This is a genomic window from Daejeonella rubra (assembly GCF_900103545.1).
GTDB lineage: Bacteria > Bacteroidota > Bacteroidia > Sphingobacteriales > Sphingobacteriaceae > Daejeonella > Daejeonella rubra.
Genome location: NZ_FNHH01000013.1, coordinates 57672 through 104529 on the forward strand (window position 1 = coordinate 57672; position 46858 = coordinate 104529).

Annotated in this window: 43 protein-coding genes (1 of these 43 running past the window's edge); 37 read left to right on the forward strand and 6 right to left on the reverse strand. The window is 40.2% G+C overall.

The window, feature by feature from the left end:
* The 17 genes from BLR27_RS10550 to BLR27_RS10630 all read left to right on the forward strand — a co-directional run.
* On the forward strand, positions 1-972 hold the 3' portion of the coding sequence (locus BLR27_RS10550; protein WP_143007730.1) for a hypothetical protein. It extends 330 nt beyond the left edge of the window; 972 of the gene's 1302 nt are visible here — the last part of the coding sequence; its start codon lies beyond the left edge, outside the window; it ends in the stop codon at positions 970-972.
* Between the two features lie 111 nt (positions 973-1083).
* The gene (locus BLR27_RS10555; protein WP_090704641.1) at positions 1084-2337 is read left to right on the forward strand and encodes an amidohydrolase/deacetylase family metallohydrolase; all 1254 of its coding nucleotides are present in this window, start codon (positions 1084-1086) and stop codon (positions 2335-2337) included.
* A 44-nt stretch (positions 2338-2381) separates the two neighbouring features.
* The gene (locus BLR27_RS10560; RefSeq protein WP_090704644.1) at positions 2382-3584 is read left to right on the forward strand and encodes an aminotransferase class V-fold PLP-dependent enzyme; all 1203 of its coding nucleotides are present in this window, start codon (positions 2382-2384) and stop codon (positions 3582-3584) included.
* Between the two features lie 65 nt (positions 3585-3649).
* Complete coding sequence (locus tag BLR27_RS10565) at positions 3650-4879, forward strand: aminotransferase class V-fold PLP-dependent enzyme (RefSeq protein WP_090704646.1); 1230 nt, start codon at positions 3650-3652, stop codon at positions 4877-4879.
* Positions 4880-4896: 17 nt separating this feature from the next.
* The gene (locus BLR27_RS10570) at positions 4897-6150 is read left to right on the forward strand and encodes an amidohydrolase/deacetylase family metallohydrolase (protein ID WP_090704648.1); all 1254 of its coding nucleotides are present in this window, start codon (positions 4897-4899) and stop codon (positions 6148-6150) included.
* Between the two features lie 53 nt (positions 6151-6203).
* Positions 6204-6752, forward strand: a complete 549-nt coding sequence (locus BLR27_RS10575; protein WP_090704651.1) for a RidA family protein — start codon at positions 6204-6206, stop codon at positions 6750-6752.
* Between the two features lie 25 nt (positions 6753-6777).
* Positions 6778-8013 carry a selenocysteine synthase gene (locus tag BLR27_RS10580; protein WP_090704653.1) on the forward strand — a complete coding sequence of 412 codons (1236 nt, stop codon included), beginning with the start codon at positions 6778-6780 and terminating at the stop codon, positions 8011-8013.
* Positions 8014-8059: 46 nt separating this feature from the next.
* Complete coding sequence (locus BLR27_RS10585; protein WP_090704655.1) at positions 8060-9190, forward strand: bile acid:sodium symporter family protein; 1131 nt, start codon at positions 8060-8062, stop codon at positions 9188-9190.
* Positions 9191-9212: 22 nt separating this feature from the next.
* Positions 9213-10682: a M81 family metallopeptidase gene (locus tag BLR27_RS10590; protein ID WP_090704657.1), complete on the forward strand. Its 1470-nt coding sequence runs from the start codon at positions 9213-9215 to the stop codon at positions 10680-10682.
* A gap of 81 nt (positions 10683-10763) precedes the next feature.
* Complete coding sequence (gene ggt, locus BLR27_RS10595) at positions 10764-12560, forward strand: gamma-glutamyltransferase (RefSeq protein ID WP_221406323.1); 1797 nt, start codon at positions 10764-10766, stop codon at positions 12558-12560.
* A gap of 52 nt (positions 12561-12612) precedes the next feature.
* Entirely contained in the window at positions 12613-13986 is a 1374-nt protein-coding gene (locus BLR27_RS10600) for a hypothetical protein (protein ID WP_090704659.1), read from the forward strand.
* Between the two features lie 135 nt (positions 13987-14121).
* On the forward strand, positions 14122-15891 hold the full coding sequence (locus tag BLR27_RS10605; protein WP_090704661.1) for a c-type cytochrome: 1770 nt from the start codon (positions 14122-14124) through the stop codon (positions 15889-15891).
* A 14-nt stretch (positions 15892-15905) separates the two neighbouring features.
* Positions 15906-16688, forward strand: coding sequence for a carbohydrate-binding family 9-like protein (locus BLR27_RS10610; protein ID WP_090704663.1), 783 nt, complete (start codon positions 15906-15908; stop codon positions 16686-16688).
* A 31-nt stretch (positions 16689-16719) separates the two neighbouring features.
* A complete protein-coding gene (locus tag BLR27_RS10615) occupies positions 16720-17655 on the forward strand; it encodes a 3-hydroxyacyl-CoA dehydrogenase family protein (RefSeq protein ID WP_090704666.1) in 936 nt (311 codons plus the stop codon).
* A 74-nt stretch (positions 17656-17729) separates the two neighbouring features.
* Positions 17730-19034: an aspartate aminotransferase family protein gene (locus BLR27_RS10620; protein ID WP_090704669.1), complete on the forward strand. Its 1305-nt coding sequence runs from the start codon at positions 17730-17732 to the stop codon at positions 19032-19034.
* Positions 19035-19104: 70 nt separating this feature from the next.
* Complete coding sequence (locus BLR27_RS10625; protein WP_090704735.1) at positions 19105-21957, forward strand: FAD-binding and (Fe-S)-binding domain-containing protein; 2853 nt, start codon at positions 19105-19107, stop codon at positions 21955-21957.
* A 12-nt stretch (positions 21958-21969) separates the two neighbouring features.
* Positions 21970-22764: a 3-hydroxybutyrate dehydrogenase gene (locus tag BLR27_RS10630; protein WP_090704671.1), complete on the forward strand. Its 795-nt coding sequence runs from the start codon at positions 21970-21972 to the stop codon at positions 22762-22764.
* Positions 22765-22843: 79 nt separating this feature from the next.
* On the opposite strand, the gene BLR27_RS10635 is transcribed toward BLR27_RS10630, so the two are convergent.
* Positions 22844-23311 (reverse strand): DUF4293 domain-containing protein, encoded by a 468-nt coding sequence (locus BLR27_RS10635; protein WP_090704674.1) that lies wholly within the window; start codon positions 23309-23311, stop codon positions 22844-22846.
* Positions 23312-24201: 890 nt separating this feature from the next.
* On the opposite strand from BLR27_RS10635, the gene truA reads away from it, so the two are divergent.
* The 6 genes from truA (at position 24202) to BLR27_RS10670 (ending at position 30402) form a co-directional block, all read left to right on the forward strand.
* Positions 24202-24966 carry a tRNA pseudouridine(38-40) synthase TruA gene (gene truA / locus BLR27_RS10645; protein ID WP_090704678.1) on the forward strand — a complete coding sequence of 255 codons (765 nt, stop codon included), beginning with the start codon at positions 24202-24204 and terminating at the stop codon, positions 24964-24966.
* Positions 24967-25028: 62 nt separating this feature from the next.
* Positions 25029-26795 carry an ABC transporter ATP-binding protein gene (locus BLR27_RS10650; protein WP_090704681.1) on the forward strand — a complete coding sequence of 589 codons (1767 nt, stop codon included), beginning with the start codon at positions 25029-25031 and terminating at the stop codon, positions 26793-26795.
* A gap of 52 nt (positions 26796-26847) precedes the next feature.
* Positions 26848-28122, forward strand: coding sequence for a C4-dicarboxylate transporter DctA (gene dctA / locus BLR27_RS10655; RefSeq protein ID WP_090704683.1), 1275 nt, complete (start codon positions 26848-26850; stop codon positions 28120-28122).
* 88 nt (positions 28123-28210) lie between these two features.
* Positions 28211-29086 (forward strand): succinate--CoA ligase subunit alpha, encoded by an 876-nt coding sequence (sucD, locus tag BLR27_RS10660; RefSeq protein WP_090704685.1) that lies wholly within the window; start codon positions 28211-28213, stop codon positions 29084-29086.
* Positions 29087-29512: 426 nt separating this feature from the next.
* The gene (locus tag BLR27_RS10665) at positions 29513-29944 is read left to right on the forward strand and encodes a septal ring lytic transglycosylase RlpA family protein (protein WP_221406324.1); all 432 of its coding nucleotides are present in this window, start codon (positions 29513-29515) and stop codon (positions 29942-29944) included.
* 92 nt (positions 29945-30036) lie between these two features.
* The gene (locus tag BLR27_RS10670; protein ID WP_090704690.1) at positions 30037-30402 is read left to right on the forward strand and encodes a methionine-R-sulfoxide reductase; all 366 of its coding nucleotides are present in this window, start codon (positions 30037-30039) and stop codon (positions 30400-30402) included.
* Positions 30403-30414: 12 nt separating this feature from the next.
* Here BLR27_RS10670 and BLR27_RS10675 read toward each other — a convergent pair whose 3' ends face one another.
* Positions 30415-31095, reverse strand: coding sequence for a class I SAM-dependent methyltransferase (locus tag BLR27_RS10675; RefSeq protein WP_090704692.1), 681 nt, complete (start codon positions 31093-31095; stop codon positions 30415-30417).
* Between the two features lie 72 nt (positions 31096-31167).
* On the opposite strand from BLR27_RS10675, the gene fabG reads away from it, so the two are divergent.
* The 12 genes from fabG to BLR27_RS18815 all read left to right on the forward strand — a co-directional run bounded on the left by fabG (position 31168) and on the right by BLR27_RS18815 (position 40822).
* A complete protein-coding gene (fabG, locus tag BLR27_RS10680; protein ID WP_090704694.1) occupies positions 31168-31911 on the forward strand; it encodes a 3-oxoacyl-[acyl-carrier-protein] reductase in 744 nt (247 codons plus the stop codon).
* 211 nt (positions 31912-32122) lie between these two features.
* Positions 32123-32848 (forward strand): SIMPL domain-containing protein, encoded by a 726-nt coding sequence (locus tag BLR27_RS10685; protein WP_090704696.1) that lies wholly within the window; start codon positions 32123-32125, stop codon positions 32846-32848.
* A 53-nt stretch (positions 32849-32901) separates the two neighbouring features.
* Positions 32902-34989 carry a hypothetical protein gene (locus BLR27_RS10690; RefSeq protein ID WP_090704698.1) on the forward strand — a complete coding sequence of 696 codons (2088 nt, stop codon included), beginning with the start codon at positions 32902-32904 and terminating at the stop codon, positions 34987-34989.
* Between the two features lie 15 nt (positions 34990-35004).
* Positions 35005-35328, forward strand: coding sequence for a hypothetical protein (locus BLR27_RS10695; protein ID WP_143007731.1), 324 nt, complete (start codon positions 35005-35007; stop codon positions 35326-35328).
* A gap of 138 nt (positions 35329-35466) precedes the next feature.
* The gene (locus BLR27_RS18810; protein WP_262485654.1) at positions 35467-35589 is read left to right on the forward strand and encodes a hypothetical protein; all 123 of its coding nucleotides are present in this window, start codon (positions 35467-35469) and stop codon (positions 35587-35589) included.
* A gap of 10 nt (positions 35590-35599) precedes the next feature.
* Positions 35600-36787 (forward strand): HlyD family secretion protein, encoded by a 1188-nt coding sequence (locus BLR27_RS10700; RefSeq protein ID WP_090704703.1) that lies wholly within the window; start codon positions 35600-35602, stop codon positions 36785-36787.
* The gene (locus BLR27_RS10705; RefSeq protein WP_090704705.1) at positions 36784-38955 is read left to right on the forward strand and encodes a peptidase domain-containing ABC transporter; all 2172 of its coding nucleotides are present in this window, start codon (positions 36784-36786) and stop codon (positions 38953-38955) included. Before BLR27_RS10700 ends, BLR27_RS10705 begins: the two co-directional genes overlap by 4 nt.
* A gap of 14 nt (positions 38956-38969) precedes the next feature.
* The gene (locus BLR27_RS10710; protein ID WP_090704708.1) at positions 38970-39293 is read left to right on the forward strand and encodes an HTH domain-containing protein; all 324 of its coding nucleotides are present in this window, start codon (positions 38970-38972) and stop codon (positions 39291-39293) included.
* 328 nt (positions 39294-39621) lie between these two features.
* Entirely contained in the window at positions 39622-39804 is a 183-nt protein-coding gene (locus BLR27_RS10715; RefSeq protein WP_090704711.1) for a hypothetical protein, read from the forward strand.
* An 11-nt stretch (positions 39805-39815) separates the two neighbouring features.
* The gene (locus tag BLR27_RS18410) at positions 39816-39989 is read left to right on the forward strand and encodes a bacteriocin (protein WP_143007733.1); all 174 of its coding nucleotides are present in this window, start codon (positions 39816-39818) and stop codon (positions 39987-39989) included.
* 50 nt (positions 39990-40039) lie between these two features.
* Entirely contained in the window at positions 40040-40492 is a 453-nt protein-coding gene (locus BLR27_RS10720) for a CPBP family intramembrane glutamic endopeptidase (protein WP_090704713.1), read from the forward strand.
* 195 nt (positions 40493-40687) lie between these two features.
* Positions 40688-40822 (forward strand): hypothetical protein, encoded by a 135-nt coding sequence (locus tag BLR27_RS18815; RefSeq protein WP_262485655.1) that lies wholly within the window; start codon positions 40688-40690, stop codon positions 40820-40822.
* A 19-nt stretch (positions 40823-40841) separates the two neighbouring features.
* Here the strand turns inward: BLR27_RS18815 and BLR27_RS10725 are convergent, their stop codons facing one another.
* From BLR27_RS10725 to carA, 3 genes are all read right to left on the reverse strand, one after another.
* Positions 40842-41168, reverse strand: coding sequence for an FtsB family cell division protein (locus tag BLR27_RS10725; protein WP_090704715.1), 327 nt, complete (start codon positions 41166-41168; stop codon positions 40842-40844).
* 86 nt (positions 41169-41254) lie between these two features.
* Complete coding sequence (gene eno / locus BLR27_RS10730; RefSeq protein ID WP_090704717.1) at positions 41255-42547, reverse strand: phosphopyruvate hydratase; 1293 nt, start codon at positions 42545-42547, stop codon at positions 41255-41257.
* Positions 42548-42606: 59 nt separating this feature from the next.
* Complete coding sequence (gene carA / locus BLR27_RS10735; protein ID WP_090704720.1) at positions 42607-43704, reverse strand: glutamine-hydrolyzing carbamoyl-phosphate synthase small subunit; 1098 nt, start codon at positions 43702-43704, stop codon at positions 42607-42609.
* Between the two features lie 243 nt (positions 43705-43947).
* Between carA and panB the strand changes: the two genes are divergently transcribed.
* Both panB and BLR27_RS10745 read left to right on the forward strand, forming a co-directional pair.
* On the forward strand, positions 43948-44763 hold the full coding sequence (panB, locus tag BLR27_RS10740) for a 3-methyl-2-oxobutanoate hydroxymethyltransferase (RefSeq protein ID WP_090704722.1): 816 nt from the start codon (positions 43948-43950) through the stop codon (positions 44761-44763).
* 13 nt (positions 44764-44776) lie between these two features.
* On the forward strand, positions 44777-45511 hold the full coding sequence (locus BLR27_RS10745) for an RluA family pseudouridine synthase (protein ID WP_090704725.1): 735 nt from the start codon (positions 44777-44779) through the stop codon (positions 45509-45511).
* A gap of 2 nt (positions 45512-45513) precedes the next feature.
* Here the strand turns inward: BLR27_RS10745 and BLR27_RS10750 are convergent, their stop codons facing one another.
* Positions 45514-46356 carry an oxidoreductase gene (locus tag BLR27_RS10750; protein ID WP_090704728.1) on the reverse strand — a complete coding sequence of 281 codons (843 nt, stop codon included), beginning with the start codon at positions 46354-46356 and terminating at the stop codon, positions 45514-45516.
* Between the last annotated feature and the right edge of the window lie 502 nt (positions 46357-46858).

A 46858-nucleotide genomic window follows, 5' to 3' on the forward strand; every position in this document is an offset into this window, starting at 1 on the left:
ATATTTCGGACGGTGGCAGATGCATTGACATTAGGAGGGGATAGCCTTGCTGTAGATGCGGTTCTGCTGATCGGTGAGCATGGTGTATATCCCATGAATGATAAGGAACAAAAGCAATATCCTCGCTTCGAGATGTTTCTGAAAATAACAGATGTATTCAGACAGTATAAAAAATCAGTGCCGGTATTCAATGATAAACACCTTTCTTATAGCTGGAGACAGGCGAAACGAATGGTAGAAATTTCTAAGGAACTGAAATTTCCTATGCTGGCAGGATCTACCATACCTGTTTCATGGCGAATTCCTGCAGTAGATACCCCTTTTGGGAAAGCACAAAAATATGCTGTTGGAATTTCTTTCAGCGGATTGGATATTTATGGCTTCCATTTGCTGGATGGTCTGCAGGCAATTGTTGAGAGAAGAAAAGGCGGAGAAACAGGGGTGAAGTCTGTACAATGTTTTGAAGGCACGGAATGCTGGAATTATCTGGATCAGAATGATTGGGTAAAAAGACTCTTTGATCAGGCAATTTCTCACAGTGAAACACGTGTGGCTGGAGATATGAAGGAGCTTGTTAAAAAACCGGCTGTGTTTATCGTTGATTACAATGATGGTTTGAAGGCGGCTTCATTTCTTATGACCGGTTTGGTGCAGGACTTTACCTATGCTATTGATGTTGAAGGTCAGCAAAAGCCATTTTCAACCTTAATGAAGTTGCAAGCCGGAAAGCCACATTACCATTTTGGTTGTTTGGTTAAAAATATTGAGATCATGTTTAATACCGGAAAATCTCCTTATCCTGTTGAACGTACCATGCTTAGTAGCGGTATATTGGATTTTGCATTGGAATCACGTATATTGGGTTATCAAAAGCTGGAAACTCCGGAATTGTCACGGGTACGTTACCAATGCTCTCCGGAATCATATTTTTTTACAAAGGGCTGGGATAGTAATGGAAAGCGAATAGATTAATATTGTTCTGATCAAGAGTTAAATCCTGCGTTTAATTATGTAAAAAAATAGTATCCAAAACTTAATAGTATTCTCAATTTATAATGATTTAACAAAAAAACAATAGTTCAAATGAGGAAGTTTTATATTCTGTTAGTAACAATTTTGTTGCCTTTTGTGCTTTTTGCACAGTCTAAGCCTTATAATATCATAATAAAAGGCGGACATGTTATTGATCCGAAAAACAATATTAATTCAGTGATGGATGTAGCAATTGCAGATGGGAAGATCGCTCGTATTGCTGTCAATATTGATGCGGCACAGTCTACGCATATCGTTAATGCAAAAGGTATGTATGTAACTCCTGGGCTGATCGATATTCACGGTCATGTTTTTGCAGGAACAGAGCCAGATCATATGTATAGCAATGGTTTCAATAGTATCATGCCTGATGGATTTTATCAACGAGTTGGTGTAACTACTGTGGTAGATGCTGGTGGTTCTGGCTGGAGAGATTTTCCAACATTTAAAAAGAATGTGATCGATAATTCCCAGACCCGTGTACTTGCATTTTTAAATATCGTTGGAAACGGCATGCGTGGAGGTATTATTGAGCAAAATGTAACAGATATGGATCCTGAAATTGCTGCAAAGGCTGCTTTGAGATATAAGGATCATGTGGTTGGAATTAAAGTAGCTCATTTTACAAGTCCTGATTTTACGAATGTTGATCGAGGCGTTGCTGCTGGAAAATTAGCAAATATGCCTGTAATGATCGATTTTGGTGGAACGGTTCCTCGTTTGTCTTTAAATGATCTGCTCATGAAGCGTTTACGTCCCGGTGATATTTTTACACATACTTTTGGTGAATTACTTGATACTAAAGAGGCTATAGTAGATACCGCCAGGCAGGAATTAAAGCCCTTTGTGATGGCCGCTCAGAAAAGAGGGGTAATTTTTGATGTAGGTTATGGAGGATCAAGTTTTAGATACTCACAGGCAATTCCTGCTGCCAAGGCTGGATTTCATCCCAATACCATCAGTACGGATCTTCATATAAGCAGCATGAAAGGCTCTATGAAGGATATGCTTCTTGTTATGTCAAAGTTCCTGAAAATTGGGATGAACCTTCAGGAAGTGATCAACGCAAGTACATGGGCACCTGCAAAAGCAATAAAACGTCAGGAGTTAGGTCATCTTTCTGTTGGAGCTATTGCTGATGTGGCAATTCTGAACATGAGAAAGGGCAATTTCGGGTTTTATGATATGGCCGGCTATAAAATGGAAAGCGATGAAAAACTGGAATGTGAAATGACCATTTTCGGTGGTAAAATTGTTTATGATCTGAATGGAATTGTGAATCCATTGCCAAATAATAAAAATTAAATTTTAATGTTTTTCCTCTTAATATTCAATCTATCCTGATTTAAATGAAACGCAGGGAAATTCTGAAAACCTTAACCATGCTGCCACTGGCAGGTGCTTCCGGTTCCATAGTACTATCAGCTCAGGCTGCACCGCTACCAAAACGCGATGTGTTCAGGGAGTTTGGTCTGCGTACATTTATTAATGCCTCAGGATATTTTACGACTCTGAGCGGATCACTGATGCACGATGAGGCTGTGGAAGCCATTCGCGATGCTTCAAAACATTTTTGCAGACTGGAAGAAGTACAGGATAAGGTTGGTGCACGGATCGCTGGTCTCCTGCATGCTGAATCTGCTATGGTTACCGCAGGTGCTTTTTCTGCCTTGATGTTAGGGATGGCCGGTGTTCTTAGCGGGAATGACCCTAAAAAGGTTTCGCAGATCCCTTTTCTTGATGGTACCGGCATGAAGTCGGAAGTGATCCTGCAAAAAGCACATAATGATGGTTATGCACATGCACTGAAGAACTGTGGTGTAAAACTAATTACTGTAACTACCCCCGAAGAATTGGAAAATGCCATCAGCGAAAAAACTGCGATGATGTATTTCATAAACTATCAGGCCTCATTAGGTGAGATTCAACATGCCGAATGGTTAAAAATAGCTAAGAAACACCAAATACCTACCATGATCGATATGGCTGCAGATCTTCCGCCAAAGGAAAACCTATGGAAATTCCATGATATGGGTTTTGATCTGGTATGTGTTTCAGGCGGTAAATTCATGCGCGGACCTCAAAGTACCGGGATACTTAGCGGAAGAAAAGAACTGATAGCCGCTGCCAGACTGAGTGCTCCTCCAAGAGGGAATAATATCGGTCGCGGCATGAAGGTGAACAAGGAAGAAATTTTCGGTTTATATTTCGCTTTAGAACGATTTATAAATACCGATCAGGATCAGGAATGGAAAATGCTGGAAGACAGAATAAATGTCATTTCCAGGGCAGCTACATCCGTGAAAGGGGTAAAAGCCGGAATGCTTCCCTTGCCGCTGATAAATCGTATTCCAACCTTAAATATTTCATGGGATAAAACAATAATAAAGCTGGATAATCTGGCTGCCAATTTAAGGAATGGTAATCCATCCATTGAAGTTATGGGTGGGCCGGGTGGAAGCATTAATGTAACCACACATATGCTTAAAGCCGATGAAGTTAAAATTGTGGCAGGCAGAATAAAGGATGAACTTACTAAGGCCTTAATGTAGGTTTCATCCATAAAATCAATCCTGCTTCTGAAAATTGTAAATGAATTTATTAAATATATCAAGAAATGAAACGTAGAGAAATCCTCAAAAGCCTGACCATTCTGCCTCTGGCAGGTAGTATGACTGCAGCTGCAGCCCCTTTAGAAAATATTTTATCAGCGGCAGTTCCGGCGGCTAAACGGGATCTGTTTGCTGAGTTGGGCATTCGTACATTTATCAATGCTGCCGGGAACTACACGGTCATGTCAGGTTCCCTGATGCCGCCCGATGTGATGGATGCAATCAATGCAGCATCTAAAAAATTCGCTTTGGTTGATGATGTGCAGGAAAAGGTAGGAGCAAAAATCGCTGAAATGTGCCATGCAGAAGCTGCTATGGTAACTGCAGGCTGCTGGTCGGCACTTATGCTTGGAATGGCCGGAGTGCTTACCGGTATGGACACAAAAAGAGTTAGTCAGGTTCCTAACCTTGCAGGTACCGGAATGAAAACAGAAGTGATCCTTCAAAAGAGTCACTCCATGGGATATGATCATGCACTTACACAAGCAGGTGTAAAACTGATCAAGGTTGAAACAAGAGCTGAACTTGAAGCGGCTATCAATGAAAACACTGCTATGCTTTGGTTCCTGAACAGAGAAGTACATAAAGGCCAGATAAAGCATGCAGAGTGGCTCGAACTGGGTAAAAAATATAATCTGCCGACCATGATCGACATTGCTGCTGATGTTCCGCCTGTCGAAAATCTATGGAAATTCAACGATATGGGATTTGATCTTGTTGTGATTTCAGGTGGTAAGGCCATGCGCGGTCCTCAGAGTTCTGGAATTCTGATGGGTAAGAAAAAGTATGTTGCAGCAGCTTTATTAAGTAATAATCCAAGAGGTGGAATTGGCCGTGGTCAGAAAGTGAATAAAGAGGAAGTTCTGGGAATGTATGCAGCCTTGCATCGTTTTATCAATCTGGACCATCAGAAGGAATGGCAGATGTGGGAGACGAAGATCGCCCTTATTGCAAATGCTATCAAGTCAATCGATGGAGTTAAAACAGAAACATTTATTCCGCCAACTGATAATAACATGCCAACCTTAAAAGTGACTTGGGATCCAAATAAAATAAAGCTGTCTAATACCGAAATGGGTGATCGTTTACGTCAGGGTAATCCTTCTGTGGAAGTTATTTCCTGGGAAGCGCCAAACTCGCTTCGTTGTGGCATGCATGTTCTGGAAGCAGGAGAAGAGAAAATCGTCGCTGCCCGCTTAAAAGAAGAGTTAATAAAAGCCTCCGTTAAATCATAAAATCTAAAATTTATAAAATGCAAAATCGTTTTTTCCTGGCATTCGCCTTTTTTATTGCCGCTCAGTTTTCAGTTAATGCGCAGACCTATACAACCATCTTAAAAGGTGGACATTTAATTGATCCTAAAAATAATATTGATCGTGTTATGGATGTTGCTATCCAGGATGGCAAGATTGCTGCAATCGCCCAGAATATTGATCCGAAACTTGGCGCACAAGTTATTGATGTTAGCGGGAAATACGTGACCCCGGGTTTAATCGATATCCACGGCCACGTTTTTGCCGGAACTGACCATGATGGTCAGCTTGAAAATGGGTTTTCCTCACTTCCTGCAGATGGATTTACATTCCGTGTGGGTGTAACCACTATCGTAGATGCAGGTGATGCCGGTGCAGAAACCTTTGATCTGTTCAAGAAAAATGTAATTGATAAAGTTCAAACCCGTGTTCTGGCCTTTTTGAATATCTCAAAAAAGGGCATGTATGGCAGTGAGTTTTCAAGTGAGCAGCAAAACAATAGTTTCTTTGATGCGGAGCTTGCGGCAAATGTGGCCAAGCATTACAGCGATCATATAGTGGGTATCAAAGTGGCTCACTATCATAAATCAGACTGGGTAGCGGTAGACAGAGCCGTCGAAGCAGGCAAATTGGCCGGAAAGCCAATTATGGTTGATTTTGGAGGTACTACTCCCCGTTTATCACTTGAAGAATTGTTCCTGAGAAAAATGCGTCCGGGTGATATTTTTACTCATACTTACGGACAGTTAATTAAAACCAAAGAGACTATCGTAGATCTGGAAACTAATAAACTGTATCCATATGTTCTGGAGGCAAGAAAAAGAGGGATCATTTTTGATGTTGGTCACGGAGGTGGAAGTTTTACCTTCTCTCAGGCTTTGCCTGCAACAAAACAAGGATTCTATCCTGAAACGATCAGTACAGATCTTCACACAGGAAGTATGAATTCAGCTATGAAAGATCAGTTGAACGTAATGTCAAAATTTATGTCAATGGATATGTCTTTGGCAAATGTTGTTAAAGCAAGCACCTGGTCTGCTGCAAAAGCTATTAAACACGAAGAGCTAGGCCATCTTTCTGTTGGTGCGATAGCAGATGTTGCGGTACTTAATCTACGTGAAGGTAAATTTGGATTCTATGATGTGGCACGATACAAGAATGAGGGTAAAAACCTGCTTGAATGTGAAATGACCATTAAAGATGGAAAAGTTGTTTATGATCTTAATGCAAGATCTTTTCCAGTAGCAAAATAGTCTCATTAACAAAAGGTTTTAATTAATTATACATACTTATCGTTTACAACAACATGAAAAGGTCACTTAGTTTTTTTCTTTTTTTATTTACGCTGATCGTCATCAAAACAGGTACCGGCCACGCTCAAACTGTCACTGCAAAGGATCCTGAAACAAGGATTCGCGAGATGGGCTTGAAGCTGAGAACTCCCGGTCCGCCATCGGCCAATTTCCTTGGTGCAGTTAGAGTTGGTAATCTGGTTTATCTATCAGGTCAGGGACCGCTTAAAGAAGATGGTAAGTTTATGATTGGTAAGGTAGGCAAGGAATTTACATTTGAGGAAGCTAAGTATGCAGCACGGTTAACAGGCATCAGTTTACTGGAAGCACTGAAAGCGGAGGTTGGGAATTTGAATAATGTAAAACGTATCGTTAAGGTTTTGGGCATGGTGAATGCTGTTCCTGAATTCGATAACCACTCTCAGGTGATCAACGGATTTTCTGACCTGATGGTTGAGGTATTTGGCGAGAACGGTAAACATGCCCGTTCGGCTATTGGATTAGGCTCACTCCCGCGGAATATTCCGGTGGAGATCGAGATGATCGTTGAAATGAAAGATTGATTTTTTATTATTTAAAATTTTAAATATGAAACGTAGAGACGTCATTAAATTTTTATCTGCTGCACCTTTGGCAGGCGGAATGATAGGTACAGGTTTAACCGCTCAAACAGTATCAGCTGGTGAAACAGAAGCTGCAATAGCAGGTCGTGACCTTTTCAAAGAACTTGGACTCAAAACATTTATTAATGCATCATGCGTTTGTACATCCTTGACGGCTTCTTTAATGCCACCTGAAGTAACTCAGGCTATAGTAAAAGGAGCCGATGAATTTGTATTGCTGAATGATGTTTTGGACAAAGTCGGTGAAAAGATAGCTGAGCTTTGCCATGCAGAGGCTGCAACTGTAACAGCAGGTTGCTGGTCAGCTCTGGTACAGGGACTTGCAGGTGTTATGACCGGAATGGATCGCAAAAAGGTGATGCAGCTTCCAAATGTCGATGGTATGAAATCTGAGGTTATTCTTCAAAAGACCCATGCTAATGGTTACCATCAGGCACTGACCAATACAGGTGCTAAATTGGTTATCGTTGAAACTTTGGAGGAAGCTGAAGCAGCAATTAATGAAAAAACTGCGATGCTTTGGTTCCTGAACAGGGAGCTTTCGGCCGGCAAACTGAATTATGAACAATGGCTTTCATTGGGTAAAAAACATAAAGTTCCAACGATGATCGACATTGCTTCTGATGCTCATCCGGTAGAAAATCTATGGAAGTTCAATGACATGGGATTTGATCTGGTAGCAATTTCAGGTGGCAAAGCTATGCGTGGACCGCAGAGTGCCGGAATTCTTATGGGAAAAAAAGATCTGATCGCTGCAGCCCGTTTGAGTGCACCTCCTAACAGTGGAATTTGCCGCGGCCATAAAGTAAATAAAGAAGAGATTCTGGCTATGTATGTTGCTCTTGAAAGACATATAAAAATGGATCATGAGAAGGAATGGAAGACCTGGGAAGATGCAATGGGTGTAATTGTGAACACCGTCAACAATATTAAGGGAATAAGTCAGCAGGTTTTTATTCCTGAAATTGCAAATCATACACCAACATTGCACCTTTCATGGGATAATAACAAGATAAAAATGACCGGAAGGCAGCTTAAGGAGCGTTTGTGGAATGGAAATCCTGGTATTGAGGTGATGGGTGGGGGCACCATGGGTACAAAAAGGGATGGAATAGAATTGTCTGTCTGGCAGTTGAAACCCGGCCAGGAAAAAATTGTTGCCCGGAGATTAAAAGAGGAGTTATTGAAGGCATCCGTTTAATTCTTCATTTTTTTAACAGTTTGTTTATCCGATTTAATTTAATTCAATGAAGGGGACTGTCTTCTTTAAGCTCTTAACGGGCATATCTATACTTAGTTTGTTCATTGCCTTATACATGGCATATAATGGCAATATTGCCGCCGCCGGACCTTTTGTAATTGGTTTTCTGCTTTTACTCGCTATCAGTTTCAGAGGATTTCCATTGTTAAGGGGCTTAACATTCACTACAACGATACTTTCTGTTGTGGCAACTGCACTGTATTATCCGCAGTATTTCAAGGAATATAATGGATTCGAATTTGCAGCATTAATTACCCCACTGATACAAGTGATCATGTTTGGAATGGGCTGCTCGATGGGTGTCAAGGATTTTATTGCACTGGCAAAATCCCCTAAATCAGTAATTGTAGGTGTGTTCAGCCAATATACCATTATGCCATTGCTGGGTTTTGCCCTGGCCAGTTTTACTAATTTCCCATCGGAAATCTCTGCGGGGATCATTTTGCTGGGTTGTGCTCCGACATCCGTTACAGCAAGTGTTATGTGTTATCTGGCTAAAGCAAATGTGGTATTAGCCATTACAATAACTTCGATCACGACTCTCCTCGCTCCATTTTTAATTCCATTTCTTATGAAGCTTCTTGCAGGTGGATTCATAGAAATAAACGTCATGGAAATGATGTGGGGGATTATAAAAATGGTATTTATTCCGATAGGAGCAGGGCTCCTCTTTAATAAATTCTTAAGCGGTAAGGCCAAATGGCTCGATGATTCAATGCCTTTGGTATCTATGATCGGTGTTGCATTTATTGTGGCCATCATCATGGCTGCGGGTAGAGATAGTATTCTGAACATAGGTCTGGAACTAATAATCGTGGTGTTACTGATGATATTGTTTGGATTTTTCTTTGGTTACTGGACTGCACGTCTTTTCAAATTATCAGAAAGCGATTGCCGGACAATTGCCATTACAACAGGTACTCAGAATGCAGGTCTCGTTTCAGGAATAGCTAAAGTGATGGGTAAAATTGCTACTGTAGGACTTGCAACAGCTATTTGCGGACCAATTATGGGATTTACCTCATCCATACTTGCTTCTTATTGGAATAGTAACCTTCCCAAAAGTGAATTAAAGGAAGAATCAATTGAGGAGGAAGTCAGCGCCCTGGGTGTTTAATAATTAAATCAGAAACAAGATCATGTCTTTTAGAGTAGCCCTCCTGGGAATATATCACGAATCGAACACATTTGTCACTACACCAACCGTACTGGATGATTTCAGGAATGGTCAATACCTTAAGGGTGAAGCGATTAGAAAAGAATATCAGCAAGCCCATAATGAGATAGGCGGGATGTTGGAAGTGTTGGACAAGGAAGGCATAGAAGCAATTCCACTGCTTTTTGCATCAGCAACTCCGGGAGGAACGATAACTGCTGAAACTTATAATTTCATTTTAAATGAGATGCTTGCAGAACTTGATAAAGTATTGCCTGTAGATGCATGTTTAGTGATCCCTCATGGTGCTGGTGTTTCGGAAGAATATCCGGATATGGATGGTCATTGGTTAAGTAAGGTTAGGGAGAAAGTGGGGGATGGTATCCCGGTTATTGGAACCCTTGATCTTCACGCCAATGTAAGCGAACTGATGGTTGCATCAACCAATGCGCTTGTTGCCTATAAGCAAAATCCACATGTCGATATGAGGCAGCGGGGTGCGGAATCTGCAAACCTGCTGGTAGATCTTTTAAATGGAAAAACCAAACCAGTTCAGGCTCTGGTTCAGGTACCATTGGCAATCAGCATTGAGCAACAGTTTACGGCAAATGAACCATGTTTAAGTTTATATGCGTATGCTAACGAACTGGCTGCAGAACCCGGTATTTTAGCCCTGAGCATACAGCATGGTTTCCCTTATGCAGATGTCTATGAAATGGGAACATCCATCATTGTAGTGGCGGATGGTGACTATGACAAGGCTCTGGCTACAGCAAAAAAACTTGAAGCCTATATATTGGAGCACAAGAATAGCTTTGTAGGTAAGAAAAATGATATTCCATCTTCCCTTAAGTTAATTGATGAGAGTGAAAAACCAGTATTATTGCTAGATATGGGAGATAATGTTGGAGGTGGTGGCCCGGCTAATAACTCTTGTATCCTGGAGGCATTTGAAGAAAGTAAAAAGTATAAATTCTTTGTTTGTATCTATGACCCTCAGGCTGTAATTAATGCATCATCACACCATCCGGGTGATCAGTTTGAACTTTCAGTTATAGGAACCGGTAAGGATGGACTGAAAACCTTGAAATTAAATGTGAAACTACTGAGAATTACCGATGGTACTTTTCAGGAAAGTAATCCTCGTCATGGTGGGCAGATAAATTTCAGGATGGGTAAAACTGTGGTTGTTTCCACTGAAGAAGGTGGGGTTATAATGCTCACTTCGCTCAGAGTAATGCCATTCAGTTTACAGCAATTAATTTCACAGGGAGTGGTTCCTTCAGAGTTTGATGCCATTGTTGCTAAAGGGGTAAATGCACCAATTGCAGCTTATGCTCCTGTTTGCCCGACCATCATCCAGGTAAATACTCCGGGTGTGACTCAGGCTGATATGACACTGTTTACCTATCATCATAGACGTAAACCACTTTTTCCTTTTGAGAATGTTTAAGATTTAAAACTTTTATAAAAATGCCGGGATCAGGCCAGCATTATTTACCGGCAGAAAACAGCTGATATTAAATCAAAATTTATGTTCAATAAAATCAATTTTCAACCATTTCAAATCTTGATGGCAACTGCCGGTATAGTTTTGATTACACTATTTCTCAATCTGACTGTTTCAGCACAGGCTGCAAAGGATAATCTTCGTCCCGCGGCGCTTGGAAAAAATGGGATGATAGCCACAGCCAATCCGCTTGCAACCTTAGCAGGTCAGAAGATCCTGGTAAAGGGTGGAAATGCAATTGATGCGATTGTTGCTGCTGCAGCCTCACTGAATGCTGCAGAACCTTATATGTCGGGTACTGCGGGTGTTGGATATATGCTCTTCTATTCTGCCAAAGAGAACAGGGTTAGGTCGCTTGTTTTTGGGGGATGGGTGCCTGAAACTTTCCGGATTACTAAATTTAAATCAGATGTTAAAGTTGCAGACGGTGCAGGTCATGGTCAAATGGAAAGTATCGGCCCAAGGATAGCATCTGTGCCCGGAAATCTTGCCGGGTGGGCAAAGGCTCTGAAAGATTATGGAACAATGCCTCTTTCGGAGGTTTTTGAAAGTGCTATCGATTATCTGGAAAACGGAGTTCCTGTAACCGAATTTGATCAGGCAATGTGGGCTGGCACGGTGGCTCGTGTTTCACCTCATGCAGAATCCAGGAAGATCTTTCTAAAAAATGATAAGGATCCTTATGTGATCGGTGATTATTTCTCAAATAAACCACTGGCAAAAACCATGAGGCGAATTGCTTCTGAAGGTATCGACGTTTTCTACAAAGGTGAAATTGCAAAGGAAATGGCAGCTGCATTTGCCCGTGATGGTGGATTCATTACCGAAAAAGACCTTGCCTCAGTGCCGGATAAAGTGCAGTGGGTCGACCCAATCTCAATTAAATACCGCGATTACACAGTGTATAATAATCCTCCTCCGGGAATGGGAATTCAGCAATTGCAAACCCTGAAGATCATGGAGGGTTTTGACCTTAAAAAAATGGGCCATAACAGTGTTGATTATCTTGCTCATTTACTCGAAGCAGTTAACCTTAGCAGGATTGATACTGATAAATATATCGGAGATCCAAAATTCGTTAATGTACCTGTTGATATGCTTTTATCAGATGCTTACATCGCCAAACAACGAGAAAGAGTCATAGCAAAAGTGAAGGAAAGAAAAGCCGGTATTAAAGAAGAAACATCCATGAATATTCTTCCTGTAGCAATAGACGATCCGAATGCTTCAAAGTATAAATATGCAACCACCAGTCTTTCGGCTGTTGACCGATGGGGAAATGCCGTTGTTATTATTCAAACTCATGGTGGCGGTTTTGGTTCCGGATATGTGGCAGGAAATACAGGAGTGGTATTTAACAGTGCTCTTGATTGGATGACCCTTGAACCGGGGAAAGCCAATACGGTAGCACCCGGAAAGGCTGTTGGTTGGTGTATTGGTGGAATGCTACAGTTTCATAAGGATGGTAAACCTCAACTTATTGTGGGTTCTCCCGGAAGCTTTGGGATACTCCAGTCGGTTCCTCAAGTTGCCTTGAATGCAATTGATTTTGGGATGAACATTCAGGATGCGATCAGTGCACCCCGATTCAGGTGGAAGGACGAATTAGGCCTGGTACCTGCAAAGGAAATAATTATGGAAACCAGAGTTCAGCCTACTGTAATTAAAACATTAAGAGCCATGGGATATGTAATTGATACCAGTCTGGGGGATTGGTCCATGACAGTTGGAGGTGCACAAGGAATCACAATTGATCATAAAACAGGATGGATCATGGGTGGCGCCGACCTGAGAAGAAATGGTTATGCAGTCGGATGGTAATTCTATTATAACCCAAAGTTAATTAATTTAATAAATAATTAAAATATTTTCAATGAAGTCAAAAAATAATAATCCACGCAGAGATTTTATCAAAAAATCTGTATTTGCCGCAGCCGGAATGAGTATTATTCCAGGTTTTGTACTTGGAAAAGATGGAAATATCACTTCCATTACAGAACAGTTATCAAGAGCTCTGGCTGGTCAGGATGGGATTAAAAAAGTGGCATTCATTACTCATATATACAGAAACAGTGCCCACGCAGATGTAATCGGCACCAAATTGTTTCTCGGCATTCCAACAGACGATGGAATGGTTGCTCCTCAGATTAAAATAGTTTCGGTTTACATCGAACAGGTTGGCGCTAATGATACAGGTATTAAAATAGCGGCAATGAACGATACTCCTGTTTATCCCACGCTTGAAGAGGCTTTAACTCTTGGAGGTGATAAGCTGGCTGTGGATGCGGTGATCTATGTTGGTGAGCATGGTGAATATCCTTATAACAGACTTGGTATGAAATTATATCCACGAATGAATTATCTCGAAAGGATATTCAGAGTGTTTGATGCTTCGAACAAGTCAGTTCCGGTTTTTACAGACAAAGCCCTTTCTTACAGCTGGCTGGATAGTAAATGGATCTATGATCGCGCGAAAGAATTGAACGTTTCATTAATGGCCGGATCTTCTTTGCCTTATTGCTGGCGTGATAAACCTCTGGAACATCCTATCGGTGTGAAGATCAGGGAAGCAGTGGCCATTGGGTATGCATCTCTGGATGCTTATGGTTTCCATGTTACAGAGATCCTTCAATGTATGGTTGAAAGGAGAGCAGGTGGGGAAACGGGTGTTGAAAGTGTTGAAGGATTAAAGGGCAATGACGTTTGGGCAGCTATTGATTCAGGAAGAATATCTCAAAAACTGGTGGATGCAGCCTGCGATACCATCCAGGGTAAAGCAACTGGAAATATGAGAGAAATTGTAAAAATGCCCTATGCGGTGATCGTAAAATATAAAGATGGTACAAAGGGTTCTATTGTTATGCTTGATCAATACGTGAATCAGGGATGGGCCTATGCAGCAAACACTGGTAAAAACATTTTGGCCACCGAGTTTGTTCTTGATCATAGCATGAGTTATTCTCACTTCAGTTATTTGTCATTAAATATTCAGAAGTTTATAGTGAGCGGCAAGCCTACAGCACCCATTGAACGGAATTTGCTGACCAGTGGAATCATAGATATGGGAATTCGTTCTCTGGCTGAAGGAAAAGTCAGGGAGACTCCATTTTTAGATATTAAATATTCAGCAATCGGCTTTGAGCCGATCAGGCCAACTGCTCCGAGGCCAACCGGGCAAAGTATTGGTCCATGGCCTCCAAAGGGATATGAGTTTATTATTCCTGATGCTTTTAAGAACAAAAAATAGGAAAAATCATAGTGATCAGAAGTTTTTTTTAATTATCTTATAAATAATACGTGTTTAATTTGGAAAATCAGTAAAAAGTCAAGAATATGCACTATAATTTACTCGATACCCATTAATAAGCAAATACAATAAAAAATGAAAAACTATTCAAAAATTTTATCTGAGACTAAATTGCGTACGAAACTACTCGCAATTTTGGGATTAGCATTTCTGGTAACCATAAGTTTTATTAATTCAGGTGGTACAGGTGGCCTGCCTCAGGGTGATAATGATAATGGCGGTCTGGCTTTACCCGGTGATTTTGAGGCTGTAGTTGTTGCTGATTCTCTTGGCCGTGCCAGACATCTTGCTATTAACAAGAATGGTGATATTTATGTTAAATTAAGGGTGCCTGATGCTCAAAAAAGAGGTAGTGTTGCTTTGCGCGATAATAATAATGACGGTAAAGCAGATATTATTGAGTATTTCGGAAATTATCCGGATACAGGAAATTATGGTACTGCTATGCGTATCCACAAGGGATATCTTTATTTCAGTACAGCAGGAGAGGTTTTAAGAACTAAACTGACTCCTGGGAAATTGGTACCTGAAGGTAAAACAGAAACAATAGTTGTTGATAACTACAAAAGAGGAAAATATTCACATATCGCTAAACCGATCGCTTTTGATAATAAAGGAAACTTATATGTTCCTTTTGGTTCCCCTAGTGATGTGTGTCAGGTTGCCGACAGACAGCCGGGTTCTCCGGGTCAAACACCATGTCCTGAATTAAAGGAGCATGCAGGTGTTTGGAAGTTCAGCGAAAGCAAATTAAACCAGAAGCAAAGTGATGGTACAATGTATGCTACAGGTATCCGTAGTATTGTTGGAATGTCATGGAATAATTTAGACAACTCATTATATGCTATGCAGCATGGACGTGATGATTTTTCGAGAACATGGTCAAATCTTTACACTCCATGGCATAGTGCTTTATTGCCTTCTGAAGAATTCCTGAAAGTACCTGAAGGATCTGATGCAGGATGGCCGTACTACTATTATGACTTTATGCAGGGAAAGAAATTGCTTAATCCTGAGTATGGTGGTGATGGTAAAAAAGAAGGTGATGCAGCAAAATATAATATGCCACTTATTGGTTTCCCGGGCCATTTTGCTCCAAATGATTTATTATTCTACACAGGAAATCAGTTTCCTGAACGTTATAAAAATGGTGCATTCGTTGCATTTCATGGTTCAACAATTCGTGCCCCATATCCACAGGGTGGTTATTGTGTTGCCTTTGTTCCATTCAAAGATGGAAAATTTTCAAGCGAGTGGGAATTATTTGCCGATGGGTTTGGTGGTGTAGATACCATTGTGAATACTTCTGATGCTAAATATCGTCCAATGGGTCTTGCTCAGGGTCCGGATGGTTCTCTTTACATGAACGACAGTGAAAAAGGAAAGATCTGGAGAGTAATGTTCAAAGGTGACAAAAAAAGTTTCGGTACCAAGCAGTTGGCAGGAATGGCAGCACGCAAGCTAACTTCTCCAAACGTAAAGTCTCCTGATATTGAAAAGGATAACCTTATGAAAGGTCAATTAGCTGCAGGTTCTAAATTGTACAATACTTATTGTGCTTCTTGCCATCAGCAGAATGGAAAAGGTGACGGAACACGTTTCCCACCTGTTGCTGAATCTGAATGGGTGAATGGTGATAAGAGAAAATTAATTGAAGTAGTATTGAACGGTCTTTCTGGTCCGATTACAGTTAAAGGTATAGGTTATAATGAAGCAATGCCTCCTCATGGGTATCTTCAGGATTCCGAAATTGCTCAGATCCTGACTTATGTACGATCAAGCTTCGGAAATAATTCCAGCTTCATTAGTCCGAATGAAGTATCCAGATACCGTGCAAAAAGATAATACTTTAATAAAACATGAAATTTATCACCTATATCTTATTTATATCTCTGCCTTTCTTAATGAAAGGCGGAGATATTCTTTCTTCTAAGAAGAGTAATTTAGTTTCAGCTAGTAATTCCGTTGTTAAACCTGCGGATAAGGAGTATCTGGTTTCCAAATTAAAGAAGCCAATGAAAATTGACGGGAACTGGAATAAGGCAGAATGGAAGAAGATTGAAACGATAAAAATCGAAAATTATATGGGTACAGTTTCACCGTTTAAGCCAACGGTGGAAGCTAAAATGATCTACGATACGGATAATGTTTATGTGATCTTTCGTGTCAAAGATAAGTTTGTAAAAAGCACTGTGACAGAATACAATGGAAATGTATCAGGCGATTCCTGTGTTGAATTCTTCTTTGCTCCTGATACAGATTCGCCATTAAAATATTTTAACCTTGAAATAAATGCAGGTGGTACACCTCTTATTTTTTATGTTTCAAAACCATGGACTGAGTTTGTAAAACTCGAGGCTCCTGAAATAAAGCAGATCGAAATTGCTCACTCTCTGCCTTCTGTTGTTGATCCGGAAATTGCTGAGCCAGTAACCTGGACTATCGAGTACAGGATTCCACTATCGATGTTAAAAAAGTTTTCAAATGTTACCAATCCTGCACCAGGTGTTATCTGGAAGGCAAATTTCTATAAGACAGGCAGCAGAACATCTAATCCAAATTACCTTACCTGGAATTTTGTAGATAATCCAAAACCAAACTTTCATCTTCCCCAGTTTTTTGGAGTTTTAAAGTTTCAATAGTCAGAAAGAATTTTTAAAAATTCTATAGGTCATGGAGAAACTGGCAATCATCGGGTCGGGAACTATGGGGCATTCCATTGCTGTGAATGCTGCATGGGCTGGCTTGAATGTAAAGATGTACGGTTTGAATGAAGCTGATCTCCAAAAAGGCTTAGAGGGAATAAAGAATAAATTAATACTATTAAGTCAAAATGGATTGATTTCTCCCAGGGATATTGAAGAGATCCAGTCGAGAATTTCAATAACTCAATCAATAGAAGAGGCTGTAAACGATGTGTCTTTTGTGATTGAATGTATTCCTGAAGACCTTGGTTTGAAACAGCAGCTTTTCAATCATCTTGACGAAATATGTGCTCCTGATGTGATCTTAGCCACAAATACTTCTGGTTTAAGCCTCAGTCTCATTGCTGCCGGGACAAAAAATCCGGAAAGGACTATTGTTGCTCATTTCTGGAATCCCGCCCATTTGGTCCCGCTGGTGGAAGTGCTCAGGACCGATAAAACAAGTGAGGATACCTTTAACCGTACGATCGCCCTTTTGAAATTTATGCATAAAAAGCCCATAGAAGTTAAAAAGGAAGTCCCAGGTCTGGTAGGTAACAGGCTTCAGTTTGCACTTTTCAGAGAGGCTCAGTACCTGCTGGAAGAAGGTATCGCTTCAAAGGAAGATATTGATGCAGCGGTTACCTACAGCATCGGAAGGCGATTACCTGTTACTGGCCCATTGCTTTCTGCAGATATGGGAGGACTGGATGTATTTGCCTCTATCTCTGATTATCTTTTTGAAGACCTTAGCAAATCAGATCGTTCCTTTCCAACTCTTAAAAAATTAGTAGAACAAAAAAAATTAGGGAATAAAACAGCTGAGGGGTATTATGAGTGGGATGAAGACTTTTCGACCAGGGTAAATCAAGCCAGAGAAAAGGAATTGATCCGGCATCTTAAACAGGACAGAGGAATCGAATAGAGCTTTGCGTTTGTTGCAATCAGCGATATTTCTTTAATAACATACTTAGGATTAATTATTTAACCCATCTTATAATGAAAAGTTTAGTTTACTCGAAATCTGCAGAATTACTCGAGAGATCAAAGAAAGTACTCGCCGGAGGTGTGTCCTCCGAATTTAGAAAATACAATCATCCTCATGCGATATTCTATACGCATGGCAAGGGTAGTCACCTTTTTGATGTTGATGGCAATGATTATCTGGATTTTACGCTTAGTCAGGGCCCATTGATCCTTGGTCATTCACATCCTCATGTATTAAAATCAGTTGCTGATTATTCTGAAGAAGGGCAACTATTTGCAGGTCAGCATATTAAGGAGGTTGAGCTGGCTGAAACCCTGAATCGTTTGATTCCTTCTGCTGAACTGATGCGTTTTTGTCTGGATGGCTCAGAGGCAGTACAGACGGCTTTCAGAGTGGCAAGAGCAAAAACGGGTAAGCAAAAATTCCTTCGTTTTGAAGGTCATTATCATGGCTGGCTCGACAATGTTGCCTGGGGGATATCTACGCCATCTGCAGATGCACTTGGTAGCAGAGAAAACCCGAATGTATTTCCATGGTCTGCAGGCCTGCCCGAGCATTCTAAAGATGAGTTTATCATTCTGCCATGGAATGATCTGGATTTAGTCAAAAAGACTTTGGCAGATCATCACCATGAGATCGCCGCCATCATTACTGAACCTATCATGTGCAATAATGGATGCATTGTGCCTCAGGAAGGCTTTTTGCAGGGCTTGCGCGACCTTTGCGGTCAGTATGGTATCGCATTGATATTTGATGAAGTGATCACGGGCTTCAGAATGAGTATCGGCGGATCCCAGCGGTATTTTGGTATTACCCCCGATATGTCAATTTTTGCGAAGGCCATGGGCAGCGGTTACCCGATCAGTGCGATCGTAGGGAAAAGAGAATGGATGAGCTTGATCGAGGATGCGAAAGTGATACATGCAGGTACCATGAATTCCAGTAACCCAACCATTGCTGCTGCATTGGCAACAATTGAAGTTCTGGAAAAGGAAAATCCATATGAGCGGATGTTCAGATTGGGAAATAAATTAATGGATGGACTAAGAAAAGCTGCAGCTGATCACAATCATAATTTATTGGTTCAGGGTCCGGGCCCGATGTTCAATATCGGATTCACTGATCTGAAATCTGTAAAGGATTACAGAGATACTCTTAGCTATGATCGTGCTAAACTGGGTAAATTTATTTCTGCTATGCATGATGAAAGGATTAGGATCATAGGACGTGGTCTGTGGTACATAAGTGCTGCCCATACGGAGGAAGATATTGATCATGCAATTGAGGTTTCAGCAAGAGTGCTGGGAAGCATATAATTACATGTTTTAAGGACGAATCTTTGTAATACTTCATAATTTCTTACAACTTGCGGTTTAATTAATGAATATGGATACTGGGAAGCTTTTGGAAGCTATTTTGCCAAAAGAAAGGATAAAATGCCGCTTAATTGATCTTGTTGCTTATGCTTCAGACGCTGGGTTTTATTATCTGCGGCCGAAAGCCGTGGTACAGCCTGTCAGTGAAGATGAGATCATTGCCCTTTTGGCATTTTCGCACCAGCATAAAATTCCTATTACATTTCGTACAGGAGGAACCAGCTTATCCGGACAATCAATTACGGATGGTATTCTTGTAGATCTGAGCCAGTACTGGAATCAATTGATCATTGAGGAGGAGGGAAATTTAGTTAGAGTTCAACCCGGAATCACAGGTTCCATAGTTAATAACTACCTCAAAAAGCATAAAAGAAAGATTGGTCCCGATCCATCCAGTATTGATGCGGCGATGATGGGAGGGATCCTGTCAAACAATTCAAGCGGAATGTGCTGTGGGGTTAGTTTGAATTCCTACCATACCACTAAACATATCCGGTTTATACTTCCTTCAGGAAAAAGCTTTTCTACGGAGAAGCAAGTCGATTATTCCCGGTTTGAGCAGGAATGCCCGGAGATCTATTCATCCATTTTAAATTTAAGGCAACAGATAGCTGATAATCCGACACTTTCAGATCGTATCAGAACAAAGTATCTCACCAAAAACACCGTGGGATACTCTTTAAATGCTTTCATTGATTATTCTCATCCGCTGGATATTTTTTCTCATCTGCTGATCGGTGCAGAGGGAACTTTAGGCTTTATCGCTGAGGCAGTAATGGAAACGGTGGCCGACTATCCTTACAAATCATCCGCATTTATATATTTTGAAAATATTTATTCTGCCTGCCAGGCGATCGAACCTTTAACACTGACAGGAGCTGAAGCCGTCGAATTAATGGACAGGGCATCTTTGCGTTCGATTGAAAATGTTAAAGGGGTACCTGCAATTCTGAAAACATTGCCTGAAGAAGCCGCTGCTTTATTAGTGGAGTATCAAAGCAATAGTTTGGATGAACTTCAGGCAAAGATTGAGAGCCTTGCGCCATATTCAGCAAAATTTTTATTGCTTGAACCTATCAGCTTTACTTCTGATCCTGGAATTCAGGCTTTTTACTGGAAGCTGCGCAAAGGAATGTTTCCTGCCGTTGGTGCTGTGCGGGCAAGCGGAACAACCGTTGTATTGGAAGATATTGCATTCCCTGTTGCTCAGTTAGGTGATGCTATTCTTGACCTCCATGTGCTTTTTGCAAAATATAAGTATGAAAATGCCATCATTTTTGGACATGCCAAGGATGGAAATATTCATTTTGTAGTTACCCAGTCATTTAATTCGGCTGAGGAAGTCGACCGTTATGACCGGTTTTTGAGAGAGGTTGTTGAACTGGTTGTCAATAAATATGATGGTACACTGAAGGCAGAGCATGGTACAGGCAGGAATATGTCGCCTTTTGTGGAAACAGAATGGGGCACAGAAGCCTATCAGATAATGAAAAGTCTGAAAAAGGTTATTGATCCTGAAAATCTCCTGAATCCCGGTGTGATCATCAATGAGAATAAGAATGCACATCTTCAGGACCTGAAATCTTTGCCTGGCGTTGAGCAGGAAGTGGATAAATGTATTGAATGTGGTTACTGTGAACATAAGTGCCCGAGCCGGGATGTAACTCTTACTCCCCGTCAACGAATTGTTGTGAGACGTGAACTGGCACTTTTGGAGGCAAGCGGAAAACATGAACTTCATGCAGAACTGGTGAAGCAATATCAGTATGATGGTTTGGATACCTGTGCTGTCGACGGACTTTGTGCTACCAGTTGCCCTGTTGATATCAATACAGGCGATCTGGTAAAACGATTACGCAGAGAAAGCCATTCTCCCTTCTCCAATAAAGTAGCTTTAACAGTTTCAAAGAACTTTCATCTGGTTACGGTATTGGTGAACTTTGCGCTGGAAGCGGGTACATTGGTGAATTCGGTCTTCGGGAAAAATGCCATGATGGGACTTACTAAGGGACTTAAAAAATTAATTCCTGAATTTCCATTATGGAGTAATCAGTTGATTACAAGCGGAGCTATTTCCGGTAAATACGTTAAGGAAATCGATCTTGAAACTAAAACCGGACCGGCAGTTGTTTATTTTCCAACTTGTATTTCAAGGGTGATGGGTGGTGCTCCCAATAAAAAAAGTATTCCAGATTCCTTCCTGAGTGTTTCAGAAAAATCAGGCATACAGGTAATTATTCCTGCAGGTATTGAAGCGCTTTGCTGCGGACAGCTTTTCTCCTCAAAGGGGTACAATATGGCTTATGCAGATAAGTGTAATGAGACTATTGATAAACTCTGGACAGTAACTAAAGAGGGGATGCTGCCCGTAATTCTGGATGTTACCTCCTGTTCACATACCCTGCAGCAATGCCGTCCTGTTTTGAATGAGCTTAACAAGCAAAGGTTTGATCGCCTGAGTATTCTGGATAGTATTGATTATCTGCATGATTATGTCATCCCGGCTTGCGGACCAGTAGAAACGAAAGGTACAGTGGTATTACACCCTGTTTGTTCATTGCAGAAAATGGGTCTTGAGCGGAAATTCGTTTCTGTGGCTTCACATTTTAGTGAAAAAGCAGAGGTGCCGATACATTCCGGATGTTGTGGAATGGCTGGCGACAGAGGTTTTATTTTTCCTGAACTAACGGCATCCGCTACAGCCCCTGAAGCCAAAGAGGTGATGTTGAATTCTTATGAAGGCTACTATTCATCTGGAAAGACTTGTGAAATTTCCATGTCTGATGCTGTTGGAAAGAACTATGAATCAATACTTTACCTTGCCGATGAATGTATTAAGGATAAGTCTCCTAATCCAAACTGATCATTTAAAACCATGAAAGGTAAAGTAGCTCTGATCACAGGAAGTACCAGTGGAATCGGACTGAGTATTGCGAAAGCTTTTGCAAATTCGGGCTTTAACCTTGTTATTCACGGACTTGAACCAGATGGTGCTGAAATTGCCCGAAATATTGAAAAAGAGTATCAGATTGAAACCCATTATTCATCAGCAAATCTCCTCAATCCTGCCGAAATTGAACAAATGGTTACTGAGTCCCTATCCAAATTTGGAACTATTGATGTACTTATCAATAATGCGGGAATTCAATATGTTTCAGCTATAGAAGAATTCCCATTGGATAAGTGGAATGAAATTATCAGTGTTAATTTAACAGCCTCATTCTGTACTTCCAAAGCAGTCTGGGAAGGCATGAAACAAAAGAAATGGGGCAGGATAATTAATATTTCATCAGCACATGGTCTCACGGCATCTGAATTTAAATCAGCGTATGTAGCCTCAAAACATGGCTTGATCGGCCTGACTAAGGTCTTAGCTCTGGAAGGCGCTGGTTTTGGCATCACAGCCAATGCTATTTGTCCGGGTTTTGTTAAAACTCCACTTGTTGAAAAGCAGATCGCTGATCTTGTCAGTAAGCATCATATTTCCGAAGAAGAGGTCGTTCAAAATATCATCCTTCAAAAACATGCAATCAAGGATTTTGTAAGCAGCGATTCAATTGCTGCATTAGCTCTTTTCTTAGCTTCAGATCATGCATCCATGATCACAGGAACGAGTATGCCGATAGATGGGGGATGGCTTACCTTTCCGGGTCAAGCCCGGTATGACTAGCGGGTCAAGCCCGGTATGACATGTGCATCGATCCCGGAATGGCAAAAAGTATGTCATTGCGGACCTGATCCGCAACGCATTACCTTAATCTATCCGCAGATTTAATCAATTTCTCATCCTTCCTGATTCCTCTCAAGGCAAGAATGACAAAAAACACGCTCAAGGAAGGAAGAATTACTCCTAGTCCATAATTTTCTGTTTGCAGGTTAATCGTACCCAGTGCCTGTTTAGCGGTTTGAACCAGCCAGAAACTGAAACCCAGAATTGCCACAATACTCAGATAGCACATCTTAATCTGTTGCTTCCGGTTTTTATATAGAAAAATGGTAATAAATGGTATAAGTCCCAGAATTACTGTCGCGATGGTTAAGGCCAGAAAGGCTTCCGTCTGAACGATCTGTCCGCCAAGACTTTCCTGAATTCCTGTAATTTTTAAAGCCCGGGAAGAACCATCAGGGTTATAAACCTGCAGGTATGGGAATAGAAATAGACCGAAAATAGCTACGGTTGCAAAAAATAGCCAGATGGTTTGTACTCGTTGAAGCATGGTGAGATTGTTTAATGCAAATATATATTATTTTACCTATCCTATGGTTCACACATTGTTAACAGATATCTCAATTGATTGGATTTTATAGATAAAAATCATTGCTGTCCGGTTAAATTAGAAATAGCAAGAAATCTTCATTTACGGTATTAAATGTTGTACATTATTTAAAATTCGAAAAGCAAGCCCCCTGTAACCTTGCCACCCTCTGTCGCCGGGTGGGCTCGGCACTTTTGAAGGCCAAAAGTGCCCAAAAGCCTTCTTCAATCCCTAGGTGCCTTTTGTCACAAGACCACCACACATCAAAAAAAAGTGATCGCTGCTTTTGGGGGATATCAAAATATGAAAGCCGTCCGGATATGATCCCAAAATCTAATGCTCGGAAGTGTTATTTGAAAGAAACTGCATCTGTTTTTTGATTTTTCCGGCACTGGGGATTGAATCGTTCTTCGGAGCCGTTTATCTGATATGAATGGTAGCTGGGACAGTGCTATGGGTAACAACCGTTCATAAATTACCGGTATTGCTTATTGCAGAAATCGGCCTCCTGGGATTTGGCAGTAAAGGCGCGCTTTATCCTTGCATTAATGATCATAAATCACTGCCTTCAAGTAATCCGGAGAAGTGTTGCAGATCCGTTCATATATTTCAAACCATAAACACGGCTTGGATTATACCGATAGGATAAAGTGTGCTTTTACAACAAATACCGGGAAGCCGCGGCTCTTTTGCTTACTTTTCCAGCTGAAGGGAAAAGTAAGTGCCCTCTCCTCGGCATGAGCGGGATGACTTTAATTTGAATGGATCATTTACATTTTTATACGGACACTAGTGGATAAAAATATCATCTTCCTCACTACTCTTTGCCTTTTCCGCATTACCTTTGCAGCTTGGACACGGTACAAAGATATTTCATAGAAATCGCATATAATGGAACGGCCTATCATGGGTGGCAGATTCAGAAAAATGCCCTTTCTGTTCAGGAATTGATCAATAAGGTTCTTTCTACTCTTTGCAGGCAGAATGTTGAAACTTTGGGATGCGGCCGTACCGACACCGGTGTTCATGCCAGGCAGTTATTTGCCCATGCTGATATCCCCGCAAAAATTGATGTGCTGAACCCACAGTTTTTGCTGAGCATGAACTCGATGCTGCCCTATGATATTGTAGTGAAGCGTTTTATAAAAGTTGCTCCGGATGCACATGCCCGTTTTGATGCAACATTGCGTTCCTACGAGTATCATATCCATTTTTCGAAGGATCCATTTCTTCATAATTTGTCCTGGTTATTACGTGATAAACCAGAAATAGAACTTATGAATAAGGCAGCTGCCATTCTCATGGATTATAAAGATTTTAGTTGTTTCAGTAAATCAAATACAAAAACACTTACAAATAATTGCCTGATACAAAAAGCGGAGTGGGTGCAGACTAAACATGGTATTGCATTTCATATTTCAGCCGACCGTTTTTTAAGGAATATGGTTCGTGCAATTGTCGGAACCCTCATCAGAGTGGGCAAGAAGGAAATGAACGTGGAGGATATCAGAAAGGTGATCGACAGTAAAAACAGATCTGTTGCCGGGGAGTCTGTACCCGCATGCGGTTTATATCTAACAGAAGTAATTTACCCCTATTTACCAGTTGAAAAATAAGTTGACGACAAATAATAGCACTTTAACAATATTAGGATTTGAATCAATATCTTCCATACTAAATGGCTAAAGTAAGCGGCAATGCGGTTGATATAAATCTCTTGAAAAGAGTATTCCGGTATGCTTACCCATACCGCAGGATCTTTGCATGGTCAATTATTTTAACCATTCTTCTGGCTGTTCTTGCACCACTTCGCCCATGGCTTATCCAGTACACGCTGGATAAGTATATTCTCCTCAATGACAGCAGCGGATTGGTAAATATGAGCTTGCTGATGATCGGATTATTACTGATCCAGACTGGTGTTCAATATTATCATACCTTTTTCACCAATGTTCTTGGCCAGTCGGTGATCAAAGACCTGCGCGTCAATGTTTTTAATCATATCAGCAGCCTGAAACTTAAATATTTCGATCGCACCCCCATAGGGCAGCTGATCACCAGAACGGTTTCTGATCTGGAAACGATCGCAGATATATTTTCTGAAGGCCTCATTGTAATTGTAGGTGATGTATTGCAGGTGGTAGCAATTATTGCGGTAATGCTTTATACCGACTGGGAACTGACGATCATTGTTTTGATCCCTATGCCCTTTTTGATGGTTGCATCCTATGTGTTTAAAGAGGCGATCAAATCCGCTTTTCAGGATGTGCGAACGCAAATATCAAACCTGAACACCTTTTTGCAGGAGCATATTTCAGGAATCAGGATCATCCAATATTTTGCCCGTGAAGATCAGGAAATGCGGAAGTTCAGGCAGATCAATGCGAAACATCGTGATGCTCATATTCGTTCAAACTGGTATTATTCTATTTTCTTTCCGGTAGTGGAGATCATTTCAGCCATTTCTATCGGCTTGCTGGTATGGTACGGATCAAAATCTATTCTCTCTGATCAGATATCTCCCGGCGTGGTGGTCTCCTTCATCATGTATATCAATATGTTGTTCAGGCCTATCCGTGAGCTTGCAGATAAGTTCAATACCCTGCAAATGGGTATGGTTGGTGCTGAAAGGATCTTCAATGTGCTGGATACTGATGAAAGAACAGAAGATAAAGGAAGGCTAAAACCAGATCATTTGAATGGCGACATACAATTTAAAAATGTGTGGTTCGCTTATAATGACGAAAATTGGGTATTGAAGGATATTTCCTTTCACGTTAAACCCGGTGAGACCCTGGCATTGGTTGGTGCAACAGGTGCCGGTAAATCCTCCACTATCAATATCCTGAATCGTTTTTACGAAGTGAATAAGGGTAGTGTATTGGTCGACGGAATAGATATCCGGGAGTATGAACTTAATTACCTTCGTTCAAATATTGCCACCGTATTGCAGGATGTATTTCTTTTCTCAGATTCGATCGCCAATAATATCAACCTGAATAATCAGGAGATCAGCAGGGAAGCACTTGTAAAAGCTGCTAAGGATGTTGGAGCAGAGGAATTCATAAACCGGCTTCCCGGTGGGTTCGATTATGATGTGATGGAAAGAGGAGCCACCCTGTCGGCCGGGCAGGCTCAGCTTATTTCCTTCATCCGTGCCCTGGTTTACAACCCTCAGATCCTTGTGCTTGACGAAGCTACTGCCTCGGTTGATACTGAAACCGAAGAGCTTATTCAGAATGCTATAAATAAATTAATGGAAGGCCGTACTTCCATTGTGATAGCACATCGCTTATCTACCATCCAAAATGCCGACCGGATCATTGTGCTCGATCAGGGTGAGATCAAAGAAATGGGTACCCATCAGCAGCTTTTAAAGATCAATGGTTTTTATAAGCGCCTTTATGATCTTCAGTTTAACTCAGAAGGAATCGCCAAGGGATAAATTATCCTGAAAATAAATTACCTTAGAACTTTAAGTTTATATTCCTGTTTTTATGAAGAGAGTTGTATCTCACCTTACCTTTCAGGTTCTGGTTGCCATAGTTTTAGGTGTGCTGGTTGGTATTAATTTTCCGGGTTTCGCTCCTACAGCCAAACTGATCAGTCAGACCTTTATCAATATGATCAGCATGCTGATCGCTCCGATCATTTTCTTTACCATCGTTTTGGGTATTGCCCAGATGGGCGATATGAAAAAAGTAGGCAGGGTAGGCGGGAAGGCACTTATTTATTTTGAGATAATCACTACTGTGGCCATAATAATTGGTCTGCTGGTAGCCAATATCTTTCAACCCGGCAAAGGGGTGGTTGTGAGCGCATCAAATGCGGATACTTCCAAAATTCAAACCTACCAGGACTCTGCATCAGACATGAACTGGTTAGAGTTTTTTGCTCATATCGTTCCAAAGAATATTTTCGAATCCTTTGCCAAGGGAGATATTCTGCAAATCCTGTTCTTTGCGGTTCTGTTTGGATTCGCCCTGAGTCGCATGGGTTCTGCCGGAACTTCCCTGATCGGCACATTTGAAAAATTATCAAAAGTGATCTTCAACATCATGAAAATGATCATGGTACTTGCACCTTTTGGTGCATTCGGAGGAATGGCTTTTACAATTGGTACTTACGGCCTGGAAACGCTGTATCCTCTGGGTAAACTGATGATCGCCGTTTATATGACCATGATCCTGTTCATTTTCGGAGTGTTGAATCTGATATGTTATCTGTATAAATTCAGTCTCTGGCAATTGCTTAAATATATCAGGCAGGAAATTGTGATCGTTGTTGGTACATCTTCATCCGAGTCGGTACTGCCGAGTATGATTCTCAAGCTGGAAAAATTTGGGTGTTCAAAATCTGTTGTCGGACTTGTAGTGCCTACCGGATATTCCTTTAATCTCGATGGGACATCCATTTATTTGTCTATGTCGGTGATCTTTTTATCGCAGGTTTTCAATATTGATCTGAGTATCGGGCAGCAGATCACCATTATTGGGGTCTTGATGATAACCTCCAAAGGTGCAGCAGGCGTAACAGGAAGCGGTTTTATAGTGCTGGCGTCTACTTTAACGGCACTAAAGGTCGTTCCGATAGAGAGTATCGCCATTTTATTGGGAGTGGATCGCTTTATGTCGGAAGCTAGAGCAATTACCAATCTGATCGGTAATGCGGTGGCTTCTGTTGTCATCGCAAAAAGCGAAAAGGAGTTCGACGAAAAGGCATATAAAAGAGCAATTGATCCCAATGCTCCTGAAGAGGTTATAGTGATTTAAAAAGCCTGAAATTCCTGAAATTCTTTTTCTGTTTACCTTTTGAGATTCTGAGCGATTCTGTTAGCTTTGCAATACAAAAATATATTCAATGAGTGTACTGGTTAATAAAGATTCAAAAGTAATAGTTCAGGGTTTCACTGGTAATGAGGGTACTTATCACGCCTCTCAGATGATCGAGTATGGAACACAGGTTGTAGGTGGTGTAACTCCGGGTAAAGGAGGACAAAGTCATCTTGACCGCCCGGTGTTTAACACGGTAAAAGATGCCGTAGATAAAACAGGTGCCGATGTATCCATCATATTTGTACCACCAGCTTTTGCTGCGGATGCGATCATGGAAGCTGCTGAAGCAGGAATTAAAGTTATTGTTTGTATCACTGAAGGAATCCCGACAAAGGATATGATCCTGGTGAAAGAATATATTTCAGACAAAGATTGCCGTTTGATCGGTCCGAATTGTCCGGGTATCATCACTGCTGATGAAGCTAAGATCGGTATTATGCCTGGTTTTATCTTCAAAAAAGGCGGAGTAGGTATCGTTTCAAAATCTGGAACTCTTACATATGAAGCTGTTGATCAGGTAGTTAAAGCAGGATTAGGTATTACAACAGCTATCGGTATTGGTGGTGATCCGATCATTGGAACGCCAACTAAAGAAGCGGTAATGTTATTGATGAATGATCCTGAAACAAAAGGTATTGTCATGATCGGTGAGATTGGTGGCGGAATGGAAGCGGAAGCTGCTTACTGGATCAAAGAAAATGGTACTAAACCGGTAGTTGGATTCATTGCTGGACAAACTGCGCCTCCGGGACGTAGAATGGGTCATGCTGGTGCAATTGTAGGTGGTGCTGATGATACTGCTGCTGCCAAGATGAAGATCATGAGAGAATGCGGAATTCGCGTTGTGGAGTCTCCGGCTGAGATCGGTGCTGCAATGGCTGAAGAACTTGCAAAACTATAATTAGCTTAAGGCTAAGGAATTGAAAACCGGCTAAATGCCGGTTTTTTTATGATTTTTGAGTTTGAAATTCATTTTGATTTTTTCAAGTATCAAATATTGTTAATCCCGTTCAAAATCAGTTCTCTTGTATTTGTCAATATGTCAGAAAGAGATTATCTGAATGAAAAAATCATCCTTTTCTTTCGCATAAGGTTGACTTTTTGATGCAGAAAAAATGTATTTAATATTGGGATTTTAAATGAAAACAAATTTCGCTAGCCACCCAGTGTCCACCGCCGGCGGGGGAATAAAAGGGGGTGGTATTTGCTAAAATTTGTAAAAAGGAATGAATGTTTGATAATGCTAATTCAGTGATGAAAATGTTTGAATTTGCTCTTTTAGCTTAAAATAGCGACCTTTGCATTTATTAACCAAAAAATGAAGCATATGAAAACACTAATTTTTATAGTCTTCAGCTTTATTTCAGTTGCTTCAGCTTTAGCTCAGCAGACAGATATACCGAAGGATAGTTTACAGAAAGATAGCATTCAGGCAGACAGCATTCTTTCCTCTAATTTACGTGCTGTTCGTGGAAGGGCGACTTATTATGCCAGTAAATTCCATGGTCGCCGAACCAGTAATGGAGACATTTTTAGTAATAATAAAATGACTGCCGCCCATTTGAAATTACCATTCGGAACCATTGTGACTGTCACTAATCTCGTTAATGGCCGTTCTGTCGATGTTCGTGTGAATGATCGCGGTCCGCATACCAAAGCATTCATTATTGATGTTTCCCAGGCCGCAGCCAAAGAACTTGGTTTCTATGGTAAGGGTGTGGCAAATGTTGTGATCAGTTATGAAATTCCGGAGAACTAAACCATAGGTCTCTTTTTTTAAATTGTTGGCTTCATGTCATATCTCCCCGTAATTGAAACTCTTTCATTCGGCCTCCTTATATTTGAAATCAAATGGCATACAATAAATTAACACCGGAAGAAGAATATATCATCCTGCACAAGGGTACTGAAAGGCCCTTTACTGGCGAATACCTGGAGAATAAGCAATCAGGAATTTATATTTGCAGGCAATGTGAAGCCCCTCTTTATCGTTCAGAAGATAAGTTTGATTCGCATTGTGGCTGGCCAAGTTTTGACGATGAGATAGAGGGTGCAGTGAAGAAGCTGACCGACAGAGATGGCCATCGTACAGAAATATTATGCAATAATTGCGGCGGACATTTGGGTCATGTATTTGAAGGTGAGAAACTTACCCCTAAAAATACCCGTCATTGTGTGAATTCAATTTCTATGAAATTTATCCCTTCACCGGGATAATTGTCCTGGAATTTAAATCTTTTTAGCCCAGAATACTCCCCACATTAAATATTTTGAAAGCAGGTCTACTTCATTGAAGCCTGCTTTTTGCAAATTTTCTAAATGCCAGCCAACCGGACTGTGGAAGTCATGTGCATCCTGATGTGCCATCCACATCTTCCAGTTTTCTTCGGTAGAGCCTAACTTTAAAGCCTCTGCCTTCCAGCATTCAATATTTTTAAAATAGATCTCATCGGTAATGCCACGAGTTTGATCTGCAAAAATAAATAGGCCGTCCATTTTCAGAGATTGGAATACATCCGTGTATAATTTGAATTTGAATGGATCTTCAACATGGTGTATGGCAATACTCGACATCACCAGATCATAAGTCCCGCCGGGAAGATTCATGCTTTTAAAATCAGCCTGCAGGTAATTAATGTTTGATTTATTGTCAAAGCGATTCATGCACTCATGTAAAATATCTTCAGATAGATCCAGTACATCGATCTTTGCATCAGGGAAGTGCTCCAGTATTCTTTGCGTCAGATTGCCGGTACCGCATCCCAGATCCAGAATACGCAGGGGCTTAAAATCAGGTTGGAGGTACAGGAACATATTGCTCAGTAACTCATCATAACGGGGTACACATTTTTTAATAAGGTCTGTATAACTGCTGCTTAACTGATCATAAAATTCTTCGACATTTTCCATATAAACCTTCCTGAGATATTTAAGTATGATTTTTTTAATAAAAGTCCTAATTTCACAGTTTTAATATTCATTATGAAATTACTCGAAGGAAAAATAGCATTAATAACCGGCGCTTCAAAAGGCATAGGACGAAAGATCGCAGAGAAATTTGCTGAACATGGTGCTGATGTGGCATTTACTTATCTGTCTTCTGTGGAGAAGGGTGAAGCTCTTGAACAGGAATTGCAAAGTTTTGGGACTAAAGTGAAAGGTTATCGTTCGGATGCATCAAAATTTGATGAGGCTGAGAAACTGATCGCTGATATTGTGGCCGACTTTGGAAGCCTGGATATCGTGGTAAACAATGCCGGTATAACCAAGGATGGTTTATTGATGCGCATGACCGAAGAGAATTGGGATGATGTATTGAATATCAATTTGAAATCTGTTTTTAACGTAACCAAGGCTGCTTCTAAAGTAATGATGAAGAACCGCAAGGGCTCGTTTATAAATATGAGTTCTGTCGTTGGGGTTCAGGGTAATGCCGGTCAGGCAAATTATGCTGCTTCAAAAGCAGGGATCATTGGCTTTTCAAAATCAGTAGCCAAAGAACTTGGATCAAGGAATATCCGTACCAACGTTGTAGCTCCCGGTTTCATCCGAACAGAAATGACTGAAGTTCTTGATCCGAAAGTTGTAGAAGGATGGGCTCAGGCAATTCCATTGAAACGTGCAGGTGAAACAGATGATGTGGCCAATTTATGCGTGTTCCTTGGTTCTGATATGAGTGGGTATATAACGGGGCAGGTTATTCCTGTTGATGGGGGGATGCTGTAGAGTATTGAGATGTGAGATGTGAGATGTGAGATTGCACAATTTGCTTTTAACTTTCTGCTTTCAGCTTTTAACCTTCAGCTTTCTTCTGCTTTCAGCTTTTGGCTTTTAGCTTTCGCCTTTTGGCTTTCTGCTTTTAGCTTAAATAAACGATATTTAATAAAGATGGTATAACATTTGCATTTGTTCATCTAAAAAACTGATATCAAAAATTATGGTCCGTAATCGTTTCATTATTCCATTCTCTATATTAGGATTAGCCCTGATCATTTCAACATTTATTTTTTCAGGTACCTGGCGGAAGATAAAAAGTGAAAATCAGACCATTACTGTAACAGGCTCAGCAAAAAAGGTAATCGTTTCGGATCTGGGTATATTGAGGGGCACACTTAGTGTAGAGGCAGGAACAGCATTGGAAGCTTACCGGGCACTTCAGGCACAGAAACCTATCTTACTGGATTATTTAAAATCGAAGGGCTTTTCCGGTGATAAGGTAAATGTTCAGACAATTACATCCTACCCAAATTATTCCTTTAATCAGCAGGGTCAAAATATTGGAATCCGGTCTTTCAGCTCTTCGCAAATGATCGATGTGTCCTCCTCAGACGTTCAGCTCATAAAGGCCATGTCCATCGAGATTAGCTCGCTTGTTGAACGTGGTGTTAGTTTTCAGGTAAACCAACCAGAATATTATTACACCAAATTAGGGGATATCAAAATTGAAATTCAGGCCGAAGCTGCAAAGGATGCTATGATCCGCGGACAAAGAATTGCGGAAGCTACAGGAAGAGAATTGGGGGCATTGAAAAGTGCAAGAATGGGTGTGTTACAGATAACTCCGGAGAATTCCAACCTGACCTCAGACTACGGAGTGAATGATGTGAGCTCCATACGGAAGGAGATCGTTGCAGTAGTGAATGCTAATTTTGAAATTGATTAATATCACTCAAATTTTATAAGGCTTCATTTTAAAAAGGCATATTTGTATTAGCTATGCCACTATTGTTTCAACTGCAATTTACAAATTTATCGTTTTTCTGGCTTTTAGGATGCCTGGCTTTGGGTATAGCCTATGCTTTTGTCCTTTACGGATCATCCAATAACTTAAACAAATCATTAAAAAAACTTCTTTTTGGTCTCAGAGCTATAATTATCACACTGATAGCTTTTTTACTCTTTGCACCCCTTATAAAAACCATAGATCGTAGCGTAGAAAAACCTCTGATCCTTATAGCGCAGGATAATTCGTCTTCCATATTGATCTCAAAAACAGCTGATTTTAATCAGCAGCGATATATTGAACAGGTCAGGGAGCTTGAAAAGGACCTTTCATCCGATTATGAAGTAAGAACATTCAATTTTGATTCCAAGGTTAAAAATGGGCTGGATCTCAAGTTTGACGGACCTCTGACAGATATTTCATCCTTATTTAAATTGATTGATGATCAGTTTTCCAACCGAAATATTGGAGCTCTTATTCTTGGAACTGATGGTATTTATAACCGCGGTGCAAATCCTCAATATGAGAGTAAAAACCTGCGGGCACCAATTTATACCATCGCCCTTGGGGATACAATTGCAAAACGCGACCTTCTTATCGCGAATGTGAACTATAATGCGATAAGCTATCTGGATAATGACTTTCAGATAGAAATAAGCCTGGAGGCCTATCAGGCAAAGGGAAGTTCTTCTGTTTTGACAGTCTCTTCTTCTGCAGGGATTGTTTACTCAAAGCCGGTTTCTATAAATTCTGATGAATTCAGGCAAAGTATCATTCTGACCTTGCCTGCAGACCGTAAAGGCATCCAGCAATATTCAATCCGACTCGCACCGATCGCAAGAGAGTTGTCTACTGTAAATAATACTCAGACCATATTTGTGGAAGTTATCGATGGTAAACAAAAGATTTTGATCCTCGCTAATTCACCGCATCCCGATATTACGGCATTAAAACAGTCGGTAGAGACCAATAAAAACTATTCTGTTAAAGTTAAATTGGCCGCTGATCTGCTTAAAACGGATATTCAGGAGGCAGGTCTCATTATACTTCATCAGCTGCCTTCAGTAGGTAATAATGCACAGGATATCCTTCTTCAAAGTGCAGACAAGCCTCTTTTATATATTTTGGGATCACAGAGCAATATACCGGCTTTTGTATCCTCGCAATCTTTATTGGGAATTACCAGTTCAGGAGTCATGCAGGAGGCCACTGCAGTGCTAAAATCTGATTTTTATGCTTTTACTTTATCGGATCCCAATAAATTGAAGATCAGCAACTTCGGACCATTACTCAGCCCTTTTGGCAATTATGGATTAAAAGGACCCGGTAGTGTGTTGATCAGTCAGCAGATCGGAAAATTGCCCACAGAACGACCTTTACTGGTATTTGGCGAAGATAATCAGCGCAGGATTGGGGTTTTGACAGGGGAGGGCTTGTGGAAGTGGCGACTAGAAGATTTCCAGGAGAACGCCAATCATGATGCCACTAATGAATTGATTCAAAAAACCGTTCAATACCTTTCAACCAGAGAGGATAAGAGAAAGTTTCGGGTTTATACATCTAAAAATGCTTTTGATGAGAATGAGCAGGTGGTGCTCAATGCTGAGCTTTATAATGATGCATTTGAGTTGGTTAATACTCCCGATGTGAATATCTCGATGAAAAGTAAGTCGGGGAAAGCATTTTCCTTTATTTTTTCCAGGACCTCCAATTCCTATCTGCTCAATGCGGGAATACTGCCGGCAGGAGAATACAGCTATACAGCAAAAACGGAACTCGGAAAGGCCTCTTATCAGGTTGAAGGACAATTTATTGTATCAGAACAGCAGACTGAGTTTAAACGAAGCCTTGCCAATCATCAGTTATTATTTGCCATGGCTGAACAGAATGGCGGTAAAATGCTGTTCCCTGATCAATTGAAAGACCTTCCCGGCATGATCAGAGCTAATGAAACTGTTAAAACAGTATCCTATGAAGACCGGAAATACGAGGAGCTCATCAATATTAAATTTATATTTTTTCTGATAGTTGCTTTACTTAGCCTCGAATGGTTCTCAAGAAAGCGAAATGGTGAGGTCTGATAAAAAAACATGATGATGGAAAATAATAAAACACTGTCCGTATTTAATAAAGTAAGGAATCTGACCATTGAAGGAAAGCTGATCTGGAAAGAGGAGGCTGATGTGAATACATTCTTTGCATCCGTTGGTGATTATAAGATCTACATCGGTAAAAGTGTCGGGACGATCAGTTTTGAGCTTTTTAATCATTTATACGAAAAAATTGGAATGCTCGAATATGGAGGTTACTCTACTGATACAGAAGGGCTTGATGTTTTTTATGAGCAGATCAGAAGAAATGTTCAAAGTACTGATGACGGTCTTGATGACCTATTGGATCAGTTGGATAGCATTGATTAAACTCCCTGTTATTTTTTGCTTAATCTCCCGAAATTCTCTTTTTACCGTTCGTTCATCGGAAGGTACCGCAGGCTAATATAAATTCTCGCCAATACACTTCCCGTTTATATTTATTAAGTGATTCTTAAATATAATTCAATGGGAACGAAAATTACGCTAATACTTCCGGTATTGCTTATGCAATACATTTCAAATCTGGCCTATTACCACATAGATGTGGTACAAGTTTTTGTGGATGGTTATAATTCTATTCTGAATTAATTACCAAAATATGGCTCTGTCGGTTCTAAATAACGAAAGTCTTGCTTCCTTATCTTTATCTCACAAGTTTAGATCCGGAAAATTTAGCAGTATTATCTATGTTCTGGCTATTCTGGCTACATTTTCAGCTTTACTTTTATTGCCTTTTATATCTGTCCAAATAAGTGTTAAAAGCCCCGGAATTATTCAATCTTCTATCGAAAAAACAGAGCTCTTTACATCTGTGAGTGGACGTGTTATAGACGTTCGCATGAAAGACAATCAGCAGATCTTACGTGGTGATACTGTCCTTATTCTGGATTCATCTGTACCCGGACAAAAATCTGATCTGTTAGGAGGACGTAAAAGACAACTTGAAGATTTCCTGGCTGATATTGAAAAACTACTATTGGTTTCAGATAAAACAGAGGAGCAGGGAGCGGAGCCCCTTTTTAAATCGACCCAATATTTTACAGTATGGCGGCATTTTTCACAGGAAGTACTTGAAATCCGGAATGTCAAAGATCAGGCTGAAAAAATATTCAGCCGTTACAAAATATTATATCAAAATAATGCGATCACACTTTCTGAATATGAAAAATTCAGTTTTGATTATGATCAGGCAAATTCAAATCACTCACTTTTAATAAAGCGTTACAAATCGCAATGGGAGCAGGATGCTGTTGCCTATCGGAATGAATTGAGAGAAATTGCCGGAACTGAATTAGAGATCACTGATCAAAAGTCGCTATATGTAATTAAAGCGCCTGTTGATGGCTCACTTCAAGATTTACAAGGTCTACAGGAAGGTAGCTATGTATTTGCAAATCAAAGGCTTGCAGAGATTTCGCCTGATACCAAATTGACAGCCTTTTGCTATGTTAAGCCATCAGATATAGGTCTTATTACTGAAGGGCAGTCGGTTAGTTTTCAGGTAGATGCTTTTAATTATAACCAATGGGGGATGATTTCAGGAAAGGTGCTGGATATTTCTGATGATATCATACTTTCTGATGGTGGAGTACCTGTATTTAAAGTAAAATGCAGTCTTGATTCTGGTCATCTGAGGTCTGGTGCGGATAAAAAGGGTTATGTCCGGAAGGGTATGGGATTCACGGCCCGGTTTATTGTTGCTGAAAGAACTTTGATCCAGTTATTGTATGATAATGTGGACGACTGGCTGAATCCTAATTTAACAAATCGGGGGAGCCTGCAATGAACATCAAGGTAAAACAACGCGACATAACAGATTGCGGTGCTGCATGCCTGGCCTCTGTAGCCAGACATTATCGCCTTGATGTTCCTGTTTCCCGTATCAGGCAGTTTGCAGGTACAGACAAGGATGGAACTAACGTAGCCGGTATGATTGAGGCAGCAAAGAAACTAGGATTAGATGCGAAAGGAGTTAAAGGTCCATTTGAGAGCCTCGCAAAGATACCCCTGCCTGCGATTGCACATGTGGTGATCAGGAATGTTTTGCATCACTATGTTGTTATTTACAAGGTTGGAAAGAACAAGATTTTGTTAATGGATCCAGCTGATGGTGAAATGCACTCTAAGTCAAATGACAATTTTAAGAATGAATGGACTGGTGTATTACTGCTCTTGATGCCATCCGATAATTTTGTTCCGGGGAATAAAGAAACGGGCTTGTCGGATCGCCTCCTGAGTTTATTGAAGCCGCATAGACCAATTCTTATCCAGGCATTATTCGGGGCGGTTATTTACACCATACTTGGACTTTCAACCTCGATTTTTGTGCAGAAGATCGTCGATTTTGTGCTTGTTGACGGAAACAGAAACCTGCTTAACCTGATGAGCATCGGCATGATCCTCATTCTGTTATTTCAGGTATTTATAGGTACTGCAAAAAGTGTATTTATTATTCGTGCAGGTCAGATGATCGATGCCCGTCTGATACTTGGCTATTATAAGCATCTCCTGAAATTACCACAGCAGTTTTTTGATACCATGCGGGTGGGGGAAATAACATCGAGGATCAGTGATGCGGTTAAAATACGGGTTTTCATCAATGATGTATCCATTAATCTTGCTGTAAACCTCTTTATGCTTGTTTTTGCATTTGTTTTGATGTTTACCTATTACTGGAAACTGGCAGTTTTTATGCTGCTGCTGATCCCGCTTTATTCAATCATCTATATCATCACCAATGCATTGAATAAGAAGGTGCAAAGAAAATTGATGGAGGAAAGTGCTGATTTGGAATCTCAGCTTGTGGAGAGTCTGAATTCTATCGGGACAATCAAGCGCTTTGGATTGGAAGAACATGCAAATCAGAAAACTGAAATTAAATTCCTGAATCTTTTATCAACTATTTATAAATCAAGCCTGAACTCTTTATTTTCCGGCACTTCAACAGAGTTAGTTTCTCATTTGTTCACTATTATTCTTCTATGGCTTGGTGCAGGCCTGGTGCTTGATAAGCAGATCAGTCCGGGAGAATTACTTTCTTTTTATACCCTGATAGGATATTTTACAGGGCCGGTTTCATCCTTCGTTGGGATGAATAAAGTAATTCAGGATGCGATAATTGCATCAGACAGGCTTTTTGAGATCATGGATATGGAGAGGGAGAGTGAAGAGAATAAAGTAGAGCTTCCTAAGACAGGGCTGGGAGATATCCGCTTTGTGAATGTATCTTTTCGTTATGGCTCAAGAGGAAGTATTTTTGATAATTTGAATTTGGAGATTCCTTATCAAAAAATGACAGGGATCGTGGGTGAGAGCGGATCCGGAAAATCATCCCTAATGTCTATACTTCAGAATATCTACCCTGTTCAGTCGGGTAATACCTTTATCGGAGATTATTCCATAAAATATATCAGTAATCATTCTCTTCGTGAGATCGTAGGCGTTGTGCCTCAGAAGATTGACCTCTTTGCCGCCAATGTGATAGAAAATATTGCTGTTGGGGTTGAAGATCCAGACATGAAGAAAATTATCAGTATTTGTGCCAGGCTGGGAATGATTGGGTTTATAGAAAACTTACCCCAGGGGTTTGCAACGCAAATAGGAGAGAATGGCTCCAACTTGTCGGGCGGACAGAAACAAAGGCTTGCAATAGCAAGGGCGCTGTACAGAGATCCTGAAATTTTGATACTGGATGAGGCAAGTTCATCACTTGATCCGGTTTCTGAGAAATATGTTCAGGATGCGATCAATCATTTATTATCCGAAGATAAGACGGTTATCGTCATTTCGCATCGTATGAGTACCATTCAAAACGCAGGAAAGATCATTGTAATGAGGGAGGGCAAAGTGGTGGAAGAGGGTAATCATGCCGAACTAATTGGCATGCAGGGAGAATATCATCAGCTATGGCAGCGTCAATTACCAATGGAATATCAGGTACCAATCAATGTTTAACAAAACCGATAAGGATGAAGTTATTAGAGCAAATTGAGCGTATTAACCGACTGCATGAAATGATCAAATACCGTCGTACCGGGACACCTCAGCAGCTGGCAAAGAGGTTGAACCTTTCTACCTCTATGATCTATAAACTGATGGATGAACTTAGGCTGAGAGAGGTTCCGGTAGAATATTCCAGACAAATGGGTACCTATTATTATAGCAGGGGTTTTCAAATGAAGATCTCAATTGATTTCAAATTGCTGGCTGAAGATGAGACAAGGGATTTTGCCGGTGGAAGTTATTTATTTGGATTTTCACAAATAAAATCAAAAATATTTTCTCTGCTATAGTTTTTTTATAGTGAAGAAAAGTTAATTTATATATCGCGATAAATGCTGTACAGCAGAAGGCAGAAACCGAAAAGCCTGAAAAGAGTAGGTAAAATAATAATTGAATGAAGATGAAAAGTTTTGAAGTATTTTCTTTGACTTTAAACGAATTAGCCATAAATGAGTTTCTCCAACCTGGAGGTGCTGATTGGCGGGAGCTAATCTCTATTCAGGCTAATTTGCGCTGGAGTTGATAAAACAAATGCAAATATATTAGAACTGGCACTGTAAGTTCAGGCAATATTGCAGATTTCGAAATTGTTTATTATTCAATTGAAATCTTAAAATCATGGATTTGAAACAATTAAATTTAGTTGAGCTTGATTCTAAAGAATTAATCCTTTGTGAAGGAGGGAATTGGCTTAAAACGACTATTTGGGGAACTTTAATTTACGAGGCTGCATCGAATTGGGAGGCAATTAAGGCAGGTGTCGTTGATGGTTGGAATGGAACTTATAACAATAAATATTAAAATCAATAATTATGAAACTAGAAGAATTAACAACAGACGAGTTGATGAATATTGAAGGTGGAGGCCTTGGGAACTTTTTTTATGATGTGTGTTATGCGACTGTAAGGACATTTCGGTTTGCATCAGATCTTTCAGATTCTTTAAAGGATAATCCAAATTATGGTAATCCTATGTTATATAAATAAAGTTTTAAAATTAGCAGACTATTTAAGGTAGTCTGCTAAATAATTGAATTATGATCAAGCTGGAAAATAAAAAAATTATACAATACTTTATTCTGCTACTTCTGTTACAAATATTGAATGGCTATATATTCAATTATCTTAACAAGAATTTCTTTTATTTTGAAAGTCCATTTTTTGAGGAAATCCCTGCGAAAGAAATATTTTTTTTAGTGGTATTAATTGCTCCTATAATTGAAACTTTGATCTTTCAATTTCTCCTCTTTAGTTTATTGAATCAAATGAGAATAAAAAACACATTAATTATTGTCCTTCTCATGTCTTTTTCTTTTTCACTAGCGCATTGGTATCATTGGCTTTATGTGGTTGCTACTTTTGTAAATGGATTCTTTCTCAATTATTTTTATGTATACATCAACAAGTATCGAAATGAACTTGTTGCGGTTTTGTTAACAATTGCTTTGCATGCATCCTATAATTTATATGGTTTCTTATTTGTTCAATAGTGGCTTTGAAAAATTTTCTTTTTCACTATTCCTGCGGTGGCAATTACTACGCTGTTTGTTCTGAATTTAACTATGAAGCAATTTCTTCTAAGAAATTTTCATTGAAATGATGAATAGTAAAGGCAGAGGAGATTCGATTATTGAAAGGTTTTGCCTGGTACTAATTGATTGTTTCAGACAGTTCTAAAATTTATTATGGAAAAGAAAAATAACAAATTCAATTGGAAACACCTTGTTGGGTTCATTGCCGTGTTCATTATTGTTTATGCTCTGCTTGAATATTTGCCTGATATTTTAAGGAGTTTCATTGAGCAGGGATTTAATAAATAAGGCGGGGAGATTTTATACTTTAATTCCCAAAGATTGAACTCTTCTCTTCCTTCTTTGCCTCTTCCTGTATGATCACGAATACGTCTTCGTTCTCTTTCTTCATCAGGTATTTTTCGCGGGCGAATTTTTCGAGTTTGCTTTGATTGGTGGTCAGCTCATTCAGATCTTTTACTGCCTTGGCTGATTCAAAGGTATAGAATTCTTTTTCGGCTTCCAGTTTATTCAGCTGGGTACGGTATTCGTATTGCGACATCAGATCATTACGGTCGAAAAATAACATCCAGGTTAGAAATGCAACACCTGCAATCAAATATTTATTTCGGATCAGATCTAATATTCTAGTCATCAGTACAAATATAAAACAAAAACATCCTAAGATTAATATTCTTAGGATGTTTTGCTAATGGGTATTACTAACTTATTAACACCCGCTTATTTAATGTATTTAAAACTCTTACCAAGAAAGCGTGCATTACTGCCTAATTCTTCCTCAATACGAAGTAACTGATTGTATTTTGCGATCCTGTCTGAACGTGATGCAGAACCGGTTTTGATCTGTCCGCAGTTTAATGCTACAGCAAGGTCAGCAATGGTAAAATCTTCTGTTTCTCCGGAACGGTGGCTCATTACTGAGGTATAACCATTGTTCTGAGCTAATGAAACCGCATTGATCGTTTCTGTAAGTGTACCGATCTGGTTTACTTTTACAAGAATTGAATTGGCAGTATCACTGTCAATTCCTTGTTGTAATCTCTTCACATTTGTAACAAACAGATCATCACCAACTAATTGAACTTTAGATCCGATTTTGTCTGTTAATAATTTCCAGCCATCCCAGTCATCTTCAGCCATTCCATCTTCAATTGAAATGATCGGGTATTTCTCAGCTAATTGAGCAAGATATTCAGCTTGTTCAGCACTTGTTCTGATCGCACCTTTTTCACCTTCAAATTTGGTGTAATCGTATTTGCCATCTTTGTAAAATTCTGATGCTGCACAGTCAAAGGCCAGGAAAATATCTTTTCCGGCTGTATATCCAGCTTTTTCAATTGCAAGCAGAATTGTCTCAACTCCGTCTTCAGTTCCTTCAAATTTAGGAGCAAAACCACCTTCATCACCTACAGCAGTAGAAAGACCTCTGTCATGCAGGATCTTTTTCAAGGTATGGAACACTTCTGTTCCCCAGCGAAGGGCTTCAGAAAAAGAGGAAGCACCAGCAGGCATGATCATGAATTCCTGAAACGCGATCGGAGCATCAGAGTGAGAACCTCCGTTTACAATGTTCATCATTGGAATTGGTAAAGTGTTAGCATTAACACCACCAATATAACGGTATAGAGGTTGACGACTTTCCTGAGCAGCAGCTTTAGCAACCGCTAAAGAAACACCAAGAATAGCATTGGCTCCCAGATTACCTTTGTTTTCAGTACCATCTATCTCAATAAGTAATTGATCTATGCTGTTTTGTGAAAACACATCAATTCCTACAAGTTCCTGAGCGATTTTTTCATTAACATTGGCTACAGCCTTTAAAACGCCTTTTCCCAGATAAACAGATTTATCGCCATCGCGAAGCTCAACAGCTTCATGAATTCCTGTGGAGGCACCTGATGGTACTGCAGCACGGCCGATAATGCCGTTTTCTGTAACTACATCAACTTCTATTGTTGGATTTCCACGGGAATCCAGAATTTGTCTTGCGTGTACGTCGAGAATTAAACTCATATTATTTTTTTGTTCTGATTGAAAATATATTTTATATGTAAGTGTACAAAATACACTATTTAATTAAGCATGGCTACAAAATCATCGAAAAGATATCTCGAATCATGAGGACCCGGAGATGATTCCGGGTGATACTGTACTGAAAATGCTTTCTTGCCTTTTACTCTTATACCTTCGATCGACTGATCATTCAGGTTAATATGTGTGATCTCTACCTTATCTGAATTGCGTACATCATCAGGAACCACTCCAAATCCGTGGTTTTGTGAGGTCACTTCACAATGATTGATGATCACGTTCTTCACAGGATGATTTAATCCCCTGTGGCCGTTAAACATTTTCATAGTGCGGATATCATTGGCAAGTGCCAGTAACTGATGTCCAAGACAAATTCCAAATAATGGCTTTCCTGAAGCAAGTACTGCTTTTACTGTTTCAATGGCATAGGGCATTGCAGATGGATCACCCGGGCCGTTTGAAATGAAATATCCATCAGGATTCCAATTTTCCATTTCGGCAAATGTTGTTTTAGCTGGAAATACTTTGGAGAAAACCCCTCTGCTATCGAAATTTCTAAGGATATTTTTCTTTACCCCAAGATCCAGAACAGCAACCCGTTTGGCTGCATCCTTATTTCCGTACTCATATGCTTCTTTGGTTGATACTTTGGATGATAACTCCAATCCGTCCATAGAAGGTACTGCTGCCAGCTTTAGCTTCAACTCCTCAATATCTAATATTTCAGATGAAATAATAGCGTTCATAGCTCCTTTATCACGGATATGTCTTACCAATGATCGGGTATCTACATCCGAAATACCTACAATATGCTCATCCTGGAAATAATCCTGAATAGAGGTGTCGGCTTGTTTCCGGCTGTAGGTAATATTGAAATTTTTACAAACCAGACCAGCAATTTTGATATTATCTGATTCTACCTCGTCTTTGTGAATTCCATAATTTCCAATATGTGAATTGGTTGTCACCATGATCTGTCCGAAATAAGAAGGGTCTGTAAAGATCTCCTGGTATCCGGTCATACCTGTATTGAAACAAATTTCACCAGTTGTGGTTCCAATTTTTCCTGCCGCTTTTCCATGGTAAATTGTTCCATCTTCCAAAAGCAGAACAGCAGGTAATTTGATGTAAGTATTCATTTATTAAAAATTGAAAAGATATTTAAAATCGATTGAAGAGCAATGATTTCGGAAGATTTTCCGCAGTGTAGAGGGAAGTTTTTTACTTCATATTTCACGTCGTCAAAATTAGGTATTTATTACTAAAACTGAAAGTTTTGATCAATGAATTATCAAATTGTTTTTCATATATCATTTAGGAATATTTTGAGTGTGTATTGTTTCTATTAATCCTAACTTTGATTTTCATTAAAACCCTGCCACATGTCTGTACATAAAGAGGTAAAACGGATCACTACTAATACGATCCAGGAAATGAAGCAAAAGGGCGAAAAGATCGCCATGCTGACTTCTTATGATTACTCAATGGCTACCATCGTTGACGAAGGTGGTATTGATGTCATTCTGGTCGGCGACTCAGCCTCAAATGTGATGGCGGGTCATGAAACAACCCTCCCGATCACTTTGGACCAGATGATCTATCATGCTGCATCGGTAGTCAGGGCAGTAAAGCGGGCTCTTGTTGTGGTTGATCTTCCTTTCGGTTCTTATCAGGGAAATTCTAAAGAAGCCTTGAATTCAGCAATCAGGATCATGAAGGAATCGGGCGCTCATGCTGTCAAACTGGAAGGCGGATTAGAAATACGTGAATCTGTAGAGAGGATCATCACTGCCGGAATTCCGGTAATGGGACATTTGGGATTAACTCCTCAGTCAATCTATAAATTTGGCACCTATACCGTCCGGGCAAAGGAAGAGGCCGAAGCAGAAAAACTTAAACAAGATATACTAGTGCTTCAGGAAGCAGGATGTTTTTCTGTCGTTCTGGAAAAAATACCTGCAAAACTTGCAAAAGAGGTTACCGATAGCGTTAAAATTCCAACTATTGGAATCGGAGCGGGGCAGCACTGCGACGGACAGGTTCTTGTGATCAATGATATGATCGGTTTGACAAAAGGATTCAAACCACGGTTTTTGAGACAATATCTGAACCTTTTTGAGGAGATCAACGGCGCTGTCCAGTCATATGTGAAAGATGTGAAAGCCGGTGGCTTTCCAAATGAAAAGGAACAATATTAAGAATCGATAATTAATGGCTGCTCCTGAATATAAAAAGGCAAAATTCCCTGTTCTTTCACCCGATATTACCGATAAGGATATTCTGTTTGAAGACAATCACCTGATCGCTGTGAACAAGCGGGCAGGAGATATTGTGCAGGTTGATGATACAGGTGATGAATCGCTGGATGAAAAAGTGAAACGATATATTGCCAAAAAGTATAATAAACCTAACGGTGCATTTTTGGGTGTTGTTCATCGTCTCGACCGACCGGTGAGCGGTGTTATTTTATTCGCTAAAACAAGCAAGGCGCTTGACCGTATCAATAAGATGTTCAAAAGCCGTGATATGCATAAGACCTATTGGGCGGTAGTTCGTAACCGCCCTGCAGTTGAGGCAGGAACCTTGGTGCACTGGCTTGTAAAAAATCCTCAGAAAAATGTCACTAAAGCTTATGATAAGGAGGTCCCGGGAAGCCAGCGTGCAGAATTGCATTATAAACTTTTGGGAGAGCTTGGGGGCTATTACCTGATTGAAGTTGACCCGATCACCGGTCGTCCCCATCAGATTCGTGTTCAATTATCAACACTTAATTGCCCGATCGTGGGTGACAATAAATACGGATATCCTCGTGGAAGCCTCAAAAAGAGTATTTGTCTGCATGCCCGCAGACTTCAATTTATGCATCCCGTTAAGCTGGAGCCTGTCAATATTTTTGCCCCTCTGCCACAGGACGGATTCTGGGAGCGCTTTGAAGTTTTTGGATGATCTTACTGATCAAATGATGTGTTTAGCGTTATATCTTCCCAGGCTTTAAGTTCCTCTTCAACCATTTTATATTTCTCACGAATTGCATCCAGAGCGGGTTTTCCCAAAACAAGACGTAATGGAGGGTTTTCGCTGTTCACAACTTTCAGCATCGCTTTTGCGCCTTTAACAGGATCGCCGGGCTGCTTTCCGCTATTGCTCTGAAGTAAATTAAGGCGGTCGCCGGAACTGGCTTTGTAATCATCAATACTTTTCTTTGCCCTTACGGATGATGCGCCTGCCCAATCGGTTCTGAATGGACCCGGTTCAATCAATGTTAAATGAATATTTAAAGGCTTAATTTCTGCTGAAAGTGCCTCGCTCATGCCTTCGAGAGCGAATTTGCTTGCATTGTATAATCCTGTTCCTGAATAAGCGCGAATTCCTGACATGGATGAAATCTGAAGGATATGACCTGAACGCTGCTTACGCATAATGGGTAATACCGCTTGTGTGAGTGCCAGAACAGAAAAGAAATTAGTTTCCATCTGTTGCCTTGCCTCCTCCATACTTAGTTCCTCAATTGCCCCGAATAATCCATAGCCTGCATTATTTACAAGTACATCCAGGCGACCTTGATGTTCAAGTATATCAGTGAGCACAGTGGCAATATTCTGATGCTGATTGACATCGAGGATGACTCCAAAAGTTTTGCCGGGGACGAGTTCATTGAATGCTTCTAACTGTTCATTTTTTCTGAGCGTTCCATAAACGATATCTCCGTTCTGTGCAGCTTCCAGTGCAAGCGCTCTTCCTAAACCTCCGGATACCCCGGTAATAAGCCAAATTCGGGTTGAATTATTCATGTTGCAATTTACTTATTTTTCAATTATCTGCTATCAGTTGTCAGTTATCTGTTATCTGATGTCTGAGGTCAGATGTCAGAAGTAATCCTGCTGATTTCAAATTAGCACTTCCTAATCTTTGTTCTTTTATCGGAGGTAGTATGAGGTCTGATGTATGAGGTCAGAAAAAATGCTGCTGATTTCACATTAGCGCTTCATTGTCCCGATTCCTGGTTCTTGGCTCCTGGTTCCTTACTAAAACATCAGTTGTCTGTTATCAGTTGTCTGTTATCAGGAAAAAGGCAGTAAATTTCAAATTAGCAATCATTATCCTGGTTCTTGACTCTTGGCTCTTGGTTCCATTCTGTTGTCAGTTGTCTGTTATCTGTTATCAGGAAAAAGGCAGTAAATTTCAAATTAGCAATCATTTGTACTTCCCTAATTAGAGTTGACCGGTTTCTAATAGTTTTTCATTGTTAAAAATAGTAAACCTTGGCTTAGAAAAAAGTTTATTATTAAACCA

Coding starts and splice junctions, on each gene's coding strand:
- BLR27_RS10670 (WP_090704690.1), top strand. CDS start 30,037: ATGGCATACAATAAATTAACACCGGAAGAAGAATATATCATCCTGCAC.
- BLR27_RS10705 (WP_090704705.1), top strand. CDS start 36,784: ATGAACATCAAGGTAAAACAACGCGACATAACAGATTGCGGTGCTGCA.
- eno (WP_090704717.1), bottom strand. CDS start 42,547: ATGAGTTTAATTCTCGACGTACACGCAAGACAAATTCTGGATTCCCGT.
- fabG (WP_090704694.1), top strand. CDS start 31,168: ATGAAATTACTCGAAGGAAAAATAGCATTAATAACCGGCGCTTCAAAA.
- BLR27_RS10750 (WP_090704728.1), bottom strand. CDS start 46,356: ATGAATAATTCAACCCGAATTTGGCTTATTACCGGGGTATCCGGAGGT.
- BLR27_RS10650 (WP_090704681.1), top strand. CDS start 25,029: ATGGCTAAAGTAAGCGGCAATGCGGTTGATATAAATCTCTTGAAAAGA.
- BLR27_RS10690 (WP_090704698.1), top strand. CDS start 32,902: ATGCCACTATTGTTTCAACTGCAATTTACAAATTTATCGTTTTTCTGG.
- BLR27_RS10625 (WP_090704735.1), top strand. CDS start 19,105: ATGGATACTGGGAAGCTTTTGGAAGCTATTTTGCCAAAAGAAAGGATA.
- BLR27_RS18410 (WP_143007733.1), top strand. CDS start 39,816: ATGAAACTAGAAGAATTAACAACAGACGAGTTGATGAATATTGAAGGT.
- BLR27_RS10695 (WP_143007731.1), top strand. CDS start 35,005: ATGGAAAATAATAAAACACTGTCCGTATTTAATAAAGTAAGGAATCTG.
- BLR27_RS10675 (WP_090704692.1), bottom strand. CDS start 31,095: ATGGAAAATGTCGAAGAATTTTATGATCAGTTAAGCAGCAGTTATACA.
- BLR27_RS10560 (WP_090704644.1), top strand. CDS start 2,382: ATGAAACGCAGGGAAATTCTGAAAACCTTAACCATGCTGCCACTGGCA.
- sucD (WP_090704685.1), top strand. CDS start 28,211: ATGAGTGTACTGGTTAATAAAGATTCAAAAGTAATAGTTCAGGGTTTC.
- carA (WP_090704720.1), bottom strand. CDS start 43,704: ATGAATACTTACATCAAATTACCTGCTGTTCTGCTTTTGGAAGATGGA.
- BLR27_RS10555 (WP_090704641.1), top strand. CDS start 1,084: ATGAGGAAGTTTTATATTCTGTTAGTAACAATTTTGTTGCCTTTTGTG.
- BLR27_RS10665 (WP_221406324.1), top strand. CDS start 29,513: ATGAAAACACTAATTTTTATAGTCTTCAGCTTTATTTCAGTTGCTTCA.
- BLR27_RS10570 (WP_090704648.1), top strand. CDS start 4,897: ATGCAAAATCGTTTTTTCCTGGCATTCGCCTTTTTTATTGCCGCTCAG.
- BLR27_RS18810 (WP_262485654.1), top strand. CDS start 35,467: ATGGGAACGAAAATTACGCTAATACTTCCGGTATTGCTTATGCAATAC.
- BLR27_RS10585 (WP_090704655.1), top strand. CDS start 8,060: ATGAAGGGGACTGTCTTCTTTAAGCTCTTAACGGGCATATCTATACTT.
- BLR27_RS10565 (WP_090704646.1), top strand. CDS start 3,650: ATGAAACGTAGAGAAATCCTCAAAAGCCTGACCATTCTGCCTCTGGCA.
- ggt (WP_221406323.1), top strand. CDS start 10,764: ATGTTCAATAAAATCAATTTTCAACCATTTCAAATCTTGATGGCAACT.
- BLR27_RS10630 (WP_090704671.1), top strand. CDS start 21,970: ATGAAAGGTAAAGTAGCTCTGATCACAGGAAGTACCAGTGGAATCGGA.
- BLR27_RS10710 (WP_090704708.1), top strand. CDS start 38,970: ATGAAGTTATTAGAGCAAATTGAGCGTATTAACCGACTGCATGAAATG.
- BLR27_RS10580 (WP_090704653.1), top strand. CDS start 6,778: ATGAAACGTAGAGACGTCATTAAATTTTTATCTGCTGCACCTTTGGCA.
- BLR27_RS18815 (WP_262485655.1), top strand. CDS start 40,688: ATGGAAAAGAAAAATAACAAATTCAATTGGAAACACCTTGTTGGGTTC.
- BLR27_RS10745 (WP_090704725.1), top strand. CDS start 44,777: ATGGCTGCTCCTGAATATAAAAAGGCAAAATTCCCTGTTCTTTCACCC.
- BLR27_RS10635 (WP_090704674.1), bottom strand. CDS start 23,311: ATGCTTCAACGAGTACAAACCATCTGGCTATTTTTTGCAACCGTAGCT.
- BLR27_RS10725 (WP_090704715.1), bottom strand. CDS start 41,168: ATGACTAGAATATTAGATCTGATCCGAAATAAATATTTGATTGCAGGT.
- BLR27_RS10615 (WP_090704666.1), top strand. CDS start 16,720: ATGGAGAAACTGGCAATCATCGGGTCGGGAACTATGGGGCATTCCATT.
- BLR27_RS10700 (WP_090704703.1), top strand. CDS start 35,600: ATGGCTCTGTCGGTTCTAAATAACGAAAGTCTTGCTTCCTTATCTTTA.
- BLR27_RS10620 (WP_090704669.1), top strand. CDS start 17,730: ATGAAAAGTTTAGTTTACTCGAAATCTGCAGAATTACTCGAGAGATCA.
- BLR27_RS10715 (WP_090704711.1), top strand. CDS start 39,622: ATGGATTTGAAACAATTAAATTTAGTTGAGCTTGATTCTAAAGAATTA.
- BLR27_RS10720 (WP_090704713.1), top strand. CDS start 40,040: ATGATCAAGCTGGAAAATAAAAAAATTATACAATACTTTATTCTGCTA.
- BLR27_RS10685 (WP_090704696.1), top strand. CDS start 32,123: ATGGTCCGTAATCGTTTCATTATTCCATTCTCTATATTAGGATTAGCC.
- dctA (WP_090704683.1), top strand. CDS start 26,848: ATGAAGAGAGTTGTATCTCACCTTACCTTTCAGGTTCTGGTTGCCATA.
- BLR27_RS10610 (WP_090704663.1), top strand. CDS start 15,906: ATGAAATTTATCACCTATATCTTATTTATATCTCTGCCTTTCTTAATG.
- BLR27_RS10605 (WP_090704661.1), top strand. CDS start 14,122: ATGAAAAACTATTCAAAAATTTTATCTGAGACTAAATTGCGTACGAAA.
- BLR27_RS10575 (WP_090704651.1), top strand. CDS start 6,204: ATGAAAAGGTCACTTAGTTTTTTTCTTTTTTTATTTACGCTGATCGTC.
- panB (WP_090704722.1), top strand. CDS start 43,948: ATGTCTGTACATAAAGAGGTAAAACGGATCACTACTAATACGATCCAG.
- BLR27_RS10600 (WP_090704659.1), top strand. CDS start 12,613: ATGAAGTCAAAAAATAATAATCCACGCAGAGATTTTATCAAAAAATCT.
- BLR27_RS10590 (WP_090704657.1), top strand. CDS start 9,213: ATGTCTTTTAGAGTAGCCCTCCTGGGAATATATCACGAATCGAACACA.